Raw genomic sequence first — 57,671 nt, 5'->3', positions numbered from 1 at the left:
TCTTCCCGCGTCAGCAGCAAAATCTGTTCCCGAATCAATTCGCCCATAATAAAGCGTTCCGGCTGGTCAGTCACCAAATCTGGCGGATAATAGTAAGGCCCAGCCTCCAAATGTTCGATTAACAATTGTTGCAGCGGCTCGACACCCTCGCCCGTGAGAGCGGAAAATTTCACCACCGGCCACTCAGGATTGACAATTTGCTCGTAAGTTCGATCGATCAACACGGAATCCTCCGGTTGTTCGTCCAACTTATTCATCCCCAAAATCACCGGAACTTTGCAATTGCTGAGAATTTCGACAATATATCGATCGCCCCCTCCCGATTCCACGGAACCATCCACCACAAACAGCACCACATCCACCGACTGAATCGCTGTGCGGGCATTCTGCACCAAAACCTTGCCCAATTGGTGGTGCGGCTTGTGAATTCCGGGAGTATCTACAAAAATAATTTGTGCTTCCGGTGTCGTTAGGATGCCCCGCAGCCTGTTACGTGTCGTCTGAGACACCGGCGAAGTAATCGCAATTTTCTGCCCCACCAACTGATTCATCAGCGTTGATTTTCCGACATTCGGGCGTCCGACAATACCCACAAAGCCCGATTTGTAACCCGCCGGAGCCGCGGGAACACCCATAATGTCCGATACGTCGATAAATTTACTGTCTTCCACTAAAATCACCTATTTTCAAGCCCCTTCTCTGTCTATTGTCGCCTGAAAATACTCAAACGGCCATTGGTGCACTCTAGCATCTTTCTCGCCCTGGTATAGCGCGCCACACTCAAAGCTCGATCGAGCCACAAACCAGTGTTAAAACGTGATACGCGAGCGGCAAAACTTGATATCTGAGACAAAATTTGATAAAGTTCCAATGACATCGCTCAAAAATGAATCATTCTGGTAAAACCGACTCCCCAATGCTGTAACAACTTCAGATGTGTAAATGTCTAACTCAACTGAAACTCTTTTACAGTTTGTCATGCCAACCAGTTTTAACATTTTTGAAGATGTTTGGTAATAAATTAGGTAAGTTGAACTCAAACTCAAAAGCTCAATATCATCAGGCGCTTTCTCAATAAAAGCTAGTGTCTTTTGAGCATACCTAAATTAGTGCTAATCGTCATAAAGTTGAGGAGATGAATCAGATGAAATCGAAATTATTTTGGAGTTGCTGCACCGTTTTGGTAGCAAGCTTGCCTGTTTCCGCCTTGGCTCAAACAAGCCCTCCTACAAGCCCTCAAGCAGGTATTGACTACAAGGGTGGCTCTAAGAATTACCAGTTGGTACCGGGCAGAATCCAGGACAGAACCTTGCCCAGAGCCTTTGACTTTCCCATTATTACCAATGTTGGTACTGACACTAGCATCACCTCGGATTTCCTAATTACCGATCAGTTTCGTGCCCCAGCGGGTCGTACAGAATACACCGGAGCTCTCACCGCCTGGGCAACATCAATCAGAGAATGTCTGGCCAAACAACCACTCTTGATTCGAGCCAGCACTAAGAACCCGATTCAGATTAATGGTAGAGTAGGCACGATTGTCAGAAACGCAAATAACCGTGCAGTTTGCAAATAAGCCAGCAATATCACGGCGGCTAAATTGACCGTAATTGCTGTAAGGGCGGGTTCACCAATATCTCCCATGCAAGCATCGATACAGTAAACCCGTCACCGCAGCGATATTGGGGTCAATCGAAGCCAGTTGATATAACTTCCGCTATCTTAAAGATAAAAACTAGAGAGTGTTTTTGAACAAAAAGAGCAATAGAAAACCTATTGCTCTTTTTGTTGGCGAAATTGCAATTAATATCTATTAGGACTTCTATGATATCGGCTGAAACGACATCATATAAGAGGTTTGTAGTGAGGAATGCAAGTCTTTATCAAAGTTTAAGGACTTGCATTCCTCACTGCAAACGAGATAATTACGCAGAAACCAGCTTTTTTCCCAAAAATCCCGTGAAACCCTAAGAATATGGATTTTAACACCTGGTTTATGAAAGTTTGTCTGCATAATTCACGATTTAGTAGCGCAAAATTCATGTGTACTCAGTAAAATTTCGCCATAATCAGGAATCCAAGCTAGCCACTGTTCTTCCGAACATTCACACAACAGCCACGCTTCGTCAAAGCTGAATGCGGTTGGCGGATTGAACAATTTAACCCACATAGAAGGAGTCAATTTTGGTGCAGGTACGGCGCAGCCAAATCTTTCCCAGTCGCGGACACTAGCGAAGCTTCCGGGGGTTGGTTGGGATTGCCAAGTACGAATATCTGTTTGCAGTTGCATAACTACTCCTGTCTAGCTAAGAGTCTGCACCAGGGCGCGGTTGAAACAACCCAGAGCGAAGGCGCAGATAAATTTTGATTATGTAGTCTATGTTACCGAATTATATAGGCGAATGTGTAACGTTGTAGCAAAAATTTACAATCGAGAGGAAAAAACGGGCTCAAAGCTGAAAAGGTCGATCTTTTATTGTTGGGTTCGGCAACGATCGCCTACCATAACAAACAACACCTGATATCGTTTCCGGCTGCATCGGAATGATAAATTAGAGGGCAATTCATGAAGGATTGTTACAAGTCGCCACCTATCTCGGCGCAATTTTCAGTTGTTCGATTCACAGTCAACAGTCAACAGTCAACAGTCAACATCATTCCGGTGCAACCGGAATTGATATGATTTATTTCAAAAATTCCCACATGAACCCAACTGCCAAATCCCAGTGGAAAACTCTAGATCGCTTTGTAGAAATCAAGTCTCATTGGGTAAAACTAATCGCCGAACATCTCGAAACAACCGAAGGAAAAACAGTAGAATATTGGCGAGTAGAAAGAGCAGATTCAGTTGTAATCTTGACAATTAAAGCTGAAAAATTTGTGTTTCCCTCACCGATGTATCGCCCCGGCGTGGCATCCGCAACCCTGGATTTTCCCGGCGGTCGCGTACCAGCCGAAGCGACGCCAGCAGAAGCAGTTCCACCTATAATTCAGAGGGAACTAGGCGTGACAGAAAGTGCGATCGCCCGCATCGAACCGATCAACACCGTCGGCTGGGCAATAAACAGTTCCTTCTCCAATCAAAAACTCTACGGTTTTGTTGCAGAATTGCATCCGACAGCAATAGTAAACCCCGAACTGATCGGTGCTGAATATCCTGTCACCCCAGACGGAATTCGCGACTTGCTTAAAAAATTAACTTGCCTCCAGTGTCGAGCATTACTGCTAGAATGGCAAAATCAAGTCGATTTTAGATTTTAGATTTTAAAATTGGGAATTGTCCCCCGATGCTCGCTGATTTGAATTTTAGGACTTACGCTCATAAACCCGGTTTCTCTGACAAATCTTGGGTTAAGCAGCAAATTATCTAAGAAAAAAACCGGGTTTATAGCCCCTTGTCTGTAAGTTCTAAAATTCCTGAAAACCCAAATCACCGGAACTAATCATGCCTCTTAATAATGAAGTTGCTGTCGAATGCCTCGACGTGACATATCGCCTTAACCGCAGGCATTTAGTAGAAAAACTCAATTTCAAAGTGCTGCAAGGTGAAGTTTTAGTATTGCTGGGACGCAGCGGGAGTGGCAAAACTACTACCATGAAATTGATTAACAATTTACTAACGCCAAGCAGCGGCGAAGTTCTTGTCATGGGAAAACCGACAACTCAGTGGAACCCAATTCAACTGCGCCGAAACATTGGTTATGTGATTCAAGAAATTGGTTTGTTTCCCCATTTTACCGTCGAGCAAAACGTCGGTTTAGTGCCGAAATTGGAAGGTTGGGAGGGCGATCGTATTCAATCTCGCGTCCGCCAACTGTTAGAATTAGTCAACCTCGACCCCCAGCACTTCGCCAAACGCTATCCCCATCAGTTATCTGGCGGACAGCGGCAGCGGGTAGGCGTCGCTAGAGCACTGGCGGCTGACCCTCCGATATTGTTAATGGATGAACCGTTTGGTGCTTTAGACCCGATTACTCGTCTGGAATTACAGCGGGAATTCGGTCAATTGCAGCAGCAACTCGGCAAAACTGTGATTTTTGTGACTCACGGCATTCAAGAAGCTTTTTTGTTAGCTTCTAGAATTGGTTTGATGCAAGATGGACGGTTGGTTGAATTGGGATCGCCGGATGATTTTCTAAAATCTCAGCATCCAGAAGCTGGGGCATTTCTTGAATGTTTGCAAGTAGCTAGATTTGAATAATTTTAGCAAAATTTTGATACTATAGTTTTAGTAACTAAGCTGATAATCAAACAATGCACAGTCTTTACGAGACAGACTTCTATGCTTGGACGCAAGAACAAGCCAAGTTACTTCGCAAGTGTCAGTGGAGTCAACTTGACTTGCCAAATTTAATTGAGGAGATTGAATCTTTGGGCAAACAAGAACGTCAAGAACTTAGAAATCGTTTGAGCATTTTGCTGGGACATTTGCTGAAGTGGCAATATCATCCCCAGCAGCGGAGTCGTAGCTGGCAGTCTACAATTCGAGTGCAGCGGCGGGACACTCAGAGACTGATACATGATAACCCAAGTCTGAAACCTTACTTGCAAGAAGCTTTCCAAGAAGCTTATCAAAACGGTAGAGATTTGGCAGTAGGAGAAACCGATTTACCTCTCAAAACATTTCCTCAAAATTGCCTTTACAGCTTAGAGGAAATTCTGGACTTTCACTTCTATCCTGGTGCACCAAGTCCTGAAATAGAAAATGATTTATAACGTTAACAGCAATCAGCAATAACCAATTACCCAATGATAATTTTTATCAACCGCTATGGCGCTGAGATAATTAAGCACGCAAGTGAACACTTATATTTAGTAACTGTTGCAATTTTTATCGCTATTATTGTGGGGATTCCTCTGGGGATTTTAGCCACGAGAAAACCCAAATTGAAAAAGTCCATTTTGGGATTTGCTAATATTATGCAAACAATTCCCAGTTTAGCTTTGTTTGGCTTGCTAATCCCGGTGCCGGTAGTGGGTGGAATAGGCGATCGCACGGCAATTATCGCCCTCACTCTGTATTCTTTACTGCCCATTATCCGCAATACTTATACTGGTATTGTCGGGGTCGATCCAGCGATTACGGAAGCCGGAAGAGGCATGGGGATGACTGATATGCAACTGTTATGGCAAGTGGAAATTCCCCTGGCGCTGGGCGTGATTCTGGCGGGCGTGCGAGTTGCTGCTGTAATTGCGATCGGACTCGCTACAATCGCCGCTGCAATTGGCGCGGGTGGCTTGGGGGTGTTTATTTTTCGTGGCGTTGCTACCGTCAACAATCAGTTACTTTTGGCTGGGGCAATTCCGGCGGCTTTAATGGCCTTAGCTGCGGATTTTGGGCTGGGTTTGGTAGAAGCGCGCCTCTCGAAAAGTACATTAAAAACTATTAATGAGGACTAGAATCCTGGCTACCTTCCGTCAGCGTTGTCACTATCTGCGAACCCGAAGCATTCGCAGGATTTGCTATCAGATTGCGGATTTCATTGGAGCGTTCCATGTACTCGCGATCGCTCAAAACAGCTTGGCTTCCCTCGATCGAAATAGCATCGGCTAAATCGATCCAAGAACGGCAACCGCCGTATTCAGGAAGGTATGGAATTTCGCGGCTTTCTGCAAGGCGATAAGCCCGCAGCAATAAAATATAAATTGGCTGAGCTTGTTTCCATTTTAGGCGATCGCTGACAAAACTTTCATTCCAAATATGGTAAGGAAATAGCGCAGTAATTGCCGGTTCCCAAGCCACCAAAAAAACATCAGTAATCTCCGCCCAACTGCCAATTCTAATAACTTCAGGATGCCAACCAGATTCGACAGTCTTGACTTGATGTGCAAACTCCGGCTTTAATAAACCCGGCTGTTGGTGTTCAAAAGTTGGATACAGCAAAACCTGTTTGTCAGTGACATTAAACTGTCCTGCTTGCTCGCGAATTCCCCCCTTCCGCAACAGCACAATCGTTTGACCTTGTTCCAAAGCATTAACTGCTACATTCCATTCTTTCAGCGCCCTAGTAGTTGATTTCATAAAAAGTTAGTTGAGTTTTAACCAAAATAACAAAAATCGGTAATTCCAAGCAAGTACAGCCATTTCTTCCTGTTAAAATAAGGTAGTGCTGACCATGCAAGACTACCTTATTTTGATAAAGACAATAATTGGTTGCACTACATACTGAGCTAACTACTTTTCTTTTTATTACTCTAACCGATAAAATAATCCTCTCTTCAGTGTCCCAGCTATCCTCTACTATCACACCCGGTAGATTCAGCAGTTTTGTCGTTAATTTTTTCATGAGTTTACTTAAATACTTAATAAAGTTTAAAGATTTTCGCATATATATTAAGTACCAAACAAGCATATTGAGATTTGTTAAAATTTAAATATTATTCAAAAAGCTTAGATTATACTTTTTTAAAGTGCATAGAAAATAGTTTTTTTAATTCGGTTCTGTCATAAATATCAGTATCTTTACTAAAATACCGCCTGCAGTTCAATTTTTTATTAGTGAAATTACGGACATGAGTATTACTATTTTCGGTTACAACCTCAGTGAAGCCATTTACGAAAGTGTCAATACTATTATTTATCGCGGCACCAAAGATATTGATGGAACCTCAGCAATTATCAAAACCTTCAAAGCTGAGTATCCGACAATCGAAGAAATTTCCCGCTTAAGACACGAACATAAAATCCTCAGACATTTAGACAGTGAAGGAATAGTTAAGCCCATAGCCTTAGAAAACTATCATAACAGTTTAGCACTGATAGTAGAAAATTTTAGCGGTCAATCTTTGAAAGATTTTCTTAACAATCAATCCTTGGCGATAGACGCATTTATAAAAATCGGAATTCAGTTGGCAACAACTCTTGGAGACATCCATCAGAGTAATGTTATCCATAAAGACATTAAACCCCAAAATATATTAATTAACCCAGATACAAACGAAGTAAAAATCATTGATTTTAGCATTGCTTCTCTCTTAGAGCGAGAAAATCCAACCGTCACCAATCCCAACGTATTAGAAGGAACTCTTGCTTATATGTCGCCGGAACAAACTGGCAGAATGAACCGCTCAGTTGACTACCGCACCGACTTTTACTCTCTCGGTATTACATTTTATGAAATGCTGACGGGTAAGCTACCTTTTTCCGCAAAAGACCCCCTGGAATTCGTTCATTGCCATATAGCTAAAGCACCAATAGCACCTAAAAAGCTGAATCCAGAAATCCCGGATGCAGTTTCTGAAATTGTAATGAAATTATTATCTAAAACTGCTGAAGATAGATATCAAAGTGCTTTCGGAATAAAAATTGACTTGGAAACCTGCCAGCAGATGCTTTCTTCTGGAGAGATTTCCCACTTTATTATAGGTCAACTAGATTCCTACAGCCAGTTTCTGATTCCGCAAAAACTCTATGGACGGGAAATAGAAGTTGCTAGTTTGCTAGAAGCCTTCGCTCGCGTCAGTAATGGTACAACGGAAATGATGTTAGTTTCCGGTTATTCAGGTATCGGCAAATCTTCCTTAGTTAACGAAGTTGATAAACCTATAGTCGGAGCACGAGGGTATTTTATTTCGGGTAAATTTGACCAATTTAAGCGGAATATTCCTTATGCTTCTTTAATTCAAGCATTTCAAGGATTGATGCGGCAACTGCTCACTGAAAATTCGGATAAAATAGCAATTTGGAAAGCTAAAATTCTCGAAACACTTGGTACCAATGGGCAAATTATTATTGAGGTTATTCCCGAAGTAGAAAAGATTATTGATCCACAGCCTGCGGTTCCGACTTTGGGACCCACTGAATCTCAAAACCGATTTAATCGAGTGTTTCAAAAATTTATACAGGTGTTTAGTAAAGCCGAACACCCCCTAGTTATATTTTTGGATGACTTGCAGTGGGCAGATTCGGCTTCCCTCAAGCTTATCCAGCTAATTATGACCGATCCAGATAGTAAATATCTGCTATTAATTGGGGCTTATCGGGATAATGAAGTCAGTGCCACTCATCCCTTAATTTATACTTTAGAGCAAATTCAAAATACCAGGGCGATAGTAAATAATATTATCCTCCAACCTTTGGATATATCTCATGTCAACCAATTAGTGAGTGAAACCCTTCGCAGTCAAATTTCCCAAGTTTTGACCCTGGCTGAGTTAGTTTTTCAGAAAACCCAGGGGAATCCCTTCTTCTTAACTCAACTGCTCAAGTCTCTTTATCAAGACAAACTCCTATCCTTTGATTTCAATCAAGTTTGTTGGCAGTGGGATATCCAACTGCTTCAAAGCATTGATATCAGCGATAATGTTGTCGAATTGATGGTCAGCCAAATTCAAAAGCTATCGTCCCCGACGCAGAATGTCTTAAAATTAGCTGCTTGTATAGGAGATAAATTTAGTTTAGAAGTTGTGGCAATTGCTAATAAAAAATCTCAGTCAGAGACGGCAAGGGATTTATGGGAAGCGCTACAAGCTGGTTTCGTTATACCACTAAATAATTCCTACAAAATCCCCCTGCTATTTGACTCGGAAATATCTACAGAAAACTCAACGGATCAGTTTAATGTCACCTACAAGTTTTTGCATGACCGAGTGCAACAGGCATCTTATTCTCTGATACCCGACGAGCAGAAAAAAGAAACTCACCGAAAAATTGGTCAGCTACTGCTGAATTCCACAACCCCTGAAGAACGAAAAGAAAATATCTTTGCACTGGTTAACCAACTAAATTATGGAACGGATTTAATTACTTTGGATTTGGAAAGATATGAGTTGGCAGAACTCAATCTGATCGCGGGACAGAAAGCCAAAACTGCCACAGCTTATGAGTCGGCTGTCAAATATTTGAATGTGGGTTTAGGACTACTCCCGGAGAATAGCTGGGAGAGTCAATATAATCTGACGTTTAACCTCCATCTGGAAGCAGCAGAAACTGAATATATAAACACTAATTATGAGCGAGCGGAACACTTATCTAAGACGACCCTGAAACAATCGAAAACTCTTTTGGAAAGAGGCAAGGTCTACGAACTTATAATTCAATTACAGATGTCTCAAAATCGGAGAATATCAGCTATAGATAATGGACTCGTCGTTCTGGAAATGTTCGGGATTAGCTTAGAGCCAGAACCACCTCAAGAACTGATAGTTGATGATTTAGCAAACTTGCCGACAATGACAGCTCCCGATAAAGTCGCGGCTATGCGAATATTAAATCTTATTATAACACCAGCTTTTATTGTAAATCCGGCGATGTTTCCGCGAATTCTTTATACAAAAATAGCCTTGTCTATTAAGTATGGGAATTCGCCTGAATCGGCTTTTGCTTATGTTTGGTATGGAGTGCTACTCTGTGGAGGATTAGGAGACATAGATTCTGGATATCGATTTGGCAACTTAGCTATTTATTTACTAGAAAAATTTAACGCTATTACCCTTAAATCAAAAATAGTTTGTATATTTAATTGTCTAGCAAGGTTTTGGAAAGATCCGCTTAATGCCACCCTAGAATCTTTGGTTGATGCAATTCAAAGTGGTATAGAAACGGGAGATATAGAATATGCTTGTCACAGTATAGCAAATTATTGCAATCACTTACTTTTTAGCGGGGGAGAGCTACAAAAAATTGAGCTAGAACAGGCAAAGTATGTTTGTATGACCATTCAGCTCAAACAAGAATATGATACTTTGTTTGTGAAAGTTCACCAGCAAATAGTTGACAATTTACTGGACAAAAACTCAGACAAATACCATTTACTAGGCGCAAGCTTTAATGAAGAAGAACTACTGCCGGGAATTATAGCTTCTAATAATGGGACTTTGCTCTATGCCTATTATGCCGGTAAAATGATGCTATCTTATTTATTTAAAGAGTTTGATCAAACAGTGGTAATTGCTCATTTAGCATTAAAATATGCCAGCATGGGTGCCGGATTAATCCACATGAGTATCGACAACTTTTACCATTCTCTTTCCCTCCTAGCACTTTATCCAAAAGCCTCGCAAAAAGATAAAGAAAAATATCTAAGTGTAGTAGCAGCTAACCAAGGAAGAATGAAGACTTGGGCGTTCCATGCGCCGTGCAATTTTCAGCACAAGTATGAGTTAGTAGAAGCAGAAAAAGCGCGGATTTTGGGACAACCTTTAGAAGCCAGCGATTATTACGATCGCGCCATAGCAGGAGCCAAAGAACAGGGATATATCCAAGAAGAAGCATTAGCCAACGAATTAGCAGGTGACTTTTATTTTTCCCGGTCTAAAGATAAAATTGCTCGGATTTATTTAACTGATGCTCGCTACGGATATATTCGCTGGGGAGCTAAAGCTATAGTCAAAGATTTGGAAGCCAGATATCCTCAAATTTTTTCCCGGATAGCCAAGCCCGAAAGTCAAGGTGACCAGGTGACGATGATCACTAGCTCGACGAGTGGAGGAAGTGCAGGATCTCTAGATTTAGCTACTGTGATTAAAGCATCTCAAGCTCTTTCTGGTGAAATTGTACTGAGTAGGCTGTTGGCGAAATTGATGAAAATTGCGATCGAGAATGCGGGTGCTCAAAGTGGCATTTTCATTTTAGACAAAGCTGGAAATCTACTGATTGAAGCTTATGGCACTGTAGATAGCGATGTAGAAGTGCTGCAAAGAATACCAGTGGAAAATACTAAGCAACTACCCCTATCTTTGATTAACTATGTTGCCAGAACTCAGGAAAATGTGGTATTAAACGATGCGAGTTGTGAAGGAACCTTCACGGCGGATACTTATATCGTCAACCAAAAACCCAAGTCAGTATTATGTACTCCCATAGTCCATCAAGGAAAACTTACTGGCATTCTTTACTTAGAAAATAATCTCACAACTGGTGCTTTTACTCCAGATCGTTTAGAAGTTTTACAACTTTTATCTTCTCAAGCAGCTATTTCAATTGAAAATGCCCGTCTTTATAACGATTTGGAAGGAGCAAATGCTACTTTAGAAGCGAAGGTGGCAGAAAGAACGCAACAGTTACAAGAAAAAAATATCGATTTACAAAAAGCAGAAGAATTAGCGAAGGCCGCCAACTCTGCCAAGAGTGAGTTTCTTGCTAATATGAGCCACGAGCTCCGAACGCCACTTAATGGCATTTTGGGTTACACCCAAATCCTCAAACGACAAAAAAACTTGGCTGACCAGCAAAAAGATGGTCTGAACGTGATTAGTCAGTGTGGCGAACACCTCTTAACCCTAATTAACGATATTTTATATCTCTCCAAAATCGAAGCCCGAAAAATGGAAATCCACTTGAGTAATTTCCATTTCTCACAATTTTTGGAAGGTCTGGCTGAAATTTGCAATATTCGGGCAGAACAAAAGGGAATCTCCCTGATTTACGAGCCCATTACCCAACTACCTATTGCCGTCCAAGGTGATGAAAAACGCTTGCGTCAAGTTTTAATCAATTTACTCGGCAATGCGATTAAGTTTACCGAAAAAGGTGGCGTGGCATTCAAAGTAGGATATCAGGATGGCAAAATCCGGTTTCAAGTGGAAGATACTGGAGTGGGTATGGCATCAGAGCAATTGCAAGACATATTTTTGCCTTTTCACCAAGTAGGAGAAGCCAACCTGAAGGTTGAAGGAACCGGGTTGGGACTCGCAATTAGTCGCCAATTAGTCCAGATGATGGGCGGTGAAATAAAGGTGAAGAGTACATTAGGACAAGGGAGCATTTTCTGGTTCGATTTAGATTTGCCAGAGGTATCGGAATGGGCGACTAATGCAGCCAAAGCCAATGCCCACACAATCGTTGGTTTCAAAGGCCGAAAGCTAAAAATTCTCATAGCTGACGACAAGTGGCAGAATCGCTCGATCATAGCGGGAATGCTTCAGCCGTTAGGATTTGAAATTCTGGAAGCAACGGAGGGTCAGGACTGTTTAAACAAGGTGGTGGAGTATAATCCCGACTGTATTTTGATGGACTTGATGATGCCAGTAATGAGCGGCTTAGAAGCAACGCGCCGGATTCGCAAATCATCAGATCAGACTAATTTAGTGGTGATTGCTACTTCGGCCAGCGTTTTTGATTTCGATCGACAACAAAGTGTCGAGGTAGGTTGTAATGATTTTATTCCCAAACCGATACGGATAGAGGAGCTTTTAGAAAAATTACGTACTCATTTAGGGTTAGAATGGATTTATGAAGAAAATCTGGAAAAGATTAGGAAAGCAGAAGGAGAAAAAAAATCTCTAAGTTCTGAAATTGTAGCTCCCCCCGATGAGGAAATCGCCGTTCTATTCGATCTAGCGATGATGGGCGATCTCCGAGGGATTGCGGAGCGAGCTGCAAAACTAGAACAACTCAATGAGCAATGGGTTCCCTTTGCTACCCATCTGCGCCAGTTAGCGAAAGGATTTGAAGAACAACAAATCCTAGAGTTTATTAAACAATATAGGACGACAACCAATGAGTAGTGAAATTGCCGAACAAAGCACCATTTTAATCGTAGATGACACCCCGACTAATTTAGGTGTCCTGTTCGATTTTTTGGCTGATTTTGGCTTTAAAGTATTGGTAGCTAGGGATGGTCAAAGTGCTCTCCAGAAGGTCGCATATGCTGCGCCCGATCTGATCCTGTTGGATGTGCTTATGCCAGGAATAGATGGGTTTGAAACTTGTCGCCGTTTGAAAGCTAATGAATTAACGAGAGACATTCCCGTGATTTTTATGACGGCTCTTGCTGATACGGTGGATAAGGTTAAAGGTTTGAGTCTGGGTGCGGTCGATTATATCACTAAGCCTCTTCAGCATGAAGAGGTTTTGGCTCGTGTTAATGTCCACATGAAGCTCCGCAATTTGTCGAAGAAACTCTTAGAGCAAAATGTGTGCTTGCAAGCAGAAATCGAACAGCGTGTTAAAGCGGAATCTTTGCTCTTGAAGCTGGCATCGGAGTTGGAAAGGCGAGTTGAGGAAAGGACGGCTGAACTTTTCCAATCCAATCAATTGCTTCAACAGGAGATTCAAGAGCGTCTGCAAGCAGAGGCAGGATTGCAACAATCGGAAGCTTTATTGCGAACCCAAACTCAATGTTTAGAAAAGGCTTTTAGAGAATTGCAAATCACGCAGACTAAACTTGTGCAGAGTGAAAAAATGTCTTGTCTAGGTCAGCTTGTTGCAGGTGTAGCCCATGAAATAAATAATCCCGTTAATTTTATTTTTGGGAATCTTTCTTATGCCGATGATTATACCCAAAATTTGATTGATCTCGTCAATCTTTATCACCAAGAATTTCCGGATGCAGGGCCAAAAGTTGAACAGAAAATAGAGGAAATAGAACTAGGTTTCTTGGTTGAAGACTTACCTAAATTGCTGAGTTCAATGAAGGTAGGTGTTGACCGGATTCGCGAAATTGTTCAGTCGCTGCGAATCTTCTCGCGATTGGATGAATCTGAAATGAAACCGGTGGATATTCACCAGGGTATTGATAGCACTCTGTTAATTTTGCACAACCGTGTTAAAGGAAGGGGCGATCGACCTGCAATTGAGGTGGTCAAAGAATTCGGCAATCTGCCTCTGGTAGAGTGTTATGCGGGTCAGCTTAACCAGGTGTTTATGAATCTTGTTGCTAATGCGATTGATGCCATAGATGATTATAATACGACGCGATCCTTAAGTGAAATGAAAGCTAATCCTTCTCAGATTTTTATTCGCACTGAGGTCACGGAATCTAATCGAGTGTTAATTCATTTTACGGATAACGGGCCGGGGATGACAGAAGAAATTAGCCAACACCTATTTGAGCCATTTTTTACTACTAAGCCTATCGGGAAGGGTACTGGTATTGGGCTGTCCATTTCCCATCAGATTGTAGTGGATAAACACGGGGGCAAGCTCAATTGTATTTCAGCTCCTAATCAGGGGGCAATCTTTATTATTGATATTCCAATTCACCAGAAAATTTTGGCTACTAATTTAATTACGATGTCTAAAACAGCTATGGGTATTTCTTAGTTAATTTTAACTGAAGGCGAGTTCAATAAGTTTTAAGGGTTGCACGACTATATCAAAATCGATCAGGCAGGGGGATATTCCCCTACTTTAGGTAATGAAGTAAGAGACGGATAGAAGCCTTCGGGAGCATCTCAATGAAAGCCGCGAAGCTAGAAATTGGAGTTTTGAGGCATGAGGCAGAAGGAAGGAACGAGAAGAAGTGTTTTTATAACCCACATTCGGCACCCCCAACTGGCACATACGCGGGTTGAGGGGGTAAAAGTGAATCATCCCAGATAATAGTGAGTAAAAACACCCGAAAATCTGTGCAACGCTCGCATCACCCAGTTAGGAATTCCTAAAAATTGCCATGAGCTCATGAATTAAATCTTCTTCAGCCATAAAAAGTCAAAAATCTAACCATTACTAACTATTACTTCCCAGCATATGTCGCCAGCATTATGACCATGAGGCATCACTTCTGTATCTACATTACTTAAATGTCAATAAGTTTTTCCAATCAATTTTAGACTTAATTCACAACAAGAAATAATCAAGCCTACAGGTGAATGCCAATAAAATTACTATCGCAAACCGTTCAGATATCAAATTAAAAACTTATTGAATTCTTTGAATACAAACGGTATGAATAAATTGTACAATTGGGAATGTCCAGCGTAGAGTAAAATGAGCTTGAGTCTAGGTGAGATGTGTCGGTATTTATCGGGAATTTTTGAGCCACTGACAGGGCAAGGGTTGTGAATATTTCGGTAAGTTCGGCTTTTATAATTTATCTAATACTCTTCCTAAACGGTCATCATTCAGATGTGATGCTTGAATTCCTGACCCCAGTAAATGTTCTATTGCTTTCCCTTCAAAAAATTTAGAGAATAAGTATAGTCGGGCGGAGACCAACCCTAATCCATTGATAATTATGGCTTTGACTACCAGGTAGGGACTGACTATATTGCCCGGTTGTTTGCCTACTAATTCATTGATTTTTTGGACACTTCCTAGGTCATTAATTAGACCTGCTACTAAGCCTAGATGATCTAAGTTTTCTATTGTCATCTCAGATGCTTTCTGTATGGTCTGCTGAATTCTGATTTGAGCGTTGATCGCGATCGCAAGTTTACGCTATTCTTGGTGATGATTGACTATGCTTGCCATCGCAATTAACGCATTTTCGTCATCAATCAGGTAACAGTGAGGTAATAAACTTGGTTTGTGACGATCGCAATTTTAACCTACATCAGATTTAACTCACGCCCTCATGTCTATTATCAGGAATGCTTAACTAGGTGATGCCAGCGTGACCGAAATAATTGAGTATTTTTACTCACTATTGTCTGGGATGATTCACTTTTACCCCCTCAATCCGCGTATGTGCCAGTTGGGGATGCCGAATGTGGGGTGTAATATCACTTCCGGCTGCACTCCTTATAATACTGAGGACACGGCACTGCCGTATCCTAATTTCTTCTTCCTACTTCTTCCTTCGTGTTCTTCGCGCCTGGGCGGTTCAATCAAACCAATTCTTCCCGCACCAAAGGAGCAAATGCACTAATTTTCTGCAATTACCGATCGCTCTTTAATCCAATCGAGTAAAATAGGATTGACCAATTCCGGCGCTTCATCCTGGGGACAATGGCCCACTCCCTCCAAAGGAATAAACTTTTCAACAGCCGGAAACTTTGCCAATTCTCGCCCCAATGCGATCGGCTCCCAAGGGTCGTCCGTACCCCACAAAATCAAAGCCGGACAGCTTAAACGCGGCAACAAATCCTCCGGTAGCGGCCCTTGAGAATAACTGATAAAGGCCACAAATACTTCGACGGCGCCCCTGTCTTTAGCAGGTTCCAGCAGCATATTTACCAGTTCGTCGCTGACAGCTTCAGGACGGTGATAAGCTTGCAAAAGCACTTTTTTTACTGTTTTTGGCGTTGCTAATTGTTTAAAAAATAATTGACTTATCCACTTGACATTTAAAACTTTTTGTGCAATTGGCGCTCCAAAACTGCGATACCAAGGCAATTCGGCACGTTTGCGATCGTGCAGCAAGCGTAGGGAACAATTGAGTAAAATTACGCCCTCAGCAATATCGGGAAAATCCACTGCAGCTTGCATAATTGCCACACAGCCGATCGAATTTCCCACCAAAAAAGCCGGCCCGCCCGCAACTTCCCGACAAAAATCAGCAATTAGTTGTCCCCAAGTTTCAAAAGTATAGTCAATCTCAAGCTTGGGCGCGGGTTTAGCAGAACCGCCAAAACCGATGAGGTCGATCGCATAACAGCGACAATCAGCAGCCAGCGCCGGCAAATTCTTGCGCCAGTGGCCCCAAGACGCACCAAAACCGTGGACAAACACCACCGCAGGCCCCTGGGAACCCGCAGCCTGATAGCAAATCGGAAAGCCTTTCCACAGCCAAGTTTGAGGTGCAACAGCAGTTGACGAAGTGGGAGTAGAAGATGTCATACGATTTTAGATTTTAGATTTTAGATTTTAGATTGGGCATGGGGCATAGGGCATAGGGCATGGGGCATAGGGCATGGGGCATAGGGCATGGGGCATAGGGCATTGTCAACACTGCCAAGTGCCAACTGCCAACTGCCAACTGCCAACTGCCAACTGCCAACTGCCAACTGCCAACTGCCAACTGCCAACTGCCAACTGACTACTTTGCAGTTAGAGCCGATATTATGTCACGATTAAACCTGCTGACTTCTTTGCTGTATTAAAATTTCCCTTATGCCAACGATCGTTTCCACTGCTGTCGTACCGTTTCTGGGGTCAGAAATTGTACCAGACTACGACACCGCCAAAGTAGTAATCTTGCCAATTCCCTACGAAGCTACCACCACTTACCGCCGGGGGTGCGAAAACGGGCCCGCTAAACTTCTAGAAGCTTCTCATCAACTCGAGTGCTACGACGAAGAATTGGATGCCGAAGTTTGCTACGATGTCGGAATTTATACAAAAGAGCCGATCGCCGATACCCGCAACAGACAACCAGTTTCATCCTCAGAAATGCTGCAAGTAACCCAAGCAGCAGTCTACCAGCTAGTTACCGAAAATAAATTTGTCATCTCCCTCGGAGGCGAACACAGCATCACTGCCGGCGTTGTCGAAGGTTATCGCCAAGCATACCCAAACGAACCTTTCACAGTCGTGCAAATCGACGCCCACGGCGACTTGCGACACGAATACGAAGGCTCGATTCACAACCACGCCTGCGTGATGCGACGTGTTGTAGATATGGGCTTACCGACACTGCAAATCGGGATTCGCGCTATCTGCAAGGAAGAAGCCGACTTGATTAAAGCAAAACAGCTAAACGTGATTCGAGCCAGAGAAATCGCTACTCAACCGGATTGGGCCGATCGGGCAATTGCCAGCATAACAACTAAGCGAGTATTTTTGACGATCGACTTAGACGGCATCGATCCGACTTTAATTCCAGGGGTGGGAACACCCGAACCGGGCGGGTTAAATTGGTATTCCCTCACCGCATTTTTGCGTCGCATCTTCGAGTCCTACGAAGTAATCGGGTGTGACATTATGGAATTAGCACCTATTGTAGATTCTGTAGTCTCAGAATTTACCGCCGCCAAATTAGCATACAAACTTATTGGATACCAAGCTCTGGCTCAAGGCTGGTTAAAGCCAGACGAGGAATAAACCGCGAAGTAGGAATCACAATAGGCTGTTGGCAAGGCTAGAATTAAGCTAAAGCCAAACAACAGCCAATTTTATTCGTGCTGACAGTTTCATCTTTCATGCTGGCAAATACTGCTCTTCACCTCCTGAAAACATGAGTTTACTAATCGATACAACGGGTACTCCCATTAACGGCTACGCTCCCGATTTTGAACTGCCGGGAGTTGACGACGAAGTTCACCATTTAGCTCGATATTTAGAAAAATTTCGGGCAATCGCGGTGATATTTATGTGCAATCATTGCCCTTACGTGCAGTTGTATCTCAATCGTATGAAAGAACTTCAAGCAGATTTTCAAGATCGAGATGTTACTTTAATCGGGATTAATGCTAATGATGCAAACCAGTATCCCGACGACAGTTTTGAGAACATGAAAATTTTTGCCGCCAACAATCAACTCAACTTCCCGTATATCCGAGATGTTGCTCAAGATGTGGCTGAAAGTTTTGGGGCTTCTAAAACGCCGGAGGTTTTTTTGTTAGACCAAGACGGCAAACTGCGCTATAAAGGTTTAATTGACGACAACGCTGACGATTCGGCGGCGGTGCAGGTTTCTTATCTGCGAAGTGCGATCGACCAATTGCTCAACAGTCAACCAGTTGAGCCTTCAACTACAGAGGCGATAGGCTGTTCCGTCAAATGGCGATCGTAGTCATTAGTCAGCAGTCATCAGTCATTAGAAGATGATAATCCTGGACAAACAGCATTTACTTGTAAGGTGTGCGGGGCGCACCTTACTACTACAGATAGTGTAGATCGCCCAAGGGCAAATTATAATACAGACTTGTGGAAAGAAAACGCATTTTCAACCCGATAGTCGCAGCCGCTGTAGCGCTGACACTGCTGATTGCTTGGAACTTGTTTAAAAGCGTTTCCCCAACAACAGCAAAGCAGCCAACGTCCTTAACCCTATCCGCTGCTATCAGCCTCTCACCAGCTTTACAAGAACTCAAAACAGTTTATCAGCAAATAAATCCCAACGTTACTATTACTTATAATTTCGGTGCTTCCGGCGCCCTCGCACAGCAGATCCAGCAGGGAGCCCCGGTAGATGTATTTTTCAGCGCCGCTACAAAACAAATGAACGATTTGCAGCAATCTAACTTGTTAATTAACGACACGCGCCGCAATTTGCTGACAAATCGCCTAATTTTGATTACTCCCAAAAACGGTGTTGCTTTGAGCGATTTCAAACAGTTGATAGATGCCAGAATCAAGAAAATTGCGATCGGCGAACCGAAAAGCGTACCTGTGGGCCAATACGCTCAGGAAATGTTAACTAAGCTTGGATTGTGGCAGCAACTCCAGCCAAAATTAGTGCTAGCAAATAACGTCCGCCAAGTGCTGACATTCGTCGAAAGCGGTAACGTTGATGCTGGCATAGTTTATGGGACGGACGCCACAGCCTCCGACAAAGTAACTGTGCTGCTAACGGCTGCCGAAAATTTGCACTCGCCCATTGTTTATCCGCTGGCAGTTATTAAAAACAGCCGCAATCCCGCTGCGGCAAAAGCGTTTGTTGACTTTTTGGCGGGCGATCGGGCTAAAATAGTATTTCAGAAATACGGATTTGGCATAGTTCGATAACTAACTAATTAGGGATTTTTTACCGCTGATGAAAGCAGATAAGCGCTGATTGACGCTGATGTATTTATAGATGGAATTTGATATTTCTCCGCTCTGGATATCTCTAAAATCCTCCGCTATTGCGACATTTATCACCTTTTTTATGGGAATAGCCGCCGCCCGGTGGATGCTTTCAACTCGCATCAGAGGTAAAGCTTTGATTGAAGGCATTTTCATTTCTCCCTTAGTTTTGCCGCCGACAGTAGTGGGATTTTTGCTACTGCTGCTGTTTGGGAGAAATGGGGCGATCGGTCAATTATTGCTACAATTCGACTTAACTATAATTTTCACTTGGCAAGCCGCCGCCATTACTGCCACAGTTGTATCATTTCCCCTCATGTACAAAACTGCTTTGGGAGCTTTTGAGCAAATTGATGCCAATCTTCTCAACGCAGCCCGCACTTTGGGAGCATCGGAGTGGCAAGTTTTTTGGCGCATTATGTTGCCGCTAGCATGGCCGGGAATTTTAGCAGGAACTATTCTCGCATTTGCCCGCGCTTTGGGTGAATTCGGCGCGACGTTGATGTTAGCGGGGAATATTCCCGGACAAACTCAAACTATCCCGATGGCAATTTATTTTGCTGTGGAAGCTGGGGATATGAGGCAAGCTGCTATTTGGGTTTTGATTATTCTGAGTATTTCTTTGAGCGTGCTAACTGCTGTTAATTTTTGGATTGATTTACAAAGGATATCGCTCAAACCGAATTCGAGCCAAAGACTGCAATTAAATATTCCTAAATTCGCGTCTACTTTTACTACTACAAAATCCCAAAAACAACAACCGAAAAGCGGACTTTGTTTAAGCATTTTTAAACCTTTGTCCAGCTTTGCCTTGGATGTCGGCTTCGGTATCGGCACGGAAGTGCTCGGAGTTTTGGGCGCGTCGGGTTCCGGCAAAAGCATGACTCTGCGCTGCATCGCTGGTTTGGAAACTCCAATGAGCGGTAAAATTTCAGTCAATGGCAGGGTTTTGTTTGACTCAGCACAGGGTATTAATGTAGCTTCTAAAGACCGCCGCATCGGTTTTTTGTTTCAAAACTATGCTTTATTTCCTCACCTGACTGTTGCTCAAAATATTGCGTTTGGCTTGCAGCATTTATCTGAAAGCGAGCAAAAAATTCGGGTAAAAGAACAACTAATTTCGGTGCAAATGTCGGGACTGGAAAACCGCTACCCGCACGAACTTTCGGGGGGCCAACAGCAGCGGGTGGCTTTAGCTAGGGCGATCGCCCCTTCTCCAGAATTGCTACTGTTAGACGAACCGTTTTCTGCTTTGGATACTCATTTACGCAGTCAACTGGAACGGGAGTTAATGCAGACTCTGGCTAATTATCGGGGAATTACTTTGTTTGTGAGCCACAATTTAGAGGAAGTTTACCGGCTGTGCAAAAATCTGTTGGTGTTGGCGGAGGGAAAGCCGATCGCCTTTGATACCAAAGAGAACATTTTCGATCGCCCGCGCAACTTCACCGTCGCCCAGTTGACGGGCTGCAAGAATTTCTCAGCAGCTAAACCGATCTCCGTAACTCTCGTGGAGGCGATCGACTGGGGCTGTACTCTGACTGTAGTCGAACCAATTCCCAAATCTCTAGTTTCTGTGGGAATTCGGGCTCATCAACTGATTTTTGTTAGCGGGTGCGATCGTGAAAATACTTTTGCTTGTTGGATCGCCTCAACTGTGGAAACTCCGCACCGGGTGACATTATATCTCAAATTGCACTCGCCTCCCAATGATTCCCAAGATTATCACTTGCAAGCCGAAGTTTTCAAGGAAAAGTGGAGGACTATTAAGGACAATCCTTTTCCCTGGTATGTTCATTTGGAGCCAATTAGGTTAATATTAATGGAAGGCTGAGTTAACTAGCAATATACCGTTAACAGTCAACACTCAACAGTTAACAGTCAACACTCAACAGCTAAATCCCTCTTAACAAAACATCAAATCATGACTCAGAAAGTTCAAAAAACCGACGCAGAATGGCAACAACAACTCACGCCAGAACAATTTAAAGTCACCCGCAAAAAAGGAACGGAAAGAGCTTTTAGCGGCGAATATCACGACAACAAAAAAACCGGAATTTATAAGTGTATTTGCTGCGGCACTGAGCTATTTAAATCAGAAACCAAGTACGATTCCGGTACCGGTTGGCCGAGTTTCTACGCTCCAGTTAGCGAAGAAAATGTCAAGTGCGAGTCGGATAATACCTTGTTCATGCGCCGAACAGAGGTACTGTGCGCTGTTTGCGACGCTCATCTCGGTCACGTATTTAACGACGGCCCGAAACCTACGGGTCAGCGTTACTGCATGAATTCTGCTGCTCTTAATTTCGTCCCCAAGGATTAAATTTAGTCAACCGTTCTCAGTCAATTGCCCGGAACAGACTTTTGGGTCTGTTCCGGGCAATTGATGTTCAAAATGCACCCGTACTGCTATCTTATGGTGGAGGCAAAAAGAGTAAAAAAATAGTGGCGGCATGGGGATGGTATATCAGCGAGTTTTGCTGAAGCTCAGCGGTGAAGCGCTGATGGGCAGCTTGGGCTACGGCATCGATCCGATAGTCGTTCAGTCGATCGCCCAGGAAGTGGCCAAAGTCGTGTCCCAAGGCATTCAAATCGCGATTGTTGTCGGTGGCGGCAACATTTTTCGCGGGGTGAAAGCTGCTTCGGCAGGGATGGATCGGGCAACGGCTGATTATGTGGGCATGATTGCTACGGTGATGAATGCTATCACTTTGCAGGATGCTCTGGAACAAGCAGGAGTGCCAACGCGAGTGCAATCGGCGATCGCCATGCAAGAAGTAGCTGAACCCTACATCCGGCGGCGGGCAATTCGCCACCTAGAAAAAAAACGAGTAGTGATTTTTGGTGCCGGTTCTGGCAACCCTTTTTTTACTACTGATACTACAGCCGCTTTGCGGGCTGCTGAAATTGATGCAGAGGTGATTTTTAAAGCTACTAAGGTAGATGGGGTGTACGATTCCGACCCCCACCTCAACCCCAACGCGCGCAGGTATCAAACCCTCACCTATGCCCACGTCTTGAATCAAGATTTGCGGGTGATGGACAGTACGGCGATCGCCCTTTGCAAAGAAAATAATATTCCTATTATGGTATTTGACCTCTCGGTGTCGGGCAACATCTACCGAGCTGTAATGGGAGAATCTATTGGAACTCTTGTCGGAGGTTTTTGTGAAGTTAGCTGAATCAGAAGATCATATGCAAAAGGCAGTTGAGGCTACTCAACGGTCTTTTAATACTATTCGGACGGGACGGGCCAACGCCTCCCTCCTCGATCGAGTCATGGTAGACTACTACGGCTCTCCAACTCCGATCAAATCCCTTGCCAACATCGGCACCCCGGATGCGACTACGATCACCATTCAACCGTTCGATCGTACAGCGCTTACCTCGATCGAAAAAGCAATTTCCCTGTCCGATGTAGGACTCGTTCCCAACAACGACGGTTCAGTTATTCGCTTGAACATTCCGCCGCTGACGAGCGACAGACGCCAAGAATTTGTCAAAATGGCCAGTAAGTTTGCTGAAGAAGGTAAAGTTGCAATTCGCAATATCCGCCGCGATGCCGTTGACTCGATTCGCAAGCAGGAAAAAAGCAGCGATATCTCTAAAGATGAATCCCGCGACTTGCAAGATAAAATTCAAAAGCTGACGGACAAGTACATTGCCAAAATAGAAGAAGTTTTGGCAGCCAAAGAGAAAGATATCACGACTGTTTAGGGAATGGGAAATTGGGCAGGGGGAATAGGAAGAGTTTTGAGATTGCCGAGATACGGCCGCCAACAACGAGCAGACGCTTAATGATTTGTGAGTTGTGAGTTAAAAACTCAAGATTTAACACTCATTAACTTACCAATTCCTCCTGCCCCATGACCAATCACCCATTACCAGTTGTCCGCTGAAGGAATTCGTCCTGCCATTGTTAGCGGATTTAAGGTTGCTGAGGCGATCGATCGAGTTCTTGGAGCTGCCGACGACGCTAAGGAGCCGTACACTCAATCGATCGCCCAAGAATGGAACACTCATATGATTTGGGCCAGTCGCTTGGCTATAGCATTCTATCAGTTTACAGGAGCTGCTTACAGAGCGGGGGTCAAATTGCCGATGACTACTCAGTTGATGAGCAAAATTTTGTGTGGCGAACTGCGTTATGCCGATATCGCTAACCGCGCTCTTAAAAAGCTGATGCCGTTTTAGAACGAAGGAAGTTCGGCAACGGATTTAACGCATGGATTTTGAGGGAAGAAAGAAGAGAGAATCTTCTTAAATTCCAATTCCTTATTCTCAATTCCTCATTCCCAATAGCGGTAAGGTGCGCCCCTAAGCACCCTAGATAATTGGATTTTGCCTAAATCCTGTAAAATTTAAAATCTAAAATCAAATGATAATTTATTTTTATAAAGTAGAGGAGCCTTATGGCTGCTTTTCTAATTTTTCACTACACGACATTTCTCTGCACGGTCAATATTGGTTGACTGTGGAACATTACTATCAAGCCCAAAAATTTGTCAGCACAGATAAAAGATTAGTGGCGGCGATTCAAGCCGTAGCAACTCCTCAAGAAGCCGCTAAGTTAGGTCGCGATCCCAAGCACCGGATTCGTGCTGATTGGGAAGCAGTGAAAATTTCCATTATGCGCGAAGCAGTTTTAACTAAGTTTCTCACTCATACAGACATTCAAGCTATTCTTCTTGCCACAGGGGATCGAGTGATTGTCGAGGATTCGCCAACGGATTACTACTGGGGGTGTGGCTGCGACAGAACCGGTCAAAATCATTTGGGTAAAATTCTGATGAGCGTGCGCCAAGAAATTAATCAGGGCCAGGGGCGCTGAGAGAAACTCAAATTCTTTCGTTAATTATCATTATATGAAGTTATACAACAAATGTCAAGTTATCCTAACAATGAAGAATTTTCATAGTGAAAGTTTAAGATTGCGAGAATTTTATAAGAGCATTAAAATAATAATAATTATTTGCTTAACTCGCTCTGCCTGTTGAAGGCAAGGATTAAACTGGCGCGATCGCAGATTTTCCTTACGCCAGTGCGCCAGAGGCGATACACCGTCGTCTGTCTACGTTGCCCTAGCCATTAATTGTACAGATCGGTTGAGTCAAAAACTCAGGGTGAGGCATTTGAGTTTGAACGATCCAACAGCACATCAAAACTTCTTATTATCATTGTATAAGTACAAAAGGAGATTTATGCAACTCAGAGAAAATACGCAAGAATTACATTATAAACTAGACAGAGAAGTTTTGATACGGCGGATAACAGAACGCATCCGCCAATCTCTAGAATTAGAAGATATTTTAACCAGTACGGTAGCAGAAGTGCGGTCTTTTTTGAAAACAGATCGCATTATGATTTACAGGTTTAGTGCTGACGGCAGCGGAGAAGTTGTTGCTGAGTCAATTAATAACAACCATCTCCCTTCCTTGAAAGGGCTGCACTTTCCAGCAGACGACATTCCCGCGAGCGCCAGGGAAATGTATGTCACTTTGCGCCAGCGGACAATAATAGATGTTAACTCAGGGACGATCGTCCTGAGTCCCCTCGATGCTGCAGACACCGGTCAACCTTTAGTAAAGGAAGAGATGCACTACAGATCGCTCGATCCTTGCCACACAGCTTACCTGATGGCAATGGGAGTGCAATCTTCCTTAGTCGTGCCGATTTTGCACCGCAGGATCGCCTCGCCAAACAGCAAAACAGATATTTGCGAGGCCGCGACGTGTCTGACTCGATACGAGCCAGGAAATAATCAAAAAATTCACATCGAACTGTGGGGACTTTTAGTGTCTCACCACTCCGCGCCCCTCAATATTTCACCAGCAGATTTAGAAGTAGTTCAGCTCGTATCAGATCAATTATCTAGCGCTATAGCCCACGCGCTCCTCCTCGATCAAACCCGCTCTCAAGCCGCCCGCGAAGCTACCGTGAGCAGCATAGCAGCCCTGTTATATGGTCACGAAAACATTCAACTGCAACAGGGTTTAGAAGCCACCGTCACCGCTTTGGGCGGCAGCGGTGGCCGACTCTATCTCAACCCGCCGAAAATCAACGGTGAAAATTTATCCCCTCCCAATATTGAAGGAGGATTGCCAATTGCCCCGGCCCACAGTGATGCTACCTTTGAACTGTTCACCACAGGAGAACAACCGACACTTCCCAACTGGGAAAAAGTTAAGGCGCTCGAAGCTCACCTCCTCTGGCAGGAATGGCTAACCAAAGGATTTAAAAATCCTGAAGAACTTCCCAAAATTTCAATTTTTACTAACTGTCAATTCCCAGTTTTGATAATTACTGACTTATACAAAGAACCTCTATTTAGAGTTTTAGTTCCCGCTTTCCAATCTACTAAAATTAGGGGTTTGCTGGTAATTCCCCTCCACTACAAACAACAAGTAGTTGGCTGTTTGACCATTTTTCGTAATGCAATTGATACCGAAAAAATGTGGGCGGGGCGCTTTGACACCAGCGCTGCACAAACCCTTCCCCGACAATCCTTTGAAGTCTGGCGAGAAATAAAAAAAGGTCAGTCGCCCGAGTGGAAGTACGAGGAAATTGAGCAAGCTTTAGCTATAGGCAGCCAATTTTGTTCGGCAATTGGGCAGTACGTTCTTTATAAAGAAGTGCAGACCCTAAATGCCAACTTGGAGCGCCAAGTTCAAGAACGCACCGCCCAATTGCAAAAATCCTTGGACTTTGCCAAAGTATTGACTCGAGTTAGAGACCAGATTTGCAGCACCTTAGATTTAAAGATCATACTGCAAACTATTGTGCGAGAAGTCAGAGTTTTGTTGGATACCGATCGCACGGTAATCTACCAATTTGCGGCCGACAAACAGGGCGAGGTAGTTGTCGAAGCTGTTTGTGGCGAGTGGCGATCCATTTTAGGTATCACATCTCCAAAAGAATGCTTTCCCGAAGGCTCAGACTGCTTTTATCGAGCCGGACGGGTGCGAGCAATTAATGATATTTATACTGAGGATTTAACACCCTGTCACCGCGAATTTTTGGAAGAGTTGCAGGTGAGAGGAAGTTTAATTGTACCCATGAGAGGCAAAGATTCCCAATTGTGGGGGTTGCTGATTGCTCATGAGTGTTCGGGACCGAGAGTTTGGCACACAGCAGAACAGGAATTGCTGCAACATTTAGCGGCTCAAGCTGCGATCGCCATTCACCAAGCAGAACTTTATCAAGAAAGTCTCAATGCAGCAACTGCCGATCGATTAAAAGCCGAACAGCTAGCTAAAACAGTCACAGAATTGCACAATACCCAAGCCCAACTGATTCAAACCGAAAAAATGTCCAGTCTCGGACAACTCCTGGCCGGAGTCGCCCACGAAATCAATAACCCCGTTAACTTTATCTACGGCAATCTGTCCCACGCCAGCGAATACACCAAAGATTTACTCTGCTTGGTGGAACTCTACCGCCAGCACTACCCCAATCCCAACCCAGAAATTAGCGAGTGCTCCGAAGCAATCGACATCGAATTTCTTGCCGAAGATTTGCCAAAAATTTTGGGTTCCATGACAGTCGGAGTTGAGCGCATCCGCCAGTTAGTTGTATCTTTGCGTAATTTTTCCAGGAGCGATCAAGCCGAGAAAAAAGCCGTTGACATTCACGACGGCATTGACAGTACCCTGTTGATTTTGCAGCACCGGATCAAAGCCAATTCTGATCACAACACCGTAGAAATCATTAAAGAATACGGCAATTTGCCCTTAGTAGAATGCTATGCCAGCTCGCTCAATCAAGTATTTATGAATCTGATCGGTAATGCCCTTGACGCCCTAGAAATGGGAAAAAAAGAGCGAGTTATGAATCTTCCCTTGAAAGCGGCAAGTGCAGCAGCTACACATTTAAGCTCCCAAATACGGCCTATCGAGTCAGGAGATATAAATGCCACCACCGAGTGTTTGATTCCTGATTTCCCATCCCCTTGCATTCGGATTCGCACTGAATTAATCGATGAAAAAACGGTAGGAATTTGCATTGCCGACAATGGTCACGGCATCCCCAAAGAGTTAATCTCTCACATATTTAATCCATTTTTTACTACTAAACCCGTCGGTCGGGGCACGGGTTTAGGACTGTCTATCAGTTACCAAATTGTAGTTGAGAAACACCAAGGCGTACTTAAATGTGTTTCTGTACCCGGTCATGGTACAGAGTTCTGGATCGAGATTCCCCTGAATTAGGCAACCGTCAATCGATTTTAGATTTTAGATTTTAGATTTTAGATTTTAGAGGCGACCCCACGAATAAATGCGGGGGCTGGAGGATTTTCGATTTTCGATTTTGGATTGATTCCACGGATAAATCACGTGGCGGGTACCACCTTTGAAATTCGCTTGTCAAGGCAAGATTAGCTTCACCAGCACAGAACCGATCGAACCGAGAAGACTCATAAAGTCGCCGCGGCTGGAAGTGCGGGGTTCCGTAGGCTTTTGGCGTGCAACAATGGCTTCGCCTAACTGCTTTGACAACTCCTGACCTTGGGGATTTCCTTGATCTGCAAAGAGTTTGTTTGCTATTGCAGCGTCTTGAGTCGCGCCGGCGAAGTCTCCCAAGTCAGCGCGAGACATACTGCGCGCAAAATAAACGGCGGCTAAATCCGATTTCAGATTCAGCGCTTGATTGTAATAATCAATGGCGTTTCTGTAGTTTCCTGCTTGAGCTTCCAGCACTCCCAACCGGTAGAAGTCTTCAGCGGTGCCGATATTGGTTGGCATTCCTCTAACTCCGAGCAGTTGCGCGTTAGTTAAATTAGCGCCTTGCAAATTGGCGTCGCTGAGATAGGCACTTCTCAAGTCAGCACCGCTGAGGTTCGCACCGCTGAGGTTGGCCCCCGTCAGGTTGACGCCAAACAGGCTGGTGCCGCTGAGGTTGGCACCGCTGAGGTCAGCCCCGGTAAGGTTGGCTCGACTGAGGTTAGCCAACCTTAAGTCAGCACCTTTGAGATTGGCTCCGGTTAAATTGGCTAAAACCAAGCCCGCACTGCTGAGGTCGCAGTTGGGGCACTGTCGGGTGGCTAGTAATTGTTGCGTGTGTTGGATGTTCTCGGCGGGTGCAGGAGCGATCGGGGCGATCGCGCTCAGCAGCGTTGCAGCAGCGAGGATTCTGAGTTTCATTTTAACCGTCCCAAATCCAAAATATTAAATCTAAAATAGCTTTTCTCGAAGCAATTGAAAATCACCATAACACAAGTTCACCCAACAAATCTTTGACTTGGCGTATGTAGGAGTTCTGTGCGCCATCAGCACCCTACATTGAAGTTCTCGGCCTTACCTTAGTGTCAAATAAAGATTTCGCTGCCAATAAATTAGGGTAATGAAAAGCTCATTACCCTTTAGCCGCTGTTCTCGGCAACCATAAAAATTAACAAATAAATTAGTCGTGAATCGTGCCGTCGGGCATCGTTGTACCCTTAAGATATACTCCGCTCAGGTTGACTTTTGTAAGGTTTGCTCCCAACAGGTTTGCTCCGCTTAAGTCTGACGCACTTAAAATCGCTTCAGTCAAGTCTGCCCTAATTAGACTCGCCCCCATTAAGTCGGCTCCGCTAAGGTCTACTTTACTCAAGTTTGCGCCAATTAAATCGCATTCTGTGAGCACCGCCCTACGCAAGTTTACTCCGTAAAGATTTACTCCGTGCAAGTCTGCACGGCCGAGTGTTGCGCGAGATATGTTGGCTCCAATTAATGTTGCTTGGATCAGGGAAGCTCCGCTCAAGTCTGCTTTGCTGAGATTTGCTCCCATCAACTCAGCTCGATTCAGGTTAGCTTCAAGTAAAAGTGCTTCTGTGAGGTCGGCTCCACCTAAGTCTGCTTTGCTCAAATTAATTTTGCACAAATTGGCTTTGCCAAAGTTGACTCTGTTGAGTTTGGCTTTGCTGAGATTGGCTCCAATCAGGTCGGCTTCATACAGATTGGCTCCAATCAATTCTGCTTCGTAGAGGTAGACCTCGTGCAGGTAGACCCCGCTAAAATTTCTTTCTCCTATTGCGTATAGCTTGAGCAGTTCGTCAACGTTCATTGTGGCTTCTCTACACCTTTTAAATGAAGAATACTGTCAGCAAGCTGGTTGCACCGGATGTTCTGCAATTTTAGATTCTGAAATATTCACACCCTGGGTGAAACTTCCCTCAATCTGCAAGGTTTGAGTATAAATTAGATGGTTTGGTGAGGGTGAAGGACAAAGCTGCATTCTCTTTTCCCTTTGGTTACCAATTAAAATTTAAAAATTTTAACAACAAGTTTGATCGCACTTCCTAACTAAAGCCCAAAGATTCTACGTGGAAACTCCGATCCCAGCCATAACTTTTTATGGGTAGTTGAGCTTACTGAGTAAGCGTGTGACCTAGATCACAAAAAAAAGCTAGTAGTATCACATAGAAACTTTGCTTTCGATCACAGCAGGCGGGCAAAAATAGCCCATACTTATACTGTAATGCTGATAAATTGACAATGCCACCCTTGTCGTGTTTTACTAAATTGGCGATAAAGCCAGTAGTTTCACGGATACTTGCCCGCGGCAAGAAAGTCGGTTGCAAGGTCACTCGGCGCTACGCGCTCTGACCGATGAGAGTGCTGAGATCTAAGGATTTTTCGCACAGCGAAAGCCAAAAATGTACTTCGGGGGCGAGGGAAATGTCTGTAGAAAAATGCGATCGCTGGTGTACAGACATTCCCCTGTTTGCTAGCACCTAATGGCTAAAAATCGCTTATACGTTCGCAAAAAATACCAATAAATACCAGGAAAACCATGATAAATGTTTAACAATAAGAGAATAAATGGTATTCCTTAAGAGTCACCTATTGCCGGTAATGTTACAGTCGAGCGGTTCACTGCTATCACTATTAGCAATGACGCTTGTCCATCAAATACAAAAATGATCCAGAAACCGGGTTTTTTACCCAAAAAAATCATGGCAACCTTGCTCCAGGTTAAAATAATCCGGTTTCTGAGCGTCTGACTGCCTCCAGGAAGGAAAAAGTTTAATGAGAACGATCGCTTTTGTATTGCTTCAGGGCAAACAAAAGGTCAGCATTTAGGATAGGAGCAGCTTTCGCTCCCTTGTCAAACAAAGGTATTGTAGAACGCGAATCGTGAGGTAATTGATATGGCTGGAGTATGTAAACTTAGCATCACAGAGACAAGTGAAGAGCTAAAAAACCTGTTAACTGAACAAAAAACGGCAAGCGGCTTTCAAAAAATTCAAGCACTTTACCTGTTCAAAATTTGTCATGTTAAGACAGTTAAAGAATTGGCAATGACCATTGGGGTAAATCGAATTACAGTGCAGCGGTGGCTGAGAAAGTACAGATCTGATGGACTAGAAGGACTCCTCGAAACAAAGCACAGCGGCGGCCGCAAGCCGGCCATTCCTCCGCTGGCACGCGCTAGTTTGGCAATGCGCCTCAGCGACCCCCATAAAGGCTTTAAAAGCTATGGAGAAATTCAAGAGTGGTTGCAGCAGGAATATAGCATCGAGGCTTCCTATAAAGCCGTTTACGCAACAGTCAGATACCAGCTCAAAGCTAAGCTGACGAAAGTCTAGACTGTTCATACCACGTAGGATTAAGCACCGATTATCTAATTGTTTGCCGTCAGCTTTTGAAGATTTTGAGGAGTTGCGTCATCACGACAAACCGGACTAATTCTTTTTTAACAAAACTCGCTCTCATAAACTGCGGAGCATATAAATTGTATGTTGTGGCAATGGGGTGAAGGGGAGAAGATTTGATGCTTTTCCCGCGTTTGTGAAAGATGCTTAAAAAATTGGTTAGAAAGCATAACTTGCAAGTTTTGTCTAATTTGCAAGTTTTGTTATATGGATGGAAAAATTGGCAGTGGCTAAGGCAAAAACCGATCCAAAGCCGCTTTCAATTCTTCGATTTCCGTATCGATATTACCTTCTTTAGCGGCTCGGGCAATGCACTCGGTTAAGTGTTCGTCAAGAATGATTCTCGCTACGCGATCGAGCGCGCCTCGCACCGCAGCAACTTGCACCAGAACTTCGGGACAGGGACGGTTTTCTTGAACCATTGTTTTAATGCCGCGGACGTGCCCCTCAATCCGAGACAAGCGATTTACCAGCCGTCGCATCGATTCTTCATCGTGATGGTGAGGGTGGACTGATTGATCGTCGTGATGGTGGTGGTGGGAATTTGAGGGCAAGGATTTGTCAGTAGAAGTATCAGATATAATCATTGGGGTTACGAGAGAAATTTTTAAAAGTTAGAATTCAGAATATGTTGAGTTGGTGCGGGCTCGTGACTCATGTATTGTAACTGTCTAAATACATTTAGGATCTTCATAATGGCAGATTATTGAGTCCGCACGATCGCACACCTTTACCAGACTAACCCAGACTAACAAAGATTGACGCTATGCGACTATTTAAGTTTTTTCGGCCCGCACCTCGAATCGGTGCTCGTTGGTTCGCCCTAATTTTAGGAATGACGATCGCCCTGAGTGCGTTAACAATCAATGCTGCACCCGCTGTCGCCGCTGATGGCACAAATCCGCCCAACTTACAGTTTCAGAGTTCCCCGGCCACTCCCCGGAATCCGCAACCGTTAGCGCTGCGGAGCTCGGAACTCCCGGCGGATACTGGCAGTTTTGTGACGGCGGCTGTCGATCGAGTCGGGCCAGCAGTTGTTCGTATTGATACCGAGCGCACTGTCAGTCGCAACCTCGACCCTTTAATGGAAGACCCCTTCTTCCGCAGATTTTTGGGAGAAGATTTACGGAGCATGACCCCCAGACAAGAACGCTTACGCGGTCAAGGTTCGGGCTTCATCATCGACAAAAGCGGGATTGTTTTAACCAACGCTCACGTAGTTGACAAAGCCGATCGAGTGACTGTCACCTTAAACGACGGCAGGACATTTCCAGGAGAAGTGCAAGGTACTGACGAAGTAACAGATTTGGCTGTTGTCAAAATTAATACTAAGCAATTAGACTTGCCGACTGCCATCTTGGGAGATTCCGACGCGGTGAAAGTGGGAGATTGGGCGATCGCCGTGGGCAACCCCCTCGGATTTGACAACACCGTCACCTTGGGCATTATCAGCACCCTCAAACGCTCTAGTGCAGCCGTCGGCATTCCCGACAAGCGCCTTGATTTCATTCAAACCGACGCCGCCATCAATCCCGGCAATTCCGGCGGCCCCCTGTTAAATAGCAGAGGAGAAGTGATTGGCATCAACACGGCGATTCGAGCCGACGCAATGGGTATTGGCTTTGCGATTCCGATCGCCAAAGCCAAGGCCATCTACGCGCAGTTAGCCAAGGGAGAACAAGTCAGCCATCCGTTTTTGGGGATTCAGATGATTGCTTTGACTCCTGAAATGGCTAGAGAGAATAATTCTGACCCCAATGCTCCTTTGATTGTCCCGGAAGTTAACGGAGTGTTAGTGATGCGAGTTGTGCCAAATACGCCTGCTGAGAAAGCAGGGATTCGCAAAGGGGATGTGATAGTTCAAATTGACGGTGAGGGAGTGACTGAGGCCGAACAGTTGCAAAGTTTGGTGGACAACAGTGAAATCGGTCAAATTCTAAAACTGAAGGTGCGCCGCGGTGCCCAGATTAAAGAAGTCGCCGTTCAAACTGCTCAATTGCAAGATTTTTAGAAGTGAAGAGGAAGGGGTAAAACTGTTAAAAAACCTTTCCTTCTTCCTTCTTCCTTCTTCCCTCGGACTGACATCCGTTACATCCGTTACATCCGTTACATCCGTTACACAATCCGTTGCCGAACTTCCTTCCTCTATATGACACGAGTTCAACTTGCCTATCCCAAAATTCCAGATAGTAAAAATTGCCCTAACGAACAATGTGTAGCTTTTGAGAAGTACGATGGCACTAATTTGCATTGGGTTTGGGAAGTTGAACTGGGTTGGTATGCTTTTGGTACGCGCCGCAGTAGATTTGATTTGGATGAGATGGGAATTGCAGAATTTAATGCTGCACATCCAGGTTTAGAAGAAGCACCGGAAATATTTAAAAGAGACTTTGCTAGTCCCTTAGAGTCTATATTTCGAGATAACGAACAGTATCACTGCCCTGAAATTACTGTGTTTACAGAGTTTTTTGGTGCTAGCTCGTTTGCGGGAATGCACCAAAAGGACGATCGCAAACAATTGGTGCTTTTTGATGTGGAAACCGATCGCGGTATGGTTGTTCCCGATCGGTTTATTCAGGATTTTGGTAAATTAAATATTGCGCGAGTGATTTATCGTGGCAAACTGACGGGCAAGTTTATGGATGATATTCGCCAGGGTAAATACGGTGTGGATGAAGGTGTTGTGTGCAAGGGAGGCCGCAATGCTAATAATCTGTGGATGGTGAAGATTAAGACTGATGCGTATATGCAGAGATTGCAGCAAGCTTTTAAGGATGATTGGGAAAATTACTGGGAGTAATATAAAACTGATAGATATACTGTCACAAGCCAAAGTGGGAGATATCGGCAACCCCCTTGGATTTGAGGATACCGTTGCGTAAGTCATCAGGAATTAAAGTATATTGGTCATAATCAATAGACATAAAATAAAAAACTCAGGGAAAATTTAGTTATGACATCTGTGCAGCTTGAAAAAAAAGCCATGACTGAAGAAGATGTGGCAAAGTTATGGGAAGCGTTCCAAGTATTTGACGCGGACGGGAGCGGTGCTGTCTCATCAGAAGAACTGGGTCAAGTAATGCGATCGCTAGGCCAGAGTCCTAACGAAACCGAGCTGCGTGACATGATCAAAGAAGTGGACGTAGACTTGTCGGGCAGTATAGATTTTGATGAATTCAAAATGCTGATGGTGTCCCAGCAGGGCGATCGCCAGAGTCGTCTCAAAATGGCATTTAGTGTATTTGATGAGGATGGCAGCGGTCAAATCACTAAAAACGAGCTGCAGGGTGTGATGAGCCAGTTTGGGCTGACAGAGCAAGAACTCGATGAGATCATCAAAGAGGTAGATCATGACGGCGATGCCTCAATAGACTTTAAGGAATTCTGCAAACTGGTACCGGATGAGTCAGAGATCACAACAGGATATCAAGACTCGCCGGTTCCGGTTGTCAGTACACAGACAACCGAGATTTCAGACAGTACAGCGGCTGCGATCGCAACTACAGCAACTGCTATCAATGAGGCAGCTTCTGCCACTATTGAACCTAATCTAGAAGAAGCACCCACCGATAGCAATCCAGAAATAGCGCGGCTAAAAGAACTACTCGCCCAACACCCACAAGCTGAGAAGAAGCGCGGTACGTCCCGCTTGCAGATGCAGATTGGTTTGTTTCGTCTGATCCAGGGAGCAGCCTACCGCTGCTTCCGCGAGAGTTTCTCTGCCAACCACGAGACTCACCTGCGCGTGAGAAACTTGCCATACAGAATCGCTGATTTTGTGCAATTTGTCAGGAGTGCGATCGGGCTTTATAAAGGATTAGGTGTAGTAGAGTCGGCGTGCAACCCTTTATTGGATGCAGTAGTTAAATCGCTCGAAGATGAATATGCCCGACTACAAGATCGCATCAAAAACTGGAAGACTATAGAAAAAACTCCAGAAATGTTGGCAGAACAAAAAGCCATGTTGGAGGCGCGAGGTAAGTCTGCAACAGCCAAGGAAAAGTTTGCTGCAGGAGTCGAGTTTGCCATCACCATCAAGAAGAAGAGTCTCAACTTGCGTGACATCGCGGAGGGTGTGCTGGCAATCAACGAACTCAACCGATTGAGAAAAATGGAACTGAGTGAGGAAATGGCACCGCCACCAGCCAAATCTGAAGGAGATCCAAAAGAGTACCTGAAGAAGTGGAACCGCGTCATTCTCTCGGATGCCTCAGAAGAAATCGATGGTGCGATGATGCCAGTGGCATATTGGTATGAGGACTTTATGCCGAAGCTGCTAGCGGCCTTCAGCGTCAGCACAGCAGCAGACATCCCCTTGAATACGGTGGCTGACGAAGCAGCTTTAAACCAGTGGTACGAAGCCACTAAAACGTCAGGGGAATTTGGACGTTATGGGGCGGATGTTGCAGAAGGCTTTCCCAAATGCGCTCCAAAACAGAAGCTGATGCTTCAACAGGCATGGCGCTTGACGCACAACTACCTGAATGGGGTACAGAAACGGCGGGAACGCTTGGAGTTTGGGCGCGAGTCGGGCGAACTCTCGCAATATGTATCGTTCATTGACGTTTATATCGATCGCAGTGAAATAAAGAATTCACAAATGCGCGTCAGCTTCCCTTACTATATTGGCCCTGCGGTGTGGCGTTTCTTCCACACTACGGCTGAAATCGTCTCTACCAAGACCCCCCAACAGCAAAAAACTCTGGTGGCAATCTTCAAGGACTTTTTCAAGCTGTTTGCCACTATGTATCCCTGCCCCTACTGCCGCCACCACCTCAACGCCTACGTCGTGCAGAATAAAGAGGTGGAAATGTACCCTGTGGAGTACCTCGTGCTTGGGCGCGATCCGCGTCTGAATAACTTTGAGGTATCAATGGAGGCGAAGTTGTCCACCGTAGTAGATGGCGATTCCCTGCGCTTATTCTTCTGGAAGTTGCACAATACTGTCTCCTCATCAATTGCGCGATCGGAGGAGTGGTATCACAAGGATGAGAAAGCATTTTATACCACTCGTTATTGGCCCAGCATTGACTCTGAGCTAGCACGAGCCAACGCGCTCAAACACATTAGCATTGCGACCGATCGGATGTACCGCCTCTACGGTATGCTCAAGCCCGCGGCACGACTGACAGGGGTGAGAGCAACTTTGCAAAAGCTGTTGGATAAGCGCGATGAGGAAGGCATCAAGGAGGCCTGCTTAGTTGCCCAAGATTACATCAAGGAGTTGGAGGAGGCGATCGTCACCGGACAATTCCTACAAGAGACATATTACTTTGACCCTGACCTTGTGGATCAAGCTCCTGTCTTTAGTCCTGAAGAAGAGGAGTTTGCTCGAAGCGGTGTTTTCGTAGAGGTTGCTTAAATATCAGTCAGTAAAAAGTTAAGTTTTTAAGCTTAACTTTTTACCGCTCCTAGAAAAAATTAAAATATTAATGATCGCTCAATGCCTAAGCCGAATACCCATGCCAAAAAGACTCAAATCATTGAGGTACTAAAGCAGGATTATTTTCAAATGACCGCGCAGCTTCAGAGGAACTGGACACCAGAGCAACATGAAAAAAATCGATTGAGTCGTTCTTTGGCTGCATTTGCGATCGCCAATCTTGCCGATCTTACCCCTGCTCAAGCGGCTAACTCAATTGTCAATGGGGAAAATGACAATGGGATTGATGCCATTTATTTCGATCGGATGAAAAATTTGCTTTTGTTGGTGCAGGCTAAGGCTGGGAATGCTCCAAATATGGGTGATAATAAAAAATTTTGTGATGGGATTAGAGATTTAGTCCATCAACGTTTTCAGAAATTTAATGATGGCTTTGCGCGGTTGCAGCAAGATGTTGAAGATGCTTTAAATACTAACGGGGTAAAAATAGTTGGCTGTAATATATATCTTGATGAAAGCCTGAGTTCTCATGTGATTACGGATCTTGATCAGTTAAAAAGTGAACTGAATCAGTTCGATCAACGTTTTGAATGGCAAGATTTAAATATTAGCATAACACATGGTTGGTTGACAGCAAAACAAGCGATTGCCCCTGTTGATGTAGTCTTGACCTTGGAAAACTGGCATTGTTTAGATCAGCCGCGTAGGGCATTTTATGGATTGGTTAAGGCTTCAGAACTTGCATCTTTATATCAACAGCATAATAAGTCGCTTTTTGAGAAAAATATCCGTTATTATCTAGGTGCAGAAAATGTTAACTTAGCGATTGCGGAAACTGTCAAAGATCAACCATCTGAACTATTTTATCTCAACAATGGTCTGACCATTACTTGTTCGGTAATTAGTCTGCCATCAGGACATAAACAGGAATCAACTCAATTTACTTTAAAAGATTTTTCCGTCGTAAATGGCGCGCAAACGGTAGGAGCAATCGCTTCTGTTTATCAGGCTAGTGGCTCAATATCTGGTGATGCAAAGTTATTAGTTACAATTATTGAAGTGGGGACGGAGACTGATAATATTGGCGAAAAAATTACTGGGGCAAGAAATACGCAAAATGCTGTGCGCGATGTTTATTTTGCCGCGTTAGATTCCAATCAAGAACGTTTGCGACAGGAATGTATGGTATCGAATATTGTTTATGAATATCGACCATCGGCGGAGCGGAGTCAGGATGCGATTACGATTGAACAGGCGGCCGTTGCCCTTGCTTGTTTTAGCGGTGATACGGAAATAGTGGTTGCAGCCAAGAGAGAAATTAGTCAGCTTTATAAGCGTTATTATGATATATTGTTTAGTGATGGGCTTTCAGGAGTTACGCTGTGTCGTTATGTGCGAATATTTCAATATCTGGAGGAAATTTTTTTGGCTTCAGAAAATGCTGCAACAGGTCAACAAAAGAAGTTTTATAAGCATGGTATATTTTTTATTCTGGATATTCTTGGAAGACGCTATAAAGCTTTGCTGAATAAGCATGAACTTAATTTATCTGAGGATGATAAAATGCAATTTTCACGAATTGGGTTAGAGCTTGCTGAAATTGTTTACACTGTTGCTGAATCTCGATTTGCTAGTGATAATAAGGGATATCTTGCTATTTTTAGGAATATCACAGATGTTAAGCCTTTAACGAGTGAAGTGATGCAGGAGTTAGATCGCAGGGATGCTCTGGCTATAAATCCGAATATACCTACAGTTTAACTTGTGAGATAGATATTAATTATGACTAAGAAGCAGAGACTAGAATTAACCTGGATTGGTAAGGATATTCGCCCCAAGCTGGAGCCGCGAATTTTGCTGGAAGATCCAGAAATATCTTATCATGCTGCTCATCAGGTGAGGAAAAATGATATTTTTGATAATCGCTTAATTTTTGGGGATAATTTGTTGGCTCTCAAGGCTTTGGAGTCTGAGTTTGCAGGAAAAGTTAAGTGTGTTTTTATCGATCCGCCATATAATACAGGCTCAGCTTTTGAACATTATGATGATGGCGTGGAACATTCGATCTGGCTTGGTTTAATGCGTGATCGTTTAGAGATTATTCGACGTTTATTATCAGAAGATGGATCGCTGTGGATCACAATTGATGATAATGAAGCGCATTATTTAAAAGTGATGTGTGATGAAATTTTTGGGCGTTCCAACTTTGTTGCTAATGTAATTTGGCAAAAAAAATATGCGGTTGCGAATGATCACAAGACGATAGCTCCTATGCACGATCATTTATTGGTTTTTAGAAAGTCAGACCAGTGGGAACGAAATCTTTTGCCGCGTAGCGAAGATAAAGATCGACAGTATCGCTATCAGGACAAGCAGGGGATTTTCCGAATCAGCGATTATACCTGTAATAAAAGTATTGAAGAACGACCTAATCTTTACTATCCTATAATTCAACCTCATACTGGGGAAGAAATTTTTCCAAGTCGTACAAGAGTTTGGGCTTATTCTCAAGAAAAACACACAGAACATATTCAAGATGATTTAGTTTACTGGGGAAAGGATGGACTCTCTAAAACTCCTTCCTTCAAACGTTATATACATAAACTTAAAAATCAGGGTATTGTACCCCAAACATTTTGGAGCCATGAGTTTGCTGGTCATACAGATGCGGCTCGGAAAGAAATTCGTGAATTGTTGAACACATCTTCTTTAGTAGATGACTTTATCACACCAAAACCTGAACAACTAATACACCGAGTTTTTCAAATTGCTACTAATCAAGGGGATCTAGTTCTTGATTCCTTCGCAGGTTCAGGAACAACAGGCGCAGTCGCGCAGAAAATGGGAAGACGCTGGATCATGATTGAACTCGGCGAACATTGTCATACTCATATCATTCCCCGACTCAAAAAAGTAATTGATGGCGAAGATCGAGGGGGAATTACTAAAGCATTTAACTGGAAAGGTGGCGGTGGGTTTCGTTACTATCGTCTTGCACCATCCCTACTCGAAAAAGACAAATGGGGTAATTGGGTGATCAACAAAACCTATAACGCCGCCATGCTTGCCGAAGCACTCTGCAAAATCGAAGGTTTCACCTACGCACCCTCAGACACCTTCTATTGGCAACATGGCTACTCCACCGAAAGCGACTTTATCTATGTCACCACCCAAAATTTTAGTCACGAACAACTATCTAAACTTGCAGATGAAGTAGGACAAGAGCGCACCCTACTTGTTTTATGTACCGCCTTTCGAGGCCAAACCGACATATTCCCAAACCTCACCGTTAAAAAAATTCCTAAACAAATCCTTTCACGGTGTGAATGGGGACATGATGATTACAGCCTCAAAATTGAAAACTTGCCAAAAGCTCCCCCAAAGTTCGGACAACTAACACTATTTGACATGGATACCTATGATAAATAAACTGGTTAATAATATTTCTAATCGTCTCAGTCTGCGCCATCCCCAGCGCCAATCTTTAGAAATTCTTGATCGCATTTGTGAACTCTTCTCCCTCCCAGACATCACAGATACAGAAACAATTTTAGTCGCCCTCAAAAAAGAATTCCCAACGTTGACTAACTTCGAGCGCGAATTCCCCTCTCTATGTTTCGCCCTAGCCACAGGTGTTGGCAAAACTCGACTCATGGGCGCATTTATCAGTTACTTATACCTAGAACATAAGATTAAAAACTTTTTGATCCTTGCCCCAAACCTAACCATTTATAATAAACTAATTACCGACTTTACGCCCAAGACCTCAAAGTATGTATTTACGGGTATCTCTGAATTTGCGATCGATGTGCCAGAAATCATTACGGGAGATAATTACGAAAAGTCATCCATCATCACTGATTTTGCCTCTTGCAGAATCAATATCTTCAATATCTCAAAAATCAACTCCGAAGTACGCGGCGGTAAAAGCCCTAAAATTAAACGACTATCCGAATATATTGGCGAAAGCTATTTTGATTACCTGTCTCAATTAAAAGACCTCGTAATTCTAATGGATGAATCGCACCGATATCGCGCATCAGCAGGAGTTCGCGCTATTAACGAATTAAAACCATTAATGGGGCTAGAACTTACCGCCACACCCTTTGTAGAAACCAATAAAGGTTCAGTAGCATTCAAAAATGTCATCTATGACTATCCCCTCGGATGTGCCATAACGGATGGATTTGTTAAAGATCCTGCCGTCGTCACCCGCAAAGATTTTAACCCTAGGGCAATGTCACCAGAGGCGATCGAGCGTCTTAAACTAGAAGACGGCATCTATCTCCATGAAAATATTAAAGCTGAATTAGAAACCTATGCTATTCAAACTGGAAAACAAATTGTTAAACCCTTTCTGTTAGTGATTGCCCGTGACACTACCCACGCCTCAAAACTCATGGAACTCATTCAATCTGATGAGTTTTCCGAAGGAAATTATAAACATAAAGTTATTCAAGTTGATTCTAGTAAAACGGGCGCTCAAGAAGATGAAATGGTAGAGCGATTGCTCAAAGTAGAACATACCGATGAACCTACTGAAATTGTAATTCATGTGAATATGCTCAAAGAAGGTTGGGATGTCACCAACCTCTATACAATTGTCCCTCTGAGAGCCGCAAATTCTAAAATCCTGATCGAGCAATCTATTGGACGGGGCTTGCGTTTGCCCTATGGAATGCGTACAGGTGTAGAAATTGTCGATCGCCTAAATATCGTCGCCCATGACAAGTTTCAAGAAATTGTCGATGAAGCAAAGCGCCCAGAATCCCAAATCCGCCTGAAACAAATTATCCTCACAGATGAAGACTTACAGCAAAAGACACAAACAGTAATTTCGCGATCGCAATTAGCCCAAAATCTAGGACTTCACCCCGAACAACCCATTAATTTACCTGATAATTTACGTGAAACAGAACCCCAAAATATTCAACAATCCCTATTTCAATCACCTATAGAACAAAAGATTGCACAGCTTACATACCAAGAAATCCTAAAGCTTGAAAGCCGCCCCGAAGAAGTCCCAACCACCGCCCATCTCGCATCCCCAAAAGTTCAGGGAAGGGTGCGCGAAGCCGTAGCTAGAGAATATCAACCCGCACAAATGGAACTTGAAGGTGTAATAGCACCTCCAGATATTGAAGCGATCGTTGCGAAAACAACGAATTTAGTTATCCAGCAAACCATCAATATTCCTAAGATTCTTGTTATTCCTAAAGGGCAAGTGCGATCTGGTTTCAGGTCTTTTGCCCTAGATGTCACAGGCTTAAATTATCCCGTTCCCTCCCAAGAAGAATTACATATTCAATCGCTAACAACGAATAAAGTTGAATTCATGGGAATTATCAAAGAAAACTTTGAAGAATCACGGCTAGAAAACTATATTGTCAAAAACTTAGTCAACTTCGATGATATTTCCTATGACGAACACGCTGATTTACTCTATGACCTTGCGGGTCAAGTTCTCAGTCATTTTATGACCTACTTATCCAAAGAAGATACACACAAAGTTTTACGCTTTTACCAACGGGAAATTGCCAATTTTGTCCATAGCGAAATGCAGCCAAATTTCTGGGAAGAAACAACAGGTTATAAAGTCGAAATCAGTAAAGGTTTTACAGCATTAAAAGATAGCGCCTACACTACAAACGCTAAGAATTGTCTTGATTATCAATCTTCGCCACGAGACAAAAGCAATATGTCCAAATATCTGTTTACAGGCTTCTCCAAATGCCTCTATCGAGAACAGAAATTTGAATCGGAAGCAGAAAGAATACTAGCACTGATTTTAGAACGGGATGCAATCAAATGGTTTAAACCCGCAAAAGGACAATTTCAGCTTTATTACAAATGGCATGGAGACTATCCAGAATATCAACCAGATTTTGTTGCTGAAACAGAAGAAGTTATCTATATGCTGGAACCAAAAGCTCGAAATGAAATTGACAATCCTCAAGTGCTTGCTAAGAAAGATGTCGCAGTTCAATGGTGTCAATATGCTTCGGACTATATGCTAAAGCACGGTGGCAAACCTTGGAAATATGTCTTAATTCCCCATGATGAGATCAAAGAAAATATGACACTCCAAAAACTAAGCGATCGCTATACCGCCACTACTAAGGGTTAATTTCAGGGGCGATCGGGAGCGAAAGTCACTAGCCAGATGCTGGCTCACCTTACGGAACAAAAAGACGACCAACGCCCATCCAGGTTTCGATATCCAGCAAGATTTCCAGAATACGGTCAACACAACGATTTCGATAGACTCGATCGGCTAAAAATCGATCGGCATCTCCAATCGTAATCACAGGAAGGGAATCCACTGTATTTTCTTCTCGGATCACCTGTTCCAGGGAGTCTTCACCCTTCATGCTGCGGTTGGCAGTAAGCAAAATCATCTGATTTGCCTGAGCAAGTCGCCAAACAACTCGATCGTTACTGTCGATCGACAAATTCATCTGCTTGAAAGTGACAACCCGAATTGGGAGTAGATTTAACCAGCCTTGACTCGCAATATTTCCTAATAAAATCTCTGCATGACCTCCGAGATTGCGATCGATGAGAAAATTCATGCTTCTAGTTCGTGTTTGGCTTTCTGCTCTTGAAGTTTTGCCCAAAGAGCCTCTCGACCGGGTTTGGGTGGCATCGCTGCAACGCGGGCTGAATGTTCGCGATTGCGTTCTTCCCAGTAATGCTGAATTTCCTTAGCTTGCCTTAAAACAATTTGATATTCTGCTTCGACTTCTGCACGATTTGCCTCAATGTAGGATAAAGCCACGTTAATCTGCTCCTCTGTTAAGTCAAACAAGGAACGGATAAACTTCGGGGGATATTGAGCCGTCAGGTAGTCCATCACATCATAGAGAGTGATGCGCGTACCTGAAATTGTCAGTCCGCGCTCTGTACGAATAATAATTGGTTGGTTGTTGGATACTGAAACCATACCCATAGCCTCTGAAACCGCTTAGGAAATAATCCGATCGTACCTTACAAATTGGTAATGTCGTGTTTGTAGAAACCTTTGAGCAAATCTACCAGACTATCTACACAAAATTAGCCGGATCTTGATCTCGCCGATGCTTCAGCAGAATCGGAGAACCTTGACCATCACCCACCAAAGCCGCCGTTTCCTCCAACGCTTCCCTCAATCGCTTAGCCGCGTAGATCGACATATCGCGGGGCACATTCACCCGATCGCGCAAATACCGCAAAGCCGCATCAGAACCAGCCGGCGGCGTACAAACTTCGCCAGTCATCATCAAAGTTAAAGCACAACGCAAAGCCTCATCAAATAAGTTGTCATCAGCAGGATTGACTCGAACGATATTGCGGTGGTGCTTAATGACGCGGTGAAGTGCTTCAGCGCGGGAGGTTTCCGGTTCTGGATACATCACATCCGGCAGTCCAGCCCAAGGCCCATTATCCACGCGGGCTTTATTGAGTAGCATCTGAGGTTCGCCGTTTTCATAACACCCGCCCATCTGAGGCGGTAAATCGTGGACGTGGGTGTGAAAATCGCTCTGAGTGCCCCGATAGGTAGGGCGGGTTTCCATCGCCGCAAACCAGTCAGCAAAGCGCGGGTTTTCTTCCCGCATCGAGTAGCCTTTGTAGTAGTAAAGACTGGCATTCATCCGTTCGACGTAGGGCGTAAAGATGACATCTGCAGTGCCAAATTCATCGAGGAAATAAGGCCCCGGAGTGCTGCCGAGAGCCTTTTCTACCTGGGCGACGACGCTGATAAATTGGTTGCGGTTGTGCTGTTCTACTTTCGCTGAACTTGCTGGGTAGCACAGCCAAGAGCACCAGGCCCTAAACAGCAGTCGCTCTAACCGCCGCATGGGTATTACTGCCGGGTTTTCCATGCCCAAACCCAAGGGGCCATAGACTCGTTCGAGGGCGATTAAGATATCATCGCTTTCGGTGATGATGCGGCCGTCTAGTTCGATCGCCGGTAGCATTCCCGATGGCACTTTGCGCTTGTACCAGCTTTCCTTTTCCCCATAGCAGAACATGGTAACTTTGTCAATACGGTAGGGGATTTGTTTTTCTTCTAACCACAACCAGATTTTTTGGCAGTAGGGACACCAAGCATGGTTATCGCGGTACAGAGTGACTCGCACATCGGATTCGGTTTTACCGAATAGGCGCAAGCGGGCTTGGGCGTTGGTGGGACCGTTTGTGCGATCGACTTCAAAGTCTGTGAGGGCTTCTAATTCTGTCCAGCTTAGGGGGGTCATGCGATTTTAGATTTTAGATTTTAGATTTTCGATTGGAGAATGGAAGACAGCGACTGCTTCCTGGCAATAATAGAACTTACGCACCAACTCTATCTGTAGGGTGGGCTGTGCGCGCACCTTACCCCTACCGATAGCGCATTCAACTATTTTTTGGTCTTAGTCGTGAATAAGATAGTTGGTTCTCAGTTAAAAAAAGCTTTGAGGACTGAAGTCCTCACTACAAACTTAACTACAATTAAGGCGACATTTGGGGAGGGGGTGGGGCGTCTTGAATTTTAGCCAGTGCTGCTTTCATTTCGGGAGTGGCTAGCAACTTTTGCGTATCTGCGATTAAACGATCGCCCCAGAGGTTTTCTTTGAGATATTCTACGGTAGCATAACGTTTGTCGAGTTTCAGAGCTGCTTCTCCCATCGCTAAGCCTTTTTCTTTGTCACCTTTGGTGTAGAATGCTACTGCTAGAGCTAGCATTGCTTCGGCGGCTTTGTCGTCGATCACGATCGCTTCTTGCCAGCGTTTGATGGCGCTATCAACATCTCCCATTTCGTATTTGACTAATCCGATATTGTTGACAGCAGGCCAAAGATTTTTTTCTAAAGCAAAGGCTTTTTCGTATTGGGCGATCGCCTGATCAAACCGCTTCAGCTTATAAAAAGCATTACCTAAATCAAATAATGCACCTGGAGTGTCTGGTTTGAGTTTTAATCCTGCTTGCAAATATTCAACTGCTTTCTCGTAGTTCGCTTTCCGAAAGTAAGCTTCTCCCAAGACAAATTTAATTGATGGATTTTCTGGCGACAGAGATTGAGCTTGCCCCAAAGCTTCAATGCCTTTGTCAAACTGTTCGACTTGAAGGTACAAGCTACCTAACAAAGTCCAAGTTTGAGCATTTTTGGGGGCTAACTGTGTGGCGAGTTCGGCTCTAGGTACCGCTAGTTGGTACTGCTGGAGTCTGGCTAGCTGGACGGCTTCTTCTGCAAGGCTCAAGGCCGTTTGTTCGAGTTGGGCCGAGTCGATTTGCAGGGTGTAAGGCAGGAGTGCCTGTGCCACAGCAGGCTGGGGCATTGCCCCCAAACCGAGTGCGAGTAGCAGAGATATTAAAGGAATGCGATTAGGCACTGTACAGCCCCAGAAAAAAATATAAGGGTTTCTCGATCGCCTATAATAACTCATATTTTTGAGTTTTGATATTGCTTCTTGACTCGCAACACTTTTGGGTTTTCATTTAAATATAGTAATCCTAAATGATTCAGATAAATTTGTAGGGGTATGCTAATAGTGCCTACCCCCTATCTATCGGGCAACCACGGGAGGATTGCCCCTACAATAATTATGCAAATGAATGATTTAGGATTGCTATACTTGTCAAATTATATTTACACTCAGGGTAGTCGTTTTTATTCACTGTTTTATAAACCACTGATCACCTCACTACAAATACGCAAAATGATGAGTTATTATAAACTTGACTGACTTGATAAATAACGCTTGGCGGTTGACAGTTAAATAGTTGCCCACTTGTGCTTTTCCTCATAAATAATAGTTAATTTTTACAGGTTGAGAAACGAGTTACTTCCTCACTAAAAACCTGGGAAATTCTTCATTTTTAGGAACTTGAATGAGTTAATAAACTCTGTTGAATTTTGTCTAACAATTGTGCTGCTGATAAGGAAGAAGGCAAAATTTTGGCAGATACTTCTTGCAGTAGAAAGTCGATCGCCTCGGATTCCGAATTTACAGCAGATCGATAATCCCAAACTAAAATTGGCAATTTTACTGCCATTTGGCGCAAGTTCGATAGCGCCTGCAGCATCGCAGTTGATTCTGAGGGCGCATCTCGCAAGCACAGCAAAACTAAGTCAACGCTTTGATATTGCAACTGCTGCAAAACTTCTGTCCAGCAGGGAGCGATCGACCCTCGAAATCCTGCGGTTTGGATGTACTGAATCAAAGCTTGAAGGTTGGGAGTAAAAAACTGGGAATTGGGGAGGGGAATCTCGGCATTTGTCGATCGATCGCAATGTTCCAATTCTCCCGTCGGGTTCCCCCCAGAAGAGGAGTGCAAATCGGGTAAAGTCGAAATGTCGGCAAATAAAATGCTGGGTTTCCAACTCATGCCCGCAGCAACTTGAATCACTTGCCACAAAGCACTTGGTACCAAACCGGTTGGTGAAGTTTCACTGTCGTCGGGACTGCGGGTAGCCAAACAGGGAAATACCGACAATCCTTTGACTTGATTTGCCAGTTGCGTAGTGGTGGGGTCTAAAGTCACTAACGGGAGAGAACCCAAATTTCGAGACCGACTTAACTGTTCGATAAAAGCTAAGGGGTTTTGCAGTTGACTTGTACCATCCAAGACGATCGCATCGGGCCGCCAAATTCTGGCCACGAGTTCTGCTTGGCCGAGGTCGTCTGCTTCTAAAACCCGGCAGTAGTTGGGGTTGAGCAGTAAAGCGGAACCTTGAGACGAACTGTTTTGCGGGCTGAGCCACAAAACGGTTAAAGAACTCCTTACTTTGGGGCTACTAGAATTACTGTGGCCGATCAAGTCTGCCAGCAGCCGCCGCAAAGCGGGTTCTTCCACCGGCAAGGTCAAAAAGCCTTCAGCTCTGTTGACACTAGCCCGTTCTTTCTCCCCTCTGGTGGCTGTGACGATCGCCGGAATCGATCGGGTATCCGGGTCACTCTTGAGCAGCGTCAGCACGTCCCAACCCGACAGCAGCGGCAGCAGCGGGTTGAGGAAAATCGCTTCGGGACTGAACCTGCGAGCTTTTTCTAGCGCTTCGGTGCCGGAACGGGCGACTATTACTTGGTAGCCCAAACCTGAGATGACGTTGGTTAAATCTTCGATATATTTGGGAACTGCTTCGACTATTAATACTAAACGAGAGCGAGAATTGGCGGTCAGAGTCGGATATTGGGGTTGTAATAATTCTTCCTCAACGGCTCCCGATGCGGGGACTTCTTCACTGCTGTTTCCCGGAGGATTTGGTGGCAGCAGCAGGGTAAATTGAGAGCCTTGGTTTTCTGAGGAAATAAACGAAACGTCCCCGCCGTGGAGCCGAGCTAGGCGTTGAGTCAGTACCAGTCCCAGTCCGGTTCCTTGAAAGCGGCGGGTGAGGGGGCTTTCTAGCTGTTGGAATTTCTGAAAGATCAGATGCTGTTTGTCGGCGGGGATGCCGATGCCAGTGTCCCAAACTTTGAATGCGATCCAGCCTTCCCAAACATTTACTTTCAGTCCGATTTTGCCGCCGAGTTCGGTGAATTTTAGGGCGTTGGAAAGGAGGTTGACGAGCATTTGCCGCAGTCGCAGTTCGTCGGCAATTAATTGGCTCAGTCCCGGTTCTATTTCGAGTGTAAATTCTATTTGGGCGGAGGGTTCTGCGTTTGCTGTGCCATCAGTTTTGCTTGGTTCGGGTGGTTTTTTTTCTTCTTGCTGTTGCAGTTGTTTTGCTTGTTCAAACGCTCTTTGGCAGGTTGATTCTATTTCGACTGCTTCGGGAATTAGTTCTAGCTGCCCGGTTTCCATCCGGGTCAAGTCTAATATATCGTTAACTATTGTCATCAAATGCCGCCCGCTTTTATGAATTAGTTTGGCGTAGCGTGTTTGGCGATCGTTGAGTTCTCCGATCAATTTATCTTTGAGGAGGCTGGACAAACCGAGGACGGCGGTGAGTGGCGTTTTTAGTTCGTGGCTGATGCAGGATAAAAATTCGTCTTTGAGTCGGTTGAGGTGGATTAAATCTGCGTTTTTCGCTGCTAGTTCTTTGGCGACTAAATGTTCTTCGGTGACATCTTGTCCCATTACTAAAATTAGCTTGTCTGAGAGCGGCTGTTTGACAAATTGCCAGATCCGTTCTTGACCTTTTTGTACGGGGCACTCGCAAATGTAGGTGTCTGGTTTGCCGGCCATGGGACACCAAGCTGGAGCGGTTAATGTTGAGGGGGAAGCAGCAGCGTACAGGGGCAGCGGACAACTGGTGGCTGCGGTTGAATCACGCGCGGCGAAGCTATCCCGCAGGGAATCGCCCGATCTACTTGCTCCTACTAGGCTCCTGCAGTCGGTGGTGATGCCCTCTAACTGCACGCTCTTGTATTCGCTTGTTAAATGGCTTGGTTTGCGGGGCGAGTGTTTACCCAAATTTGCTGCTGGTTCTGGAACTGGTTCTGGGCCAGCTCCCAGCAAAATCCGCCACGCTGCGTTTTGGCTGACTATTTGTGCGGTGGGGGTTTGCAATCTCAGGGGCAGGGGTAGTTTTTCCAGTAGTTCGACTAGGGAGTTCAGGTTTTCCGAAGGTTTCAATCCTGCTTCTAGAAAGCGCACTTGAGCGTCTAGGACCGTGGCGATGGCTTCGGAAATTGGTTTTTTTAATTCGATTTCTTTGACTGCTGTTCCCTGCTCTGTGAGGCTGCAGAGCGAGCTGCTGTTGAGTGCGGCGAATTGCAGCAGGCTCAGGTTGTCTAGCATTCCTAAGAATTGACCACTGGCATCTGTGAGGGCGATCGGAGTTTTGGGGGGGGTGTCGGCGGTTTGGCGGTTTGGCCGGGCTGGGGTGTTCTGTTCCTCTGTTTGCAGGTACTCCCAGAATTCGCTGACGCTCATAGCGGCGGGTAATACCCTGACTGGTTCGATCGCGATCGAGCTTTCTGACAAAGGTTGCTGCCCGTCGTTTGTGCGATCGGCTCCCCAAGCCCAAAGGCTGCGGAGGTACACTAATCCCAGCGGCTGTAGCTGTTCGTTGACTACTGCAACTCGATCGCAGTTGCAGGATCTGAAAATTGACTGCAGCGATGCTAGCACACCCGTTTGGCGGCACAGCGGCACTGGCTCGATAAAATTTTTGAGACTGGGGGTGGTGAGTGGCATAACAAACCTGAGAGTCTGCTCACGAGAGCAGTAATATTTTTGATGCTCAATGTAGCTGCGAATTTCTGTATCTTATTAGTTTTATATCAGTTCGCTATCAGGCTCCGTATCTGCACCGACACCGGGGAGTTCGATGCCTACGCCTGATTTGAGGCGACTAGCAATTATTTTAAGGCTTAAGCTTAATTGCAGAAATCACGCTCAGGGTGCTTGACACAAAAACCACGGAGTACACTTTGATTCTTCTTCCGGTAGAAGCGCATCACTTATTTTGCGGTTAAGATTGGTTAAAATAAATGTTGAGATGATTGTTAAAATGTTAAGTTTTTTGTAAAGGAGATATCAACTCTGAGCGATCCAGCACTTTCAGGCAACTTAGGTGGTGCACCTACAGCTTTGCTTCCTCAACTTTCTATCGGTATTTTTGTCCGCTCTGAGGAAATTGCAGCCTCTGCGATCGAGCTTTTGAGAGGCGAGCGCTATACTTTAATGCACATTAAGTCGGCAGTGGAGCTTTTGGGGTTCCTTAAGCACAATTATCACCTTGATTGTTTGGTTTTGGAGGTGGATGGGGATCTGCGATCGCTTCTGGGCAAGCTGCAAGAACGATCGATCTTTTTGCCTGCTGTGATTTTTTCGCCTCACGCGCAGGTAGATGGCAAGGCCGAAGCACCATTTTCAGATGGTTTTGAGGCGGCAGCCAGTACCGCCAACCAGAGTCGAGACGAAAGCTGTGCTTTTTTTTATCACCCTGCTGAGGTGCAACTGGCAATCGCTCGATCAAGTGAAATAGCTGCCGGTATCGATCGGGCGATCGCACAATTTCTGAAACTTTCAACTCCGGTTCCTGTCAATTACCAATCCGTAACGGTAGATGCGACAGCCCAATTGACTGCTCAAAGTTTGCTCAGCCGACAGCAGCGGCGGCTGGCGGAAAAATTACGGGAGCGATTAGGATACTTAGGTGTGTATTATAAAAGAAATTCCCAGATTTTTTTGAAAAATCTGTCGGGACCAGAGAAGCAAAAGTTTTTGGAGCAACTCAAGTCAAGTTATCGCGACATCGTTTTGAATTATTTTTCTCAAGATGCTGCGGTCAACAATCAAATAGATGAATTTGTGAATTTGGCTTTTTTTGCTGACGTTCCTGTGACTCAAGTTGTAGAAATTCACATGGAATTGATGGACGAGTTTGCTAAACAGCTAAAAATAGAAGGGCGCAGTGAGGAAATATTGCTTGATTACCGTTTGACCCTGATTGACGCGATCGCTCATATGTGCGAGATGTATCGGCGATCGATTCCGAAAGAAACCTCTCAAGGTAGAATGTAGAAGGGATTCGGCATAATTTAAGAAACAAAAGGTAGAAGGTAGAATCTAACAAAAAAGAAAGGAGCCGAGCAACGGCCGCGCGAGGGCGAGGCGGAAATTATTATAAAATAACAAAGAACAGCGGATTTAAGACAAATAACAACTACAACTAACATCTGACAACTAATACTCAACATTTAAAAAAGTTCATGAGTCCTCTGAAGAAAACCTACGTTCTGAAGCTGTACGTTGCGGGGAATACTCCCAACTCAGTGCGAGCTTTGAAAACCCTAAAGGACATCCTAGAACAAGAATTTCAAGGCGTCTACGCGCTGAAAGTCATAGATGTTCTCAAAAATCCTCAGCTAGCAGAAGAGGACAAAATATTGGCAACCCCGACGCTGGCAAAAATCCTGCCGCCGCCGGTGCGAAAAATTATTGGCGATTTGTCCGATCGTGAGAAAGTTCTGATAGGATTAGATTTGCTCTATGAAGAACTTCGCGAAGAAGACCTCAATTCATAAGATAATCAAGTGAGAGTCTGTCGATTTTAGATTTGAGACTTCGGTTTGGCGTGAAACGTTTGGCGAGCGCTAAGTCGAAGCATCGAGTCGCGCTTAGTCGAACGATTTTAGGTTTTAGATTTACTCAACAGATGAACCGGGGAGGTTGAACAAAAGTCTAAAATTTTCATCTTTCCACGACAGAAGTACGTGGCACGGTATCGGTTTTTGAGCGGGGTTATTAGTCACCAGTCAGCAGTCATTAGTTATTGAGCAAGAGCCAAAACTAAAAGCTGGGTACAAAGACTCATGATCGGCGGTTAATGAGTGACAACTAAAGAATACTGAGAGTTGACAAAAATCGACATGAATGAAATTAGTCAAACGGTTAAACGAGAAGGATTGGTAACGGCAGGAGTTGAAAAAATTCGCACGATGATTGAGGGTTTCGATGACATCAGTCACGGCGGAATGCCGCTCGGCAGAACCACCCTAGTCAGCGGCACATCAGGAACGGGAAAAACTTTATTTGCCGTACAATTTCTCTATAATGGAATTACCCATTTTGACGAAGCTGGAGTGTTCGTAACTTTTGAAGAATCTCCCACAGATATTATTAAAAATGCTTGCAGTTTCGGTTGGGATCTGGCACAGTTAATCGAGGAAGGCAAGCTATTTATTTTGGACGCTTCCCCCGATCCGGAAGGTCAAGATATCGTAGGAAATTTTGATTTATCAGCCTTAATCGAGCGAATTCAGTACGCCATTCGTAAGTACAAAGCCAAGCGGGTTTCAATAGATTCTGTTACCGCCGTATTTCAGCAGTACGACGCCGCATCGGTGGTGCGCCGAGAAATTTTTCGCTTAGTTGCGCGCCTCAAACAAGTCGGAGCAACTACAGTTATGACGACGGAACGGGTGGAAGAATACGGCCCGGTGGCTCGGTTTGGAGTGGAAGAGTTTGTGTCGGATAATGTGGTGATTGTTCGCAACGTATTGGAAGGAGAACGTCGCCGCCGCACCATCGAAATTTTGAAGTTGCGCGGTACAACTCACATGAAGGGTGAATATCCTTTTACTATGACTAATGACGGAATTAATATTTTCCCATTGGGGGCGATGCGATTAACTCAAAAGTCTTCAAACGTGCGGGTTTCTTCAGGTGATAAAACTCTCGATGAGATGTGCGGTGGCGGCTTCTTCAAAGACTCGATTATTTTGGCTACGGGTGCAACGGGAACCGGCAAAACTCTGTTGGTGAGCAAGTTCTTGCAGAATGCTTGTATGAACGGCAATCGGGCGCTGCTGTTTGCGTATGAAGAGTCGCGCGCTCAGTTGTTCCGCAATGCTTATTCTTGGGGCATTGATTTTGAGGAAATGGAACAGAAAGGAATGCTAAAGCTGCTGTGTACTTACCCGGAATCTGCCGGTTTGGAAGACCACTTGCAGACTATTAAATCAGAAATTGCTGAGTTCAAACCTTCTCGAATTGCTATAGACTCGCTGTCTGCCTTAGCTAGGGGTGTCAGCAATAATGCTTTCAGGCAATTTGTGATCGGAGTGACAGGTTTTGCGAAGCAGGAAGAAATAACCGGCTTTTTTACGAATACAAGCGACCAGTTTATGGGTTCTAATTCGATTACCGACTCCCATATTTCTACGATTACTGACACGATTATTATGCTGCAGTATGTAGAGATTCGAGGAGAAATGTCGCGGGCAATTAATGTGTTTAAGATGCGCGGTTCGTGGCATGACAAAGGAATTCGGGAATACACAATTACTGAAAGAGGCCCACAAATTAAAGATTCGTTCCGTGGTTACGAACGGATTATCAGCGGTTCTCCGACTCGGATTACTATTAATGAGAAGAGTGAGCTATCGCGGATTCTCCAGGGTGTGCAAGGTCAAGACGATGAGGATATTTGAGAGTTGGCAGTAATTCATCGTTGTTAAAAGTAAGTTGGGTTGAGCTAGGAAACCCAACTTTTTTAATTTTTTAATTTGAGGAGTTTGGGAAGATTGATAGCAACCGCGACAATGTTTTACAGGTTCTTAATTGCGGAAATAGGAGTTCTTATTGCCTCTATAACCCAATACCTATAGTTTTTACACAGCAACAATAACTTTGGCCAAATCCAATACCCTGGCGATCGTAAATCTCTTGAATTGTGCTTGGAAAGCAAATACTTGCTGTATGATCAAACTCAGCTCGATTGGTAAACAGGTAACCTTGCTGGTGTTAAAGTTATACTAGGAGTGTATTCTCCTGAACTAGGTTGGATTCATCGCCATCGATGTATTCCCATTGCCGAAAAAACTGGATTGATTTTGCCCGAAGAGCAAATGGATTTTAGAGCAAGCTTGGCAATATCAGCAGTGGCTAGCAGCAGGACTAATTCTGCCTAATATCGCGGTGAATCTGTCGGCACGTCAACTCAGCCAACCGACTTTCATCGCTAAGAGCGATCGCATCCTTGAGCGCACCCAGATGAAGCCGAAATATCTAGGGCTAGAGATTACCGAAACGACAATGATGCTTAATTTTGACATTACATACAATGTTTTAAGCCAATTATCAAAGCGTGGTATTGGGATTTTAGTGGATGATTTTGGACCTGACTATGCTGCTTTTAACAAGTTGAAAAATTTTCTGATGAAGTCGCTCAAAATTGATCTTTCACTTGTCCGCGATTTAGCCAGCCTTCCGAGCGTTCGAGCGCGGAATTCACAAACCCATAGTTGTAATCCCAGATGGCTTAAATCGAGCACAATTGCCGAAGGAATGGAAACCCCAGCGCAATGGGAATAGTTACAAGCTAGCGCCTAGGAAATTCGGCTGCATTATATGTTGAGGAAGACGGCTATTGCTGAGTTTGCAATTCAATTAATCCGATATCCTGAATTGTTGTCCACCACTATGTGGGATCATCAATCCTCCCTCATAAAAGCGCGCCAAAGTCTTATAATTAATTTAATGCTCGTGTCGATCAAATGACTAAAAATTTTTTCTTACGGAATAATATAAAAGTGTTTGGACAAGGCACCCAGACGATGATGTTTGCTCATGGATTTGGGTGCGATCAAAATATGTGGCGTTTCGTAACACCGGCTTTCGAGAAAGACTACAAAATCATCCTATTTGATTATGTAGGTTCGGGACAGTCTGATATTAGTGCCTACAGTTATGAACGGTACAGCGACCTCAATGGCTATGTTCAGGATGTCCTCGATATTTGTAAAGAATTGGCGTTGACGGATGTGATTTTTGTCGGTCATTCGGTCAGCAGTATGATCGGCCTTCTGTCCTCAATTCAAGCTCCTAATTACTTTAATCGCCTGATTTTCGTAGGGCCTTCACCCTGCTACATCAATGATTTACCAAATTATTACGGAGGGTTTGAGCGCAAAGATATTGAGGATCTCCTCGATATCATGGAGAAAAATTACATTGGTTGGGCAAGCTTTCTGGCGCCAATGGTGATGCAGAATCAGGATCGTCCTGAGTTAAGTGAGGAACTTGAGACAAGTTTTTGCTCTACCGATCCGGTGATTGCAAGTCGCTTTGCCGAGGTAACTTTTTACTCTGACAATCGCAGTGATTTACCCAAGGTATCAGTACCTTCACTGATATTGCAATGCGCTGATGACGTGATTGCTCCCACCGAGGTAGGGGATTACCTTCAGCGCCACCTACCTAAAAGTACGCTACGGCTGATGAAAGCTACGGGACATTGCCCGCACCTGAGTCATCCACAAGAGACGATCGAGATGATGAAGGAGTATTTGAGTGTACCTCATACTACCTGATTTGTATGGCAAACATGACCTACCAGATAGACGAGCTACTCAACACGTCACCCTGTGGATTCCTCTCGTTTGCTGACGATGGTACGATCGTAATGGTCAACGCCACATTACTGCAATTACTCGGATACGAAACCGATGAACTGCGGGAACGCAAAATGGACTCCATTCTGTCAATGGCCAGCCGGATTTTTTTTCAAACCCATTTCTTCCCCCTGTTGAAGCTCGACGGTAAAGTAGAGGAAATTTACTTCTCATTAAGGTCAAAGCAGGGTAGTGATATACCTATGCTGATCAACGCTGTGCGTCGGGAGAAGGGGGGAAGCTTCGTCAACAATTGCATCTTGATCTGTATCCGCCAGCGTATCCTATACGAAGGTGAAATTATTAAAGCCAAAAAAGCAGCAGAGGCAGCTATTCTCGCCCAAAAGCAAGCGGAAATTGCTCTGCGGCAACAGTACGACAAGGCTATATTACTTCAAGAGATTACTCAACACATCCGTCAATCTCTTGATTTGTCTACAATTTTTGAGATTGCTTCGCAGGAGATTCGCCTGTTTCTGGATGCCGAGCGCGTTGGCATATTTAAGTTCGATCCTGACAGTAAATTTGGATATGGTGAGTTTGTTTCAGAATCCGTAGGCGAAGGATGTAAATTGGTAAGCCGAAATCAATTTAACGACCCGTGTGGTGGTGAACAAGGTCCTGATTCATATAAAGAATGGAGAATGCAGGTAGTTGAAGATATCAATAAGATTGACCTTCAACACTGTTGCCGCGCTCTTTGGAAACAATTTCCGGTTCGGGCTAATTTAGTTGCGCCGTTGCTCAATGGACAAGATTTGTGGGGGTTGTTATGTATTCATCAATGTTCTGCTCCTCGGCAATGGGAAGAATTTGAAGTTGACCTTGTTAAACAAATTGCTAATCAGTTAGCGATCGCCATTAAGCAAGCGGATATTTTTCAGAAGTTACAGAAGGAATTGGCAGAAAGGCAGCAGGCCCAAGCGCGCATGAGAGAAATTAATCAGCAACTGGCACTCTCTAACGAAGAACTAGCCCGCGCTACTCACCTCTTAGAACAAGTGGTAAATATTGATGGGTTAACTCAAATTGCTAATCGCCGCTGTTTTAATGACCGCTTAGAGCATGAATGGCAGCGGCTATACCGGGAACAAAAACCTATTTCTCTTTTGTTGTTTGATGTGGATTATTTCAAACGTTATAATGATTGCTACGGTCATCAAATGGGGGATGATTGTCTGTTCAAACTTGCTCAGACTGTGCAAGAGGTGGTGTACCGTCCAGCGGATTTGGTGGCGCGTTACGGCGGAGAAGAATTTGCCATCATTTTGCCTAATACTGATCTTGAAGGAGCGAGTTCGGTGGCCCAACGGATTCACGCTGCTATTCAAGCTTTACATATTCCTCACAAAACCTCTGATGTGAGCGATGTAGTTACTATTAGTATGGGTATCGCCAACTTGATTCCGATTTCGGAACTATCATCGGTTGACTTAATTGCGATCGCCGATCGTTCACTGTACCGTGCTAAGGAACAGGGGCGGAATCAGTCCGCGATAGGCGACTACAGGGGCGATTCGATTTTTGACACTGGCGCTTAAATCACAATAATTGAGACCGAGGGTAAAAATTTGTCCCCGGTCTCTCAAAATCAGTCATTTTATAAATTTAAATAAGTACGGAGCTATTTGAAAACTCCGCTCCGACCGTCGCAGAATTTCCAGAGCCAGCCGACCTGCTCAACCAGTTGAAAGCCAGACGTCAAAAGTCCGGCGCAAACTTGGCAGATATGGAGGGGGTTTTGGAGATACTTGGAACAGATGGGAGCGAAATTTGAGCGGAAAATAGGAGTATCGGTAATACAATTAACCTGAAACCCTTACTCCACAAAATAAATATAAAATGAGCACGGAGGGATTTGAACCCCCGACCCTCAGGACCGGAACCTGATGCTCTATCCACTGAGCTACGTGCCCTCGACTTTTTAGAGTATAACACGTCTTGCGGAAAATGGCGAGTGCCGATCGCAAATTTCCTGGCAGGCCTCCAAACCGCTTGACCCATGCGGATTAAACTCGCCCGTGCGATCGAATATCAGCCTATTCTCGCAGGCAGAGACTGCAACTTTTAGCTAAATGGTAACAATAATACGACAATGGGTAAAATAATAGACTTTAATCGAGCAAACATTAGGTTCACATTCGATCGGGGTCGAGCATCTACCACAGCTAAAATAGCCCGCATCAATTCCTCCTAGCTAAGCGGCAGTAAATAAATGGTGCTGCTGTTAATACAGATTCTGCAAAGACGGTTGTAGACTAAGTTCACCAAACCCCTCAATCTTATGGTTGCTAAAATTTTAGACCAATTACCGCTGCGAACTGTTCTCATAGTTCCATTTGTATTGCAAATCGTGGGAACCGTGGGACTCGTAGGATATCTGTCTTTTAGAAACGGACAAAAAGCAGTTAATAACCTTGCCAGTCAGTTAATGAGTGAGGTGAGTTTGCGTGTCGAGCAAAACCTGCAAGTTTACCTGACTACTCCCCATCAAATCAATCAAACCAAGCTGGATG

General features: G+C 44.4%; 46 protein-coding genes, 1 tRNA gene and 1 pseudogene (2 of these 48 cut by a window edge). 31 read left to right on the top strand and 17 right to left on the bottom strand.

Features of this window, described 5'->3' with window-relative positions; genetic code table 11:
- Positions 1-635, bottom strand: partial view of a GTPase Era gene (gene era, locus QT979_RS04435; protein WP_333308442.1) — the 5' portion only. 277 nt of this gene lie to the left of the window's left edge; the window shows 635 of its 912 coding nt (coding positions 1-635); it begins with the start codon at positions 633-635; the stop codon falls past the left edge of the window.
- Positions 636-1,144: 509 nt separating this feature from the next.
- On the opposite strand from era, the gene QT979_RS04430 reads away from it, so the two are divergent.
- Positions 1,145-1,576 (top strand): hypothetical protein, encoded by a 432-nt coding sequence (locus tag QT979_RS04430; RefSeq protein WP_333209032.1) that lies wholly within the window; start codon positions 1,145-1,147, stop codon positions 1,574-1,576.
- Positions 1,577-2,017: 441 nt separating this feature from the next.
- Here the strand turns inward: QT979_RS04430 and QT979_RS04425 are convergent, their stop codons facing one another.
- Positions 2,018-2,290 carry a hypothetical protein gene (locus QT979_RS04425; RefSeq protein ID WP_333209030.1) on the bottom strand — a complete coding sequence of 91 codons (273 nt, stop codon included), beginning with the start codon at positions 2,288-2,290 and terminating at the stop codon, positions 2,018-2,020.
- 284 nt (positions 2,291-2,574) lie between these two features.
- On the opposite strand from QT979_RS04425, the gene QT979_RS04420 reads away from it, so the two are divergent.
- The 4 genes from QT979_RS04420 (at position 2,575) to QT979_RS04405 (ending at position 5,400) form a co-directional block, all read left to right on the top strand.
- Positions 2,575-3,261, top strand: coding sequence for an NUDIX hydrolase (locus QT979_RS04420; RefSeq protein ID WP_333209028.1), 687 nt, complete (start codon positions 2,575-2,577; stop codon positions 3,259-3,261).
- Between the two features lie 184 nt (positions 3,262-3,445).
- The gene (locus QT979_RS04415) at positions 3,446-4,201 is read left to right on the top strand and encodes an ATP-binding cassette domain-containing protein (protein WP_333209026.1); all 756 of its coding nucleotides are present in this window, start codon (positions 3,446-3,448) and stop codon (positions 4,199-4,201) included.
- A 53-nt stretch (positions 4,202-4,254) separates the two neighbouring features.
- Positions 4,255-4,716 (top strand): DUF29 domain-containing protein, encoded by a 462-nt coding sequence (locus tag QT979_RS04410; RefSeq protein ID WP_333209024.1) that lies wholly within the window; start codon positions 4,255-4,257, stop codon positions 4,714-4,716.
- 33 nt (positions 4,717-4,749) lie between these two features.
- Complete coding sequence (locus QT979_RS04405; RefSeq protein WP_333209022.1) at positions 4,750-5,400, top strand: ABC transporter permease; 651 nt, start codon at positions 4,750-4,752, stop codon at positions 5,398-5,400.
- Here the strand turns inward: QT979_RS04405 and QT979_RS04400 are convergent.
- Together QT979_RS04400 and QT979_RS04395 are read right to left on the bottom strand one after the other, a co-directional pair.
- Positions 5,387-6,022, bottom strand: coding sequence for a DUF1802 family protein (locus QT979_RS04400; RefSeq protein ID WP_333308377.1), 636 nt, complete (start codon positions 6,020-6,022; stop codon positions 5,387-5,389). The genes QT979_RS04405 and QT979_RS04400 overlap by 14 nt on opposite strands.
- Positions 6,006-6,287, bottom strand: a complete 282-nt coding sequence (locus QT979_RS04395; RefSeq protein WP_333209020.1) for a hypothetical protein — start codon at positions 6,285-6,287, stop codon at positions 6,006-6,008. Before QT979_RS04395 ends, QT979_RS04400 begins: the two co-directional genes overlap by 17 nt.
- A gap of 226 nt (positions 6,288-6,513) precedes the next feature.
- On the opposite strand from QT979_RS04395, the gene QT979_RS04390 reads away from it, so the two are divergent.
- Together QT979_RS04390 and QT979_RS04385 are read left to right on the top strand one after the other, a co-directional pair.
- On the top strand, positions 6,514-12,447 hold the full coding sequence (locus QT979_RS04390) for an AAA family ATPase (protein WP_333308375.1): 5,934 nt from the start codon (positions 6,514-6,516) through the stop codon (positions 12,445-12,447).
- Entirely contained in the window at positions 12,440-13,984 is a 1,545-nt protein-coding gene (locus QT979_RS04385) for a response regulator (protein WP_333308373.1), read from the top strand. The genes QT979_RS04390 and QT979_RS04385 overlap by 8 nt, the downstream gene beginning before the upstream one ends.
- Before the next feature lie 661 nt (positions 13,985-14,645).
- Here the strand turns inward: QT979_RS04385 and QT979_RS04380 are convergent.
- Positions 14,646-15,034 (bottom strand): annotated as a pseudogene (locus tag QT979_RS04380) (DUF4277 domain-containing protein); the annotation flags it as partial.
- Positions 15,035-15,526: 492 nt separating this feature from the next.
- On the bottom strand, positions 15,527-16,441 hold the full coding sequence (locus QT979_RS04375; protein ID WP_333308369.1) for an alpha/beta fold hydrolase: 915 nt from the start codon (positions 16,439-16,441) through the stop codon (positions 15,527-15,529).
- A gap of 273 nt (positions 16,442-16,714) precedes the next feature.
- Here QT979_RS04375 and speB point away from each other — a divergent pair, with 273 nt between their 5' ends.
- The 3 genes from speB (at position 16,715) to modA (ending at position 19,270) form a co-directional block, all read left to right on the top strand.
- Entirely contained in the window at positions 16,715-17,644 is a 930-nt protein-coding gene (speB, locus tag QT979_RS04370) for an agmatinase (RefSeq protein ID WP_333308367.1), read from the top strand.
- 133 nt (positions 17,645-17,777) lie between these two features.
- Positions 17,778-18,335 carry a thioredoxin family protein gene (locus QT979_RS04365; RefSeq protein WP_333308365.1) on the top strand — a complete coding sequence of 186 codons (558 nt, stop codon included), beginning with the start codon at positions 17,778-17,780 and terminating at the stop codon, positions 18,333-18,335.
- Between the two features lie 134 nt (positions 18,336-18,469).
- Entirely contained in the window at positions 18,470-19,270 is an 801-nt protein-coding gene (gene modA, locus QT979_RS04360) for a molybdate ABC transporter substrate-binding protein (protein ID WP_333308363.1), read from the top strand.
- Here the strand turns inward: modA and QT979_RS04355 are convergent, their stop codons facing one another.
- Positions 19,271-19,480, bottom strand: a complete 210-nt coding sequence (locus tag QT979_RS04355) for a hypothetical protein (RefSeq protein ID WP_333308446.1) — start codon at positions 19,478-19,480, stop codon at positions 19,271-19,273. It lies immediately after the preceding gene.
- Here QT979_RS04355 and modB point away from each other — a divergent pair.
- The 7 genes from modB (at position 19,389) to QT979_RS04320 (ending at position 27,537) form a co-directional block, all read left to right on the top strand.
- Positions 19,389-21,164 carry a molybdate ABC transporter permease subunit gene (gene modB / locus QT979_RS04350; RefSeq protein WP_333308440.1) on the top strand — a complete coding sequence of 592 codons (1,776 nt, stop codon included), beginning with the start codon at positions 19,389-19,391 and terminating at the stop codon, positions 21,162-21,164. The two genes, QT979_RS04355 and modB, sit on opposite strands and share 92 nt — an antisense overlap.
- Before the next feature lie 90 nt (positions 21,165-21,254).
- Positions 21,255-21,653 carry a peptide-methionine (R)-S-oxide reductase MsrB gene (gene msrB / locus QT979_RS04345; RefSeq protein WP_333209004.1) on the top strand — a complete coding sequence of 133 codons (399 nt, stop codon included), beginning with the start codon at positions 21,255-21,257 and terminating at the stop codon, positions 21,651-21,653.
- 130 nt (positions 21,654-21,783) lie between these two features.
- The gene (gene pyrH / locus QT979_RS04340; protein ID WP_333076369.1) at positions 21,784-22,512 is read left to right on the top strand and encodes a UMP kinase; all 729 of its coding nucleotides are present in this window, start codon (positions 21,784-21,786) and stop codon (positions 22,510-22,512) included.
- Positions 22,499-23,047: a ribosome recycling factor gene (frr, locus tag QT979_RS04335; RefSeq protein WP_333209003.1), complete on the top strand. Its 549-nt coding sequence runs from the start codon at positions 22,499-22,501 to the stop codon at positions 23,045-23,047. The genes pyrH and frr overlap by 14 nt, the downstream gene beginning before the upstream one ends.
- A 171-nt stretch (positions 23,048-23,218) precedes the next feature.
- A complete protein-coding gene (locus QT979_RS04330; protein ID WP_333308360.1) occupies positions 23,219-23,524 on the top strand; it encodes a hypothetical protein in 306 nt (101 codons plus the stop codon).
- A gap of 184 nt (positions 23,525-23,708) precedes the next feature.
- On the top strand, positions 23,709-24,161 hold the full coding sequence (locus QT979_RS04325; protein WP_333308358.1) for an NADAR family protein: 453 nt from the start codon (positions 23,709-23,711) through the stop codon (positions 24,159-24,161).
- Between the two features lie 370 nt (positions 24,162-24,531).
- The gene (locus QT979_RS04320) at positions 24,532-27,537 is read left to right on the top strand and encodes a GAF domain-containing protein (RefSeq protein ID WP_333308356.1); all 3,006 of its coding nucleotides are present in this window, start codon (positions 24,532-24,534) and stop codon (positions 27,535-27,537) included.
- Positions 27,538-27,693: 156 nt separating this feature from the next.
- Here the strand turns inward: QT979_RS04320 and QT979_RS04315 are convergent, their stop codons facing one another.
- From QT979_RS04315 to QT979_RS04305, 3 genes are all read right to left on the bottom strand, one after another.
- Positions 27,694-28,470: a pentapeptide repeat-containing protein gene (locus tag QT979_RS04315; RefSeq protein WP_333208995.1), complete on the bottom strand. Its 777-nt coding sequence runs from the start codon at positions 28,468-28,470 to the stop codon at positions 27,694-27,696.
- Positions 28,471-28,729: 259 nt separating this feature from the next.
- The gene (locus QT979_RS04310) at positions 28,730-29,374 is read right to left on the bottom strand and encodes a pentapeptide repeat-containing protein (protein WP_333208993.1); all 645 of its coding nucleotides are present in this window, start codon (positions 29,372-29,374) and stop codon (positions 28,730-28,732) included.
- Positions 29,375-29,903: 529 nt separating this feature from the next.
- A complete protein-coding gene (locus tag QT979_RS04305) occupies positions 29,904-30,026 on the bottom strand; it encodes a hypothetical protein (RefSeq protein WP_333208990.1) in 123 nt (40 codons plus the stop codon).
- 435 nt (positions 30,027-30,461) lie between these two features.
- On the opposite strand from QT979_RS04305, the gene QT979_RS04300 reads away from it, so the two are divergent.
- The gene (locus QT979_RS04300; protein WP_333084315.1) at positions 30,462-30,899 is read left to right on the top strand and encodes a helix-turn-helix domain-containing protein; all 438 of its coding nucleotides are present in this window, start codon (positions 30,462-30,464) and stop codon (positions 30,897-30,899) included.
- Between the two features lie 296 nt (positions 30,900-31,195).
- On the opposite strand, the gene QT979_RS04295 is transcribed toward QT979_RS04300, so the two are convergent.
- Positions 31,196-31,552 carry a metal-sensitive transcriptional regulator gene (locus QT979_RS04295; protein WP_333084317.1) on the bottom strand — a complete coding sequence of 119 codons (357 nt, stop codon included), beginning with the start codon at positions 31,550-31,552 and terminating at the stop codon, positions 31,196-31,198.
- Positions 31,553-31,731: 179 nt separating this feature from the next.
- Here QT979_RS04295 and QT979_RS04290 point away from each other — a divergent pair, with 179 nt between their 5' ends.
- The 6 genes from QT979_RS04290 (at position 31,732) to QT979_RS04265 (ending at position 42,475) form a co-directional block, all read left to right on the top strand.
- A complete protein-coding gene (locus tag QT979_RS04290; protein ID WP_333308354.1) occupies positions 31,732-32,976 on the top strand; it encodes an HhoA/HhoB/HtrA family serine endopeptidase in 1,245 nt (414 codons plus the stop codon).
- A 138-nt stretch (positions 32,977-33,114) separates the two neighbouring features.
- Positions 33,115-33,765 carry an RNA ligase family protein gene (locus QT979_RS04285; RefSeq protein WP_333308352.1) on the top strand — a complete coding sequence of 217 codons (651 nt, stop codon included), beginning with the start codon at positions 33,115-33,117 and terminating at the stop codon, positions 33,763-33,765.
- Positions 33,766-33,918: 153 nt separating this feature from the next.
- Positions 33,919-36,327 (top strand): EF-hand domain-containing protein, encoded by a 2,409-nt coding sequence (locus tag QT979_RS04280; protein WP_333308350.1) that lies wholly within the window; start codon positions 33,919-33,921, stop codon positions 36,325-36,327.
- A gap of 81 nt (positions 36,328-36,408) precedes the next feature.
- Positions 36,409-38,109, top strand: a complete 1,701-nt coding sequence (locus QT979_RS04275; RefSeq protein WP_333308348.1) for an AIPR family protein — start codon at positions 36,409-36,411, stop codon at positions 38,107-38,109.
- Positions 38,110-38,130: 21 nt separating this feature from the next.
- Positions 38,131-39,777, top strand: a complete 1,647-nt coding sequence (locus QT979_RS04270; RefSeq protein ID WP_333308347.1) for a site-specific DNA-methyltransferase — start codon at positions 38,131-38,133, stop codon at positions 39,775-39,777.
- On the top strand, positions 39,767-42,475 hold the full coding sequence (locus tag QT979_RS04265; protein ID WP_333308345.1) for a DEAD/DEAH box helicase family protein: 2,709 nt from the start codon (positions 39,767-39,769) through the stop codon (positions 42,473-42,475). The genes QT979_RS04270 and QT979_RS04265 overlap by 11 nt, the downstream gene beginning before the upstream one ends.
- Before the next feature lie 49 nt (positions 42,476-42,524).
- On the opposite strand, the gene QT979_RS04260 is transcribed toward QT979_RS04265, so the two are convergent.
- The 5 genes from QT979_RS04260 to QT979_RS04240 all read right to left on the bottom strand — a co-directional run bounded on the left by QT979_RS04260 (position 42,525) and on the right by QT979_RS04240 (position 49,450).
- Positions 42,525-42,920, bottom strand: a complete 396-nt coding sequence (locus QT979_RS04260) for an ACP S-malonyltransferase (protein WP_333236718.1) — start codon at positions 42,918-42,920, stop codon at positions 42,525-42,527.
- Positions 42,917-43,291 carry a DUF433 domain-containing protein gene (locus QT979_RS04255; protein ID WP_333145425.1) on the bottom strand — a complete coding sequence of 125 codons (375 nt, stop codon included), beginning with the start codon at positions 43,289-43,291 and terminating at the stop codon, positions 42,917-42,919. The genes QT979_RS04260 and QT979_RS04255 overlap by 4 nt, the downstream gene beginning before the upstream one ends.
- Positions 43,292-43,391: 100 nt before the next feature.
- Positions 43,392-44,585 (bottom strand): glutathione S-transferase family protein, encoded by a 1,194-nt coding sequence (locus QT979_RS04250; RefSeq protein WP_333308343.1) that lies wholly within the window; start codon positions 44,583-44,585, stop codon positions 43,392-43,394.
- A 235-nt stretch (positions 44,586-44,820) separates the two neighbouring features.
- The gene (locus QT979_RS04245) at positions 44,821-45,702 is read right to left on the bottom strand and encodes a tetratricopeptide repeat protein (protein WP_445304751.1); all 882 of its coding nucleotides are present in this window, start codon (positions 45,700-45,702) and stop codon (positions 44,821-44,823) included.
- A 487-nt stretch (positions 45,703-46,189) separates the two neighbouring features.
- On the bottom strand, positions 46,190-49,450 hold the full coding sequence (locus QT979_RS04240; RefSeq protein ID WP_333308339.1) for an ATP-binding protein: 3,261 nt from the start codon (positions 49,448-49,450) through the stop codon (positions 46,190-46,192).
- A 396-nt stretch (positions 49,451-49,846) separates the two neighbouring features.
- Here QT979_RS04240 and QT979_RS04235 point away from each other — a divergent pair, with 396 nt between their 5' ends.
- The 6 genes from QT979_RS04235 (at position 49,847) to QT979_RS04210 (ending at position 56,696) form a co-directional block, all read left to right on the top strand.
- On the top strand, positions 49,847-50,782 hold the full coding sequence (locus tag QT979_RS04235) for a circadian clock protein KaiA (protein ID WP_333208980.1): 936 nt from the start codon (positions 49,847-49,849) through the stop codon (positions 50,780-50,782).
- A 188-nt stretch (positions 50,783-50,970) separates the two neighbouring features.
- Entirely contained in the window at positions 50,971-51,285 is a 315-nt protein-coding gene (gene kaiB / locus QT979_RS04230; protein ID WP_006632119.1) for a circadian clock protein KaiB, read from the top strand.
- Between the two features lie 345 nt (positions 51,286-51,630).
- Positions 51,631-53,193 carry a circadian clock protein KaiC gene (kaiC, locus tag QT979_RS04225; RefSeq protein WP_333068315.1) on the top strand — a complete coding sequence of 521 codons (1,563 nt, stop codon included), beginning with the start codon at positions 51,631-51,633 and terminating at the stop codon, positions 53,191-53,193.
- 421 nt (positions 53,194-53,614) lie between these two features.
- Positions 53,615-54,076, top strand: coding sequence for an EAL domain-containing protein (locus QT979_RS04220; RefSeq protein ID WP_333308438.1), 462 nt, complete (start codon positions 53,615-53,617; stop codon positions 54,074-54,076).
- Between the two features lie 182 nt (positions 54,077-54,258).
- Complete coding sequence (locus QT979_RS04215) at positions 54,259-55,074, top strand: alpha/beta hydrolase (protein ID WP_333308336.1); 816 nt, start codon at positions 54,259-54,261, stop codon at positions 55,072-55,074.
- A 5-nt stretch (positions 55,075-55,079) separates the two neighbouring features.
- Complete coding sequence (locus tag QT979_RS04210) at positions 55,080-56,696, top strand: diguanylate cyclase domain-containing protein (protein ID WP_333169579.1); 1,617 nt, start codon at positions 55,080-55,082, stop codon at positions 56,694-56,696.
- A gap of 302 nt (positions 56,697-56,998) precedes the next feature.
- Here the strand turns inward: QT979_RS04210 and QT979_RS04205 are convergent.
- Positions 56,999-57,071, bottom strand: a tRNA-Arg gene (locus tag QT979_RS04205).
- Positions 57,072-57,439: 368 nt separating this feature from the next.
- On the opposite strand from QT979_RS04205, the gene QT979_RS04200 reads away from it, so the two are divergent.
- Positions 57,440-57,671 carry the start of a response regulator gene (locus QT979_RS04200; protein WP_333308334.1) on the top strand. 2,636 nt of this gene lie beyond the right edge of the window, so 232 of the gene's 2,868 nt are visible here — the first part of the coding sequence; the start codon lies at positions 57,440-57,442; its stop codon lies off the right edge, out of view.

It is taken from the genome of Microcoleus sp. w2-18bC1 (assembly GCF_036700365.1).
In the GTDB taxonomy this organism is placed as follows: Bacteria; Cyanobacteriota; Cyanobacteriia; order Cyanobacteriales; family Microcoleaceae; genus Microcoleus.
Note: the sequence above shows the minus strand (reverse complement) of the source record. Positions and strands in the feature narration are given on the sequence as shown.

Excerpts from the sequence above, each read along its gene's own strand:
- QT979_RS04430 (WP_333209032.1), top strand. The coding sequence starts at position 1,145 with ATGAAATCGAAATTATTTTGGAGTTGCTGCACCGTTTTGGTAGCAAGC.
- QT979_RS04425 (WP_333209030.1), bottom strand. The coding sequence starts at position 2,290 with ATGCAACTGCAAACAGATATTCGTACTTGGCAATCCCAACCAACCCCC.
- QT979_RS04415 (WP_333209026.1), top strand. The coding sequence starts at position 3,446 with ATGCCTCTTAATAATGAAGTTGCTGTCGAATGCCTCGACGTGACATAT.
- QT979_RS04410 (WP_333209024.1), top strand. The coding sequence starts at position 4,255 with ATGCACAGTCTTTACGAGACAGACTTCTATGCTTGGACGCAAGAACAA.
- QT979_RS04405 (WP_333209022.1), top strand. The coding sequence starts at position 4,750 with ATGATAATTTTTATCAACCGCTATGGCGCTGAGATAATTAAGCACGCA.
- QT979_RS04400 (WP_333308377.1), bottom strand. The coding sequence starts at position 6,022 with ATGAAATCAACTACTAGGGCGCTGAAAGAATGGAATGTAGCAGTTAAT.
- QT979_RS04395 (WP_333209020.1), bottom strand. The coding sequence starts at position 6,287 with ATGAAAAAATTAACGACAAAACTGCTGAATCTACCGGGTGTGATAGTA.
- QT979_RS04390 (WP_333308375.1), top strand. The coding sequence starts at position 6,514 with ATGAGTATTACTATTTTCGGTTACAACCTCAGTGAAGCCATTTACGAA.
- QT979_RS04385 (WP_333308373.1), top strand. The coding sequence starts at position 12,440 with ATGAGTAGTGAAATTGCCGAACAAAGCACCATTTTAATCGTAGATGAC.
- QT979_RS04375 (WP_333308369.1), bottom strand. The coding sequence starts at position 16,441 with ATGACATCTTCTACTCCCACTTCGTCAACTGCTGTTGCACCTCAAACT.
- speB (WP_333308367.1), top strand. The coding sequence starts at position 16,715 with ATGCCAACGATCGTTTCCACTGCTGTCGTACCGTTTCTGGGGTCAGAA.
- QT979_RS04365 (WP_333308365.1), top strand. The coding sequence starts at position 17,778 with ATGAGTTTACTAATCGATACAACGGGTACTCCCATTAACGGCTACGCT.
- QT979_RS04355 (WP_333308446.1), bottom strand. The coding sequence starts at position 19,480 with ATGCCTTCAATCAAAGCTTTACCTCTGATGCGAGTTGAAAGCATCCAC.
- msrB (WP_333209004.1), top strand. The coding sequence starts at position 21,255 with ATGACTCAGAAAGTTCAAAAAACCGACGCAGAATGGCAACAACAACTC.
- pyrH (WP_333076369.1), top strand. The coding sequence starts at position 21,784 with ATGGGGATGGTATATCAGCGAGTTTTGCTGAAGCTCAGCGGTGAAGCG.
- QT979_RS04325 (WP_333308358.1), top strand. The coding sequence starts at position 23,709 with ATGATAATTTATTTTTATAAAGTAGAGGAGCCTTATGGCTGCTTTTCT.
- QT979_RS04320 (WP_333308356.1), top strand. The coding sequence starts at position 24,532 with ATGCAACTCAGAGAAAATACGCAAGAATTACATTATAAACTAGACAGA.
- QT979_RS04315 (WP_333208995.1), bottom strand. The coding sequence starts at position 28,470 with ATGAAACTCAGAATCCTCGCTGCTGCAACGCTGCTGAGCGCGATCGCC.
- QT979_RS04310 (WP_333208993.1), bottom strand. The coding sequence starts at position 29,374 with ATGAACGTTGACGAACTGCTCAAGCTATACGCAATAGGAGAAAGAAAT.
- QT979_RS04305 (WP_333208990.1), bottom strand. The coding sequence starts at position 30,026 with ATGTCTGTACACCAGCGATCGCATTTTTCTACAGACATTTCCCTCGCC.
- QT979_RS04300 (WP_333084315.1), top strand. The coding sequence starts at position 30,462 with ATGGCTGGAGTATGTAAACTTAGCATCACAGAGACAAGTGAAGAGCTA.
- QT979_RS04295 (WP_333084317.1), bottom strand. The coding sequence starts at position 31,552 with ATGATTATATCTGATACTTCTACTGACAAATCCTTGCCCTCAAATTCC.
- QT979_RS04290 (WP_333308354.1), top strand. The coding sequence starts at position 31,732 with ATGCGACTATTTAAGTTTTTTCGGCCCGCACCTCGAATCGGTGCTCGT.
- QT979_RS04285 (WP_333308352.1), top strand. The coding sequence starts at position 33,115 with ATGACACGAGTTCAACTTGCCTATCCCAAAATTCCAGATAGTAAAAAT.
- QT979_RS04280 (WP_333308350.1), top strand. The coding sequence starts at position 33,919 with ATGACATCTGTGCAGCTTGAAAAAAAAGCCATGACTGAAGAAGATGTG.
- QT979_RS04275 (WP_333308348.1), top strand. The coding sequence starts at position 36,409 with ATGCCTAAGCCGAATACCCATGCCAAAAAGACTCAAATCATTGAGGTA.
- QT979_RS04270 (WP_333308347.1), top strand. The coding sequence starts at position 38,131 with ATGACTAAGAAGCAGAGACTAGAATTAACCTGGATTGGTAAGGATATT.
- QT979_RS04265 (WP_333308345.1), top strand. The coding sequence starts at position 39,767 with ATGATAAATAAACTGGTTAATAATATTTCTAATCGTCTCAGTCTGCGC.
- QT979_RS04260 (WP_333236718.1), bottom strand. The coding sequence starts at position 42,920 with ATGAATTTTCTCATCGATCGCAATCTCGGAGGTCATGCAGAGATTTTA.
- QT979_RS04255 (WP_333145425.1), bottom strand. The coding sequence starts at position 43,291 with ATGGTTTCAGTATCCAACAACCAACCAATTATTATTCGTACAGAGCGC.
- QT979_RS04250 (WP_333308343.1), bottom strand. The coding sequence starts at position 44,585 with ATGACCCCCCTAAGCTGGACAGAATTAGAAGCCCTCACAGACTTTGAA.
- QT979_RS04240 (WP_333308339.1), bottom strand. The coding sequence starts at position 49,450 with ATGCCACTCACCACCCCCAGTCTCAAAAATTTTATCGAGCCAGTGCCG.
- kaiB (WP_006632119.1), top strand. The coding sequence starts at position 50,971 with ATGAGTCCTCTGAAGAAAACCTACGTTCTGAAGCTGTACGTTGCGGGG.
- kaiC (WP_333068315.1), top strand. The coding sequence starts at position 51,631 with ATGAATGAAATTAGTCAAACGGTTAAACGAGAAGGATTGGTAACGGCA.
- QT979_RS04215 (WP_333308336.1), top strand. The coding sequence starts at position 54,259 with ATGACTAAAAATTTTTTCTTACGGAATAATATAAAAGTGTTTGGACAA.
- QT979_RS04210 (WP_333169579.1), top strand. The coding sequence starts at position 55,080 with ATGGCAAACATGACCTACCAGATAGACGAGCTACTCAACACGTCACCC.